This window comes from Candidatus Accumulibacter necessarius, from assembly GCF_036625085.1.
Map to the genome: position 1 here is coordinate 340,778 of NZ_JAZKUM010000004.1, position 54,834 is coordinate 395,611.

The following is a 54,834-nucleotide window of genomic DNA, read 5'->3' on the forward strand; positions in this document are numbered from 1 at the left end:
TACCAAGTGTTCGTTCTGAAGGTGAATTCGGATGGCCCAGATGTCCCTGGGACTGAGCGGTGGCTTTTGGCCGACCGGCTTTCCTTTGTTCCACGGTTCCCGAGTTTCAGTGGATTCCATGTCAGACTCCTTGGTGATGGATAAGAGTCCGATTGTGGTGCCGTGTCGTCTGCAGCTGCCTTCAGCGAGGCGCTCGGGATGAGTTCAATTGGCTGGAACCGGCGCTCAAGGGGCCAGCTCGAATTAGAGGCCCTCAACGCTTGATTCGCCACGGCCAGAAGTTCAGACCACGGCCAGTCGCTCAACGGTATCCGGAAACTTCTCGACCAGGCGAATCAGCAGCGCAGCTTGGGCATTCGGTTTGGCCCGGCCCTGCTCCCAGTTTTCCAGTGTCCGGGGATTGGTGCGCAGGTAGCTGGCAAATAGCGGGCGCGACAGGTGTACGCGCTCGCGCAACGTCACCAGTTCCGCCGCCGTAACCTCAGACAATGGCTGAACCTCGATCTTGTGGGTGCGCACCGTCTGTTTGCCGGCGCGCTCGTCCGCCAGGGTATCAAAGCCCTCGGCAATCTCCACAAACAAATTCCGTTTTCTCATCGTCTGGCCTCCAGTTCAGCTTGCAACATCCCCCTCGAGCGCCCTTTCTCGTCGGCGTTCAAGTTGTCCATTTCATCCTTGTCGTACAGGGGGAAGAGCCAGAATTGCCGGCCTCCATCCCACCAGTGGTAAATCACTCGCAGTCTACCCCGCTTTCCTTTGCCACGCCCCGGATCGCCATCGCGCAGCTTGCGCAGCCCACCTGTCCCTTCGATCACATCGCTGGCTTCCGGGTTCTTCAGGAGGGACTGCTGCAATCCGCGAAACCCTTCATCGTCCAAGTAATCGACGCGGTATTTGGCGAACGCCGGCAATTCGATAGACAAGGCTTTCATGGGCAAAATAGACGTAAGTTGCGGATAGTTACCAATACCATTTCCCGTCCATCGGCACCCGGTTGAGCGTCGCGGAATTCTGCGCGCGTGCAGGGATCAGCCATACCAGCCTCCATCTCTGGCGAGGCCGCCTGCGGCTGACTGCTCCGCGCCAAGGCGGCGCGGTCGCGCAGACCATCGGTCGCGTCGACACCGGCAGCCGCGGCGGCACAGGTACGCGTCACCCGCAAGGAGCCGGTGCCGTTGACCGACGCAGACGTTCTCGGCAACCGAGGGGCGTCTCAGCCGCCGAACGGCCGTACGCCGATCAGCCAGATGTGCAGCCAGAAGGCGAACGCGGTCCACGCCGCGAGACCGACGACCACCGCAGCAAGGTCGCGCGTGATCGACCCGGTCACGTACTTGGTGCCCGCAGCGCGGTCACGGCGACGGGCCGAAACGTAATCCAGGATCGCCCAGGCAAGGAAGCTGCCGAAGAGCAACACATCGGCCAGCGTGCCATTGGCGATCAGGTGCGCAAACGCCCAGACCTTCACGCCCGCGACCATCGGATGGCCGACCGCCCGCTTGATTCGCGTACCCGGCACGTACGCCGCCGCCAGCAGGATGAACGCCGGAACGGTCAGCAGTGCGGCCAGATGCCTGGTCCACAGCGGAGGGCTCCAGATCGCCACCGGCGTCAGGCGCGCCTCGCCGTAGCCATAGACGATCAGCACGAAACCGGCGATCGACACGATCGCGTAGACGGCCTTCCACCCATCCAGCCCGAGCTTCGCCACCTGGGCGTTGCGGAAGCCATCGGCGAAGATTCGTATGGAGTGTATCCCCAGGAAAGTCGCGAGGCCGAGAATCAGCAGGGTCATGGTTGCTCCGGGGAATTGTTGAGTGAGGTGTATAGACAATACGGCGCCCGGATGTTTCCCCGCCCACTGCCACCGCCCCGGTTTGGTCCAGTTGACCGCCGACATCTACACCAGCAGTGAGAAGCCGTCGACGAAGTAGCCGCAGGTATTGCAGACGCCGCCGCCGGTTTCGCTGACATCGGGAAAAACCCGAAAGCCATCGCGACCACCATGGACCGGGCAAGGGACATGCTTCCCCCGCTTTGCCACGGCATCCTGCAAAGCCGGCGCGAGGTCGGACAGGACCCGCTGCCACCGTCCGCGGGCGTCGTCCTTGACACGTGACGCCTGGTACTCGTATTTCATTATTGGTGCCTCCATGGAATGTCCCGACCGGGACCTTCCGAAGCACCCCTGACCGGGATCCCTGGAAAGGTCCCGGTTGGCCGGGTGGGAAATCTCCGCGCGGACTGGAGGTATCCCTGCCGGGATACGCTCCCCGGCGGGGTGGATGCTGCTGCTTGTTTTGTCGTGGCCAGCTACCACACCTCGATCCTGCCCTTAGGGTGCGGGAACGAAATTCGATCGGCTTTGCGCAGGGGGCTCGGCGAACCCCCTCCGAAAAGCCCCGGCGCGGTGGCCGGGGAAGACTTGCGAGGGAGAGAGCAGCGACGATGGTACGCGGTCACGGAGAATCCTGACGGCCGAAACGTGGCCGGAAGGGATCGATTTCGGTAGCCAGGCTCGGGGCTTCAGGAGGAACAAGGAACGGTGATTTCGCTCCTGTGGTCCCTGCCGGGACAAGCGGCCACGCCTATCGCAGGGCTACGCCGGCGGCGTCATCGGGATGATGCGGTACGCAAATCAGGACCTTAGCGCGACGCACCAGAGGCTGTCTTGGTGAGCTGCGATTGACCGGCTTACGAGACTGGGAGCCTGTCAGAGGCGCGGCCGGAGACTGCCGATTGACCGCGACTCCCCTGGCCAGCGATACTTCTGGACGCGGAGAGGAATTCCCTTTGCCTTTACCCTTTGCAGGCGTATTGCTTTGCTCCGATTCTGGTCGGCGCGAAAGAGCCTCCATCAAATTCATCTTGCGTCTTCCGACCGCCCAGAGTTCGGTCAGTCTCGCGTGATCACCAGCCGCCCATGAGTAATCGTCGCAAGAAGCTCGTTCTGGTCATCGGTACGGGATGGACCACCCCGGCCAAGCGCAGAGTCGCGCGAATGATCGGCACGACGCTGGTGGATGCGGGGTTCGGACTCGTGACCGGCAATTCGAGGGGCGTCGACTATTGGGTTGCCGATGCCTTCTGCGCTGCGCTCAAGGAGCGCGGCGAGTCGCCGCAGGGCGCATTCTGGCAAGTTTCGCTAGGGAGCATGCGTTTCTTCCGGCGTGGCGGCTTGCCGCTACCGGGTTATCCGGCCCCGGCCGACTGCTGCATCCCGGTGGGCGACGTCGAGGCGTGGAAACGCGAAGCGATCGTTCGCTGCGATGCGGCGGTGATGGTCGGCGGCGGACGGGGCTCCCTGGACATCGCGCGTCGTATCATCGAGCGCGGCAAGCCGGTGTTTCCGCTCCCCTTCATGGGTGGTCTCACCGGCTATTCGGACGACGTTTTTCAGGAGATCCTCAAAACTTGGGAAGGGCACCCGGTCCCCGGGGTGAGCCGGTCGCAATTCCTGCAACTGGCCGAGCCTTGGGTAAGTGGAACCGGCCAACTGAGGAACCTCCTTCGCGGAACGCTCGCCGCTGCCCCGGACGTCTTCATCTCCTACCGCCGCAGCGATGCGCCGGCGGCGGCCGGCCGAGTCGCCAACGACCTGGCGGAGCATTTCGGCTTGCGACGCGTGTTCCTCGACATCAGCGGCATCGCCCCCAGTCGTGCCTGGGACGAATCAATCGGAGGCGCGCTGGTGGCGTGCAAGGCGGGCGTGATCGTCATCGGCCGGTCCTGGCTCGCACCGGGACCCCAAGGCCAGCCCCCTCGGCTGCACCAGCAGGACGATGTCGTTCGCACCGAGATTGAAGCATTGCTCCAGCGCCGAAACGCGATCTTCCCCTTGCTCGTCGAGGGCGCGAGACTTCCGGACGCCTCGGAACTTCCGGACACGCTGACTCCCCTGCTGCGGTTTCAGGCAACCGCAATCGACAATGGCGGTTGGGGAACAACGATGAGCCTGCTGATTCGTGAGATCGAATCGGTCATTCGCGATCACGAACCTGCTAGGGGGAGCGAGGCCGGTGGTTCGACGAGCACGCTCTCCACGCGGATCGAACGAACCGGTCGTCTGGACATCTGATTCTCGATGTCCCCTCCACGATCTTCTTGCGGGACTGTTCATGGACAGGATCAAGGCGCTTGTCTACGATGTCTTCGGCACCTTGGTCGATTGGCGGACATCGAGCGCCCGCGAGACAGAAGCGAGCCTCTCACCTCTGGGTATCTTGATCGACTGGCTGGGCTTTGCCGATGCATGACGCAACCAATACCAGCCCGCAATGGAGGAAGTCAGGGTGGGGCGTCTTCCCTTCTCGAAGAATTAAAAGTGCCAGGTTCGATGAAAGGCCTGACTTTTGTTCAACCCGGACTGGCTTGCTGTGGAATCGGTGTCCAGTTTCCCGTGGAATACGCATGCTTCCCGTCTGATCCGGCCGGTGATGCTCGGCCTCGGCGGTTTCCCATCGAGTTGGCCGCTCCAGGACCACAAGCGGCCACTGGGTTTTCGCGGTTTGCTGTCGGCAGCCGACCGGGGGCAGACGGTGGAGGCTCTTGAAAGCAGTCCTTCACCGCACCACCGGACAACGCGAAAGCGGCCGTTCGGCTTTCGGCGGTGCTATTCTCGCCTGACCGGCAGCTTTTAAGCGGGAGCGGTCATTGGGTGTAGGATGGCGTCGGTCGGCAACCGGCCATGAGCCGCCGTTGGCCATACCGACCAAACTTTCCTCTCAGGTACCCGCCGGATGACCGGTTTGCGGCAACCAACTTAAATCCTACTTTGGCTCGACCCGGCCAGGAGCGGAAGTTCACCCTTGCCAGATAGCTGTCACTGCAACGTCTGCTTCGCAGTTGAAACCTGCCTGATGGCTTATGCGGACAATTGAGCGAAGGCAATCATTGAGCACGATCTATGTGCGCGACAGGTTTGCTCGGCCAAGCCCCATCGATTTGCGGACATGTTGGTTTCGATGGGCTTGTCCGGTGCTTCGAGTCGGACAGTCGGCGAACATCCGCTGAGCACGCCAGGGCCGCAAGGGCTTCACTTCGGAAGCTGACGGACGGCCCGCTGAAGCACTTCGGTCAATGCTGCAATTGGTAATCCTTGTGCTTTAAGTCCGATCTGGGCTTCACAATGGCCGGCGTGTGGCTACGAATCCGGGACAATTCATGGGCCACCCCGCCGGTGCCTACGAAGCGCCGCTCACTCTTCCTTAGCCGGGCCGGTGCCGAAGCTGACGACGGTCCGCGGGTTGATTGAGCGGACCACGGCCCTGCGGTCAGCAGAATCGGTTCCGACGAGGCTCAGGATCAGCATCGGCTTCTCGCCGGAGAGCGGGCTGTTGTTTTCCGAATACTCGACGAACTCGCCAGAACCCGGTCGGCATAGGGCGAGAACGAGGCCCGGCGAGGGCGCAGCGACCAGCCGGGGGCAATCGCTCTGCGGCAAGCGCAGCGCAAGCGGCATGCCGGATGCGGCTTCGACACCACGGGCATTCCCCTCGCTGTCGGAGACTAGAACAAATGTTCCGTCGCCCGAAACGACCGGGCGCCAGCCGGTGGCGAGAAAGCGCTCGGTGCCCATGTCGAGGTCGAGGATGAACACCGAGGGTATCCTGTCCCAATCCTGGAACGCCCGGCCGAAGCTCGCAGGCGGCAGCGCCGATGTGGGGATGTCCGCCGGCTGGGTTAACCTGACGAACGCCAGGCGCCTGCCGTCGGGGAACCATGCCAGGCCCTCATCGAGTACCGCAGCCAGACGCTTGCCGCCCGCCCTGGTAACCACATTCCACACTTCGAGATGGCCAACGTGCAGGTAGGCCGAGGGTAACTGGACTGGCTCGAGGCTGGAGAGAAAGGCAACCAGCCCGCCGGAAGCGGACAGCGCGAGGTGGCTGCCAATCTCCCCATGCCCGGCCGGCGTCTTTGCCCAGAGCGCGCCACCCGAGCGCACGAACACTTCGCCATCCTGCGTCCCGTCGATGCGGACGGTCTTCAGGAGATGCCGCCGCGAGCTCTTGTCGGCGACGAAAAAATGGTCTTCGATGTAGGCAACCCGCCCTTCGCGGTCTGGGCCGCTCAGCGCATGGATCGTCGCCCGTTCCCCGTTACGCATGGATGGCGACTTGACGACGCCCGTTTCCAGATACGGCAGCCGGAGCGCATGAATGGCTCCGGACGGCTGGTTGAACAGCAGGTATCCGGCCACGGGCAGCACGGAGGCAGCGCGCTCGGCGACGGGGAAAGCGCCGTGCGGCGCCGAAGGGATTTCCTGTACGCAGCCGGTGACCGTGATGGCGGCCATCAGGGCGACCGCCGCCGCCTTATTCATTCCGGGCAAGCTCATGTTTGCAGGGCAGGCTTTAGCCGAGCGCCCCTCAATCACTCGGCGACGATCGGCCCCTTGCTGCCGGCATCGGAATCGACCCAGTAGTCCTCGCCGACCAGGCGGCGGTCGCCCTGGATCATGTAGGTGATGAAACCTTGCTTGAACACCAGCCCGCCATCGCTGCGCTTGGCCTTCACCTTCTTGCCGTTCACCCAGACGTTCTCCTTGTTGTCGATGCGGATGGTGGCGACGGTCGCACCGGCGGTTCCCTTGGCGACCCACTGGCCAGCATAGGGGTTTTGCGCCTTGGCCGGTGCCGTGTCGGCTGATCCTTCACTGACGAAGCCGGCCTTGGCGTTCTGCGCCTTGCTCTTGTGGATGTCGCACCCTTGCGCTTCGGTCACCTGCGTGCAGCCCGAGCGCTCGAGTTGCTGGCGGTACTTGTCGTTGATCGCGTGGGCGGATGTGTGGGCCAGCAGGGCGAAGCCGAGGGTGGCAAGCAGTTTCGTATTCATTGGTGTCGATCCTTTCGTCGGGTGGGCGAATCAGTTTCATGTCCGGCGCGTCGCAGGGGCTCCAGAGAGGAGCCGGGTCCGCAGCGCATCCGGTAATGGCTCAAATTGACTGCATGCTTGATGAGTGGTTCAATATCCGCGAATGCAGAGGCGCATGATACCAAGGCCGAGAAAAGACTGTTTCGTCTGGAAATCGATAAGGCCGCGGCAGCCTTGGCGATCCCGGCCGGGCAATCACCCCGCCACACCATGCCACCGGGCTTCACGATTGGGCCGAAGGCCCGTTTGCATCGGGATGCGCAGCATTTCGAGGCAACCGCGACCGACACCATGAGACGGCCGTGACGCGCTGTTCCGGTCGCCTCCCCGCCCTTCCACCAGCGGCCGGCACAGTTTCCCTGGATGTAAGAACTTCTTCCAGTTGGTGCTGTCCTGGGCTGTCATGACGTCACGGTCCTTGTCGCCGCATGAATCCCGCCGTCCTGCGGGCCGTCGAACTTGACAACGCACCCCTCAATCCAGTCCCGGAAAGGATCGCAATGAAACGTCTCGCACTTGCAGCCACGCTTTCGACGGCCCTCGCCGTCGCGGCCGCCTCCGCCGAGGCAGTGCCGCCGAATGCCACCCCAACCACGGCCGCAACGGGTGGTACAACCAGGAAGGCCGAGAACGGCGCGTGGGGCGTCGACCTTTCCAGCATGGATACCCGGGTCAAGCCGGGCGACGACTTCTTCAGGTACGTCAATGGGAAGTGGGTCGAGCGCACCGAGATTCCCGCTGACCGGGTCGAAGCGGGTGGACTGGCGACGCTCCAGGACAAGGCGCTGGAGCAGATGCGGGCCATCCTGGTCGAAGCCGCAGCGGACACCGGCGCCGCCAAGGGGAGCGACCGCCGGAAAATGGGCGACTGGTACGCCTCGTTCATGGACGAGGCGGCGATCGAGGCCGCCGGCTTCACGCCGATCAAGCCCGAGCTGGACGCGATCGCGGCCGTCGGCAACCGGCAGCAGCTTGCGGATCTCTTTGCCCGCAACCACGGCCGCCTGGGCCTGAAGCCGATCACCGTCGGCATCGACTTCGACCGCAACCGGGCCCGCACGACCATCGTCAACATCGAGACGGGCGCACTTGCCCTCGGTTCACGCGACCTCTATCTCGACCCCGCCTATGCCCCCATCCTGGAGGCGCAGCGCGCCCACATCACACGCCTGCTCAAGATCGCCGGTTTCGACAATGCCGAAGAGCGGGCGCGGAACATGCAGGCACTGGAGACGAAGATCGCGAAGATCACCTGGTCGGCCACCGAGCTGCGCGACGATGTAAAGAAGAACAACGTGGTGAGTGCGGCCGAGCTCGCGAAGCGTGCCCCGGGCATCGACTGGGGCAGGTACCTCGCCGGTGCCGGCGTCGGCGCGCCGCCCGTGGTCAACATGTCCACCCCCTCGTCGATCGTCGGCATGGCACAGCTGATCGCGACCGAACCGCTTGAGGCATGGAAGGACTACATGCGCTACATGGCCGTCGCGGGAACCTCGCAATACCTGCCCAAGGCCGCGCGCGACGAGGTCTTCGCGTTCTACGGCAAGCAGTTGGGGGGGCAGCAGGAACCGAAGCAGCGCTGGATCGAGGCGGTACTCGACGCCGGCGGCCAGGAGCGCCCGCTCTCCGACATGATGAGCAAGGCCTACATCGAGCGCTACGTGTCGCCCGACGCCAAGCCCGCGGCCAAGGCGATGGTCGACAACCTGGTCGCCGCCTTCGACGCGCGGCTGGCGCAGCTCGAATGGATGGCGCCGGAAACCCGCGCCGGGGCCCGCGACAAGCTCTCCAAGGTCAGTATCAAGCTGCTCTACCCCGAGGTCTGGCGCGACGCGAGCACCCTCGATGTGAGGCGCGGCGACCCGGTCGGCAACGCCCGCCGCGGCCTCGCTCTGATCCGCCAGGAAAACCTCAGCTGGCTGACGCGGTACCCGGATCACGGGATCTTCCTGCAACCGGTATTCCTGGTGAATGCCTACGCCAACACGACGTGGAACGAGATCGTCTTCCTCGCCGCCATCGTGCAGCCCCCGGCTTTCGATCCGAACGCCGATGCGGCGGTCAACTACGGCGCCATGGGCGCGATCATCGGCCACGAGGTTTCGCACCTGTTCGACGACAAGGGGCGGGCGAGCGACGGCGACGGCCTGCTGCGCGACTGGTGGACGCCCAAGGATGCCGAGCGCTTCACCCGGGTAACGAAGCGACTCGAGCAGCAGGTCAGCAGCTACGAGCCGATCTCCGGCAAGCATGTCAATGGCGCGCTGACGCTCGGCGAGAGCATTGCGGACCTGGCCGGCCTCGTGGTCGCCTACGACGCCTACCAGCGCTCGCTGGGCGGCCGGGCGGCCCCGGTCCTCGACGGCTACACGGGCGACCAGCGCTTCTTCATGGCCTACGCCCAGGCCTGGCGCTGGAAAGGCCGCGAGGCGGCCGTCGAACAGCTGATGAGAACAGACGCGCACCCGCCGTCGGCCGTGCGCCCGAACACCGTGCGCAACATCGACGCCTGGTATCAGGCATTTGGCGTGCAGCCCGGCGACAAGCTGTACCTGCCGCCGGCTGAACGCATCCGCCTGTGGTAGGCGGATGCGCATGGCCGGGGAATCCGCACGACCAACGCCGTCTTTTTTCTTTACATCAATGGAGAGCCCGATGAAACAAATTACCGCCTTCGCCATCACGCTGGCCCTGGCCGTTCCGGCGACCGCCTTCGCCCAGGATTCCACCGTCGACGTCCGATTCGACCGTGGCATGAACTCGAAAGAGATCCGCTCGAGCATCACGGGCGACCAGGGCGTCAACTACAGGCTCTCGGTGAGGCACGGCCAGGTCATGCAGATCCTGTTCTCCCAAATCCGGGGCTCCTGCTACTTCAACGTGTGGGAGCCGGGCAATCCGGACTCGGCCATCCACATCGGGTCGGCGGCCGGCAACGAATTCGGCGCCTCTCCCACCAAGGCCGGAACCTACCGGGTGCAGGTGTACCAGATGCGCGCGACCGCACGTCGCAACGAGACCTGCAAATACTCGATTTCCTTCGAGGTGACCGGTGAAGGCTCGTCCGGCCGGCCGACCGCGGCCAGCGGACCTTCCGAGGTCGCCAAGGGCGCCTGCCTCTACAAGATCGGCGTCGACGCCGGCATCGAGCAAACCAGCGCCCTCCGGCCGGGCTACTGGGAAATCATCATGAAGGCGAATCGTGGCAACCGAAAGGTCGCCTGCACCGTCAGCGATGGCGGCGAAATCGCCGACTGGGTGGAAATGCGCTAAGAAACCCAAGCAGGCCGCTGCGACCGAGGCGACCGAACCGGCAGAAGGCGCACTGATTTACCATTCGCTTTCTCTCTACAAGGAGTCCTTTCCATGCCCAACAATTCCCTCAAACGATGCTTGGCGACCTGTCTCGCCGTTGCCCTTGGCCTGCCCGTCGCGCCGGTCTGGGCCGCCGTGCCTGATGACCTGCGCGACCTGGTTGGCGCCAAGGGCCGCGATGGCGAACCCGCATTGGAGCAACGCGGCTACACGCACATCGACACCGCCAAGTCCGCCCAATCCGCCTACAGCTACTGGTGGAGCAACAGCAAGCAGGCGTGCGTTCGGGTGACCACCCGCGACGGACGATACGAAGACATCCGGGACGTCGACGCCGGCGACTGCGGCCAGACCAAGAAGGAGTCCAAGAGCAACGTGGGGACGGTGGCGGCGGTGGCGGTCGGTGCCGCAGCGCTGCTCGGCGTCCTCGCGCTGGCGCACAAGTCGCACCACCGCGACGACAAGAACTACGACGAGCGCCAGACCGCGGACTTCGAGCGCGGCTACCGCGATGGCCTATACCACAACAGCTACCACAATTACGACAACACCCGCGAGTACAGCGACGGCTATTCCAAGGGCGTCGAAGAGCGCAGCCGGGAAAGCAGCTACCGCGGCAGCAACTACGGCTACGACCGCGGCGGCTACCAGTCGAATTCCCGCGTGAGCGACCTGTCGGGTAGGAATATCGACGAGGTGTGGCGCGAGATGGGGCGCCGCGGCTACCAGCAGGCGGCCGAAAAAGGCGGCAGTCCCGACAGCGGCACCACCTACTTCTGGAACGATCGCACCGCCCAGTGCGTCAGCGTGTATGTCCGCCGCGGCCGCGCCGAGGGCGTCACCGAAGTTGGCCGCTACGCCTGCAACCGCTGATTTCAACGCCCCAGGGTGCGGCGTACCTGCACGGAGCAGGGCCTGGCTGGCCGGGTGCCACTACTGGCACGTCCCGGCATATACCTCGTGGCGGGCGACGGCGCGGCTGTGACGCCTGCTCCGAGCGACTGGTGAGGGCCTGCTGGCTGGACTTCTCGTCAGCGGTTCGGCGGCTGCTCCAGCCCGGGTTCCGGAGGCGGCGGTGCCCGCATCGGCAGCCCCAGTCTCCCGCTGTGGCTGCCGGTCCTCTCGGCGACCCGAACCGCTTCCTCGCCGCCGCTTGCCAGCGCTCACTTTGCTTTATCACCTCCCCTTCAACGCCGCCGCACATGAAACCACTGCTCGCCGCCGTCCTTCCGGCGTTCCTCTTCTGCGGTGCTCCGGGCGCCGCCGTACCGCCGCCGCCCGAGCAGTTTGCGGCGAACTGCGAGTCGCCGACCTACGCCAGCGACATGCTGGTGTGCGGCGATACCACCCTGCGCGCGCTCGATGCACGGATGCGCGATGCCTGGCGTGGGCTGGACTTCGCAGCTGCGGTCGCGCCGGGCGCGTGGGTCGAGGGGCAGCAGGACTGGTTCAAGCGGCGCAGCATGTGTGCCTTCAGCGAGCGGCACACCGAATGCCCGCAGGACGCTTATCTCGAGCGCATCGCCGTGCTCGAAGCGCTCCGTCGGGTAGCCCCGCGACCAGCGCGCCAGGACACGGCAGCGGTGTGCAGCGTTGCGCCGTGGGGTGACGCCGGCGTGCGCCTCCAAATCCCCTCCACCGGGGCGCTGGCCATCGAGGACGGCGACGCGCGCGTGATCGCCGCGGCCACACCGCTGCGACCAGGCGGCGCATGGACGCCTTACGTCGGATTCAGGGTCGAGGGCGCCTCGGTTCGCTTGGCGCCGATCAACGGGCCGATCGTCGTTTGCTCACCCCGTGAGCAGCGCTGAGCCGGCGGCGGACACGGCGATGGGCCGCGTGATGGCCACTCGGAAATCGCGCTACGGCCTGGCTTTGGCCGAGGCATCGAGCAGCGCGACGTGTTGTGGCATACATCCACCAGGCGATTGAGGTAGACTCGTGCGCCAACCCACCACGAGACTCGATCGATGACCGTCGTTCGCGAACCGAAGCGACTGCCAGTTGCGCTCCTTACCTACATCGGCTGGACGCTGGTGACGCTCTTCGGCATGCGCTGGGCGAGCGACGGCAGCAAGAAGCCGCTGATCGAGACGGTGACTCACGGCATCAGCTGGAACCTCGCGATGGCGGTCGGCCTGCTTGTCCTGGTGACCCTGACGATGCACTGGCGCGACCTCAAGTTCGTGGCGCCCCGGCCGGCGAGTTCGTTGCGCGCGCTCTGGTTCCCGGCGCTCTACCTGCTGTTCTTCGCGCTGCTGCCCGCGGTACTGGGCCTGCCACCCGCCGGCACCCTGCTCTTCCTCGCCATGAACACCGCCCTCATCGGCCTCTCGGAAGAGTGGATGTTCCGTGGTGTGCTGTTCCAGGGGCTGCGGTCGCGGTTGACCATGTGGCCGGCGATCCTACTGACTTCGCTGCTGTTCGGCGCGGTGCATGTCCTCAACGTGATCACCACCGGACAACTCGCTGAGGCCGTGGTCCAGGCCGTGGCGGCCTTCATGAGCGGCATGGTGCTGCTCGCGCTGCTGATCCGCACCGGGTCGATCTGGGTGCCAATCGTCTACCACGCGCTGTGGGATTTCGGGACCTTCGTGACCTCGGCCGCCAGCCCCAAGACAGTGGAACCCGTGGACTTCGCGGCGGGGTGGACCTGGGCGCTGCCAATCCTGATGGTGCTACCCAACTTCCTCTACGCGCTCTTCCTGCTGCGCAAGGTCCGCAACGACACCAGGCTGTCCACCGATTGAGGTCGAGCCAGACTGATCAATCTCATTGGCCGGCCGAATCGCCCCGGATTTCCTAGACACATAGCGACCGCTCCTCATCAGAAACCTGCCATTGGAGCGTCGGAACCACCAATGACGACAGTGGGTCGTCAACACTCGGTGATGAATGGCAGCTTCCGGGAAGCGAAACTTCACTGACCGCTTTCCGGCGACGAACTCGACGAGAGGTCGGTCGCGTCCCGACCCTCAGCGGCCTCATGACATCTAGAAGCCATCCGACCGCTTCATGCTGCGTTGCCGCCGTCCGGCCTAGACTTCCACACCAATAGATTGATCAACAAACTTCTGCGCTGTTTCGGTTGCCCGGCAGGACAGGGACGGAGGTATTGATCTCATCAACATAAGTCGCCCCAGGCCCGTTTGAGTCTAGCCCGTCCTGTGCGACGCAATGGTCATCGGTGCGGTTGGCGTTTCCGGCGTCAAGGCTGGTGAAGACGCTCAGGTGGCGCGTGCCGGCGTCGCCGCGCTTGAAGTCAGCATCAATGCCGGGAAAGGGCCAAGCTGAAACGCCGTCGCCGACGTTTTTCGACGCAGTTTCAGGCCCTGCGCTGCCGATGATTCCGGACGTCACATCGCCGACGCGCAGCGGCCGGTTGTCCAACCGAACGCCGGGAGACTACGGTGGGTCCATTCCGCCGGAACCGCTTGCCGCAAACAGGTCATTCGGCAGGCACCGTCAGACGCGCGGGACTTGAACGAGATGAGTGGGTGGCTTTAGCTTCTTCAGGGCTTCGACTTTGGCCGGTCAAGCGGCCATTCACGCCGCTCTGCCTTAGTGACGGCTATGGTCCGACTGGAGTCAAATCGGAAATCCGTTAAGAGGTTGCGCTTGCCGTAATTATATCGTTTGGATATACTCGCCTTATGCACATCATTTCACTAAAGATGCTGCGTGACTTCTGGCACAGGCATCCTGAAGCCGAGCAGTCTTTGCGCAACTGGCACACCGTTGCCGAGAATTCACGCTTTGCCGACTTTGCTGATCTGCGGCAGAGCTTTGGCAGTGCGGATTATGTTCCGCCTTATACCGTGTTCGATGTCGGCGGCAATAACTATCGGGTCGTTGTCATCGTTCGCTACCGCGACGGCAAGATGTTCGTGCGTTGGGTAATGGCTCACCGGGAATACGACGACTGGTGCAAACGATACAGGAAAGGCAAGGTATAACCATGACAACGGCTACTGCTACTCTGGACATCAAGGCCCTGCAAAAGACTTGGGCTGCGTTTGATCGCATCGCCCATCTGCGTCCGATTCGTTCTGATGAAGAGTATGACCGTACGGTTTCGCTGATGAACTGTTTGCTGGACATGATCGGCGACCAAGAGGATCACGCTTTGTCAGGGCTTCTTGATCTCGTCAGCGAACTGGTGGCCGACTATGACACCAACCACTTCGCCATCGAAGCTTCCGAGCCCAATGAGGTTCTGCGCTACCTGATCGAATTGCGCGGCCTGAAGCAAGGCGATCTCGCGGAAATCGTCCCACAGAGCAACCTTTCGGCAATTCTCTCCGGCAAGCGAAAGATCAGCGCGACCCTGGCTGGGAAACTGGCCAAGTTCTTCAACATCAGTCCGGCAGTATTCGTGCCTGGCTAAGAGGTTTTTGCGCGCTCCCAGCTCGGCATCGTCTTTGACAGGTATCGGCCCGCTACCCGCCATTCAAAATTGGGTTGAATTCCCACTTCGACCGGCCGCTTGTGGCCGACTGCCGGAGCTCATGAACGGCTGCTTCGTAGAAGCGAAACACGAAAACGTCGTAGCTGAGCGTCGGACCGCTTCAGAGAAACTCGACAGACGGGTTTGGGTCGGAAGGCGACGGTAGCCTGAAGAAGCCGAGCGGCAGGAATCAGTCTGAAGGCGACCCTGGCTTCGACGCCGTGCATTTTTTTGCTCGAACGGCAGGTTCTGCCGGCAAGCAGCCCTCAGCTTTTAGGGGTGGCTGACTCCATCCGATCCAGTGCGGTCCGTGCGCCGATCAACAAGCGGATGACAGCTTTCGCTAGTTGAACTGCCTCAACTGTACATCATTGCGTTCAACTATTGACGTTCGAGTGCCGCCCTCCGGGTACCTGCGAACGCGCTGGTGCCCAGCCAGCGCCAAAGGTCTTTGGCATCCTGCGCCGGTCCGTCCACGCGCAGGTCACGAGAGTTGATGACTTCCCGCGGGGTCCTGTCGCCGGTCCACACCTCTGTCAGCGCGCGTACGGTAGCGTCGACGACAAGCGTTAGCTCACGCCCGGGATCGTCACGGCATAGGTCCGCCACACCGTGTTCGACGACCAGCCACCAATTACCTTCACCAGACCGCGCATCACGGAAGCTGAAGTGGATAATCACCGTTCGAGATGGAAATTCCTTGATACATGCGAAGCGGCGCATATCCCACATGAGCAGCCCGGCGTCGAGTTCGTCATCGCGAAGCCGGCTACCGATCCAGCGCGCGCCCCAATGCCCCAGGGCCATGACAATCGGGCGAAGCGCCTCGCCGGCCTCGGTCAGGCCGTACTCCCATACCTTGCCCTCGCGGGTTCGACGCACCACGCCGATGTCTTCCAGATGGCGCAGACGCTGGGCAAGCAGGCTGGTGGACATGCGTGGCACACCACGGTGCAGATCATTGAAACGCTTGCTGCCGCAGAGCAGTTCGCGCACGAGTAGGGGTGTCCAGCGTTCGCAAAGTGCTTCCGCTCCCCGCGCGACCGTGCAGAACTGCGCGTAACTCTCTGTCATGGCCTTAGCCTCCCCTGAAACGCTTCAGATTATGGACTGGTTTTTCCTGTTTATCGCGCGCACGATGAAATCTCGTTTTCACCTTGGATTGAGGAAAGATCATGAACAAGATCGCGATCATTCAGCGGCCACCGGTGCTACTCGACCGCAGCGCCACGCTGGCGGTGGCGGTCGACTCGATCGGCGAAGCCGCCGCAGCCGGAGCTTCGCTAATCGTTCTTCCAGAAACCTTCATTCCCGGCTACCCGTCGTGGATCTGGCGCCTCGCGCCGGGCAAGGATGGTGCGCTCACCACCCAGTTGCATGCTCGGCTGCTCGCCAACGCTGTCGATCTTGCGACCGGCGATCTGGATGCCTTGTGTGAAGTTGCGCGCGGCCAGCGGGTGACCGTCGTGTGCGGCCTCAACGAATGCGAGCGCAGTCGTGGCGGGGGTACCCTCTACAACACGGTCGTCGTGATCGACGCCGACGGCAAGCTGCGCAATCGCCACCGTAAGCTGATGCCGACCAATCCGGAACGTATGGTGCACGGTCCGGGTGATGCATCGGGCCTGCGCGCTGTCGACACCCCCGCGGGTCGCGTGGGTGCACTCATCTGCTGGGAAAACTATATGCCGCTGGCGCGCTACGCACTCTACGCCGAGGGGGTGGAAGTCTACGTGGCGCCCACCTATGACAGCGGCGACGGCTGGATCAGCACGATGCGCCATATTGCGCTTGAAGGACGCTGTTGGGTGCTGGGTAGCGGAAGCGTGTTGCGTGGCAGCGATGTCCCCGAAGACTTTCCGTCACGCCTGGAACTGTTTCCCGACCCGGAGGAATGGATCAACCCGGGCGACTCGGTGGTCGTCGATCCTCAGGGCAAGATCGTCGCAGGTCCGATGCGACGCGAGATAGGCATTCTCTACGCAGACATTGACACCGCACGGGTGGCACCTTCGCGCCGTACGCTCGATGTCGCTGGACACTACTCCCGCCCCGACGTTTTTCAACTCCATGTCCGACGTACGCCGGCAATTCCGCTCCACGTCGTCGATGAGTGAACACAAAAGTCATTCGAGCCAGCAGCCTGTTTGACCGTGAGCGGTGAGCCGGCCGCGATGGGCTACTGTCACTGCGCGTCTTGCCGACATTGGTCGGCCGGCCCCGTCAATGCCTTCACACTGTGGAACCCAGAGGCGGTCAAGGTGACCCGCGGCGCAGAGTACATGGGCAGCTACAACAAGACCCCGGCCAGTCGCCGCAAGTGGTGCACGCTTTGCGGCGGCCACCTCTTCACCGAACACCCCGGTATGGGGCTCATTGATGTGTACGCCGCGGTTCTGGAGGATTTCGAGTACAAACCAGGTATCCACGTGCATTATCACGAGACGGTACTGGGGATGATGGACGGTCTGCCGAAATTCAGGGATCTGCCGACGGAGGCAGGAAGAGGTCTTGGAGCGCCTCGCGTTTTCGTTGGGTGACGTTAACTTTGCCGTCGCATGAGGCAAGAGCAGCCGTGATCTCGTGCTGCTCACCCTTCGATGGGCAGGGCAGTCGGATGGTGCCAAGTTGCATGCGATTGATCTTCGGAATTCCCGTCCTGTCTTGGAACGAAATGGCCTCCTTTTTGAAGTCGTCGGAAAGCAGGTAGTAGAAAAGAAACTCCCGGGTGAAGTGGGAACTCGATCTCAGTGGATACATGTCCGCGCTGCACGTCCCCTCGGAGTCAGGTAGCGCGACTTTGTTCAGGTAAGGTCGGATTTTTGAATACAGCACATCTTCGGGAGTGAAGTGGTAGTTTCCGCTGGAGATTTTGAGTTCGGCATTTGTTTGCAACTTCACCAATCGGCCAGTGTCGCTCTCGATGTTCTCGGAGCCGACATGCAGCATGTCAGCGAATGGCGCCTCCCTCGGGTCGACTTGCCCGTTCTTGATGCTGACGCTGTCTTCAAATCGCACCACCTCCCAGCTTTCGGGGACTGGGCCGATTTCGGTTTGTTTTTCGGGTTCGTTGCGGAGGCCTTCGGTGAAGAGCTTGTGCATGAGGGCTTTTTTCAGCTCGGTGGTGTTCTGAATGATCCGCTCCTGCGTTTCGATCGCTCGCTGCACCATCGAAAGGATGTGCGCGATCTTCTTCTGCTCGGGGAGTGCCGCCGGTAAGTGGACCTTCTCCATGTAGGCCATTTCGCGATTCATACCCGGAACACCGACGTCTCCAGTGATCCGCGTGAGATCGATATGGCGCAGAAGGTAGAACAAGAATTCGAGATCGGTATCGGGCGCATCCGCTGCAGTGACGTAGAAGGTCGTATCGATAGGACAGAACGGGCCGAGCGAACGATGAACTTGTCCAGCCGATCCCTTTCGCCCAACGATAAGGCCCGGCACATCGACGATTGCTTCGCTGTGCGAGCCAACGATTCCATTTGAGCCGTAAACCGGTATCGGCCCTTCGACGCGATTCTTCACGGAAAGACTCTTTCCGTACTTGAGTTGGAGGATGTCTCCGAGGCGCTTTGTTTGCCAATCGCTCACGCCTTGCCACCCTTCCCTTTGGGTTCCTTCTCCAGGTCCTCGATGGCTTTCAGATCCACTGCATCCGCGGCGCTGGCCTCCTCAGTTCCACTTTTCTCCTCACCACTGGCGATCCGCAGCACCTCTGCATCAAAATCCGAGACAAACAAGCGATCCTGGACGATGCGGTATTTTTCGAACTCGGATTCGGCGTGGGCTTTGGCGATCTCGGCGGTGACTTTGCCGGCGTCCTGCAGGATTTCGCGGTCGGTGGCTTCGATGAAGCGGTTGAGGCGGGTTTCCCAGTCCTGCATGGTCATGGGGATCTGCCGCTGGGCCATGTCTTCAGCGACATCGAGGTAGGCGTTGACGAGGCGGGAGAGTTGCGCCATCTCCGGTTCGGTCAGGTAGTTTTTTGCGACGCTGACATCGAACTTCTGGATTTTTCCATGGGGTGCATCTTTCCACCTGATTAGCAATGAACGTCAGCCGCCCGAATCGAGCGCTGGGGCAGCGGCGAGCAGGCTACGGCGGCGAGCAGGAGCCGCGCGTTCAAGGTCCTGAGATCGAATCGGCGGTTGAATCGGTAGGCGAAAGCGGCGAGGTACTGAGCACCATACTTTCGGAAGGCAAGCGCGTGATAACAGCCCGAAAGGCTGGTCTTGAGATTACCCAAGACCGTGTTGACCCACTTGAACTCTGGCAGGTCCTTGGGCTTTCGCCCGGCGACAACGGTCGGCTGATGAACGCAGCCTGCGTCGATGACGGCGTTGAAGCAAGCCAGACCATCCGACAGCACCGTCGATCCCGGAGCGAGGTTGCTCTTGGCCCACTGGGCAATTGCCGTCAGGGTGAAACCGGGAACGAGCGTGAGTTTGGCACGCAAGGGGTGGCCCTCCTCACTGAACGAGACGGCTGCAACGAAGGGCACCTTGTTCTCCGAACCGCGCCCGACCTTGCCGCCGGTACGCTCGCCTCCCAGGTAGGCGTCGTCGACCTGCACCTGACCTTCGAGCACATAGCGCTCTTCTCGCTGTTCCATTGCCCGCATCAGCTTGTGGTGGATGAGCCAGGCGGTGGGGTAGCTCACGCCCAGATGTCGCTTCAGCGCCAGCGCCGACAGACCCGTCTTGGCCTGGCTGATGAGGTAGATCGCCAGGAACCACACGGTCAGCGGCAGCTTGGTGCCTTGAAACACCGTCCCGGTGCTCAGCGACGTTTGATGCCGACAGGCGTTGCACTGGAAAACCTTGCAGGAACCCCCGCGCAGAACACAGTGTCCCGCTCCACCGCAGCGCGGACAGGAAAACCCGTTCGGCCACCGCGCCGCCTCCAGCGCTGCTGCGCACTGCGACTCGGTTCCGAAGCGCTTAGCAAACTCTGGCATCGACAAACCGGGTTGAAACTGAATTCGATTCATTGCCATGGCCCTGACCTCCCTGTGGTGACAGAGTTCAGGATAAGCCCAGCCGGGCTCACCAGATGCGCCCAGCTGACGATCGTTGCTAATCAGGTCTTTCCATGTGGTCAGGCCCATGTGCTGCTTCCCGGCATCGGCCCGGTCCACGATGACCTCGGCGGCGGTGTGGCCGTGGATGGCCCAGTGGAGCTTGTTTTGCACGGTGGCGAAGAAGCGCTGGGTGGCCGTGGCGCTGAGATCGTAGTCGATGGCCGTGGCATAGATGTCGGTGATCTTCTGGTAGAACTTGCGCTCGCTGAGGCGGATTTCGCGGACGCGCTGGAGCTGTTCCTCGAAATACTGTTTGGTCAGGACGGTGCCGCCCGCCTTGAGGCGTTCGTCATCCATGGCGAAGCCTTTGACGGTGTATTCCTTGACCACGATGGTCGCCCATTTGCGGAATTGGACGGCCCGCTCGGAGTTGACCTTGTAGCCGACGGCGATAATGGCGGAGAGGTTGTAGTGGCCGGTGTCGTAGTTTTTGCCATCGGTGGCAGTTATCCGAAATTTTCGGATAACTGCTTCTTCCGCCAACTCACTGTCCTTGAATACTTTCTGCAGGTGGTAGTTGATCGTCCGGACGTCAACGTCATAAAGAGCCGCCATCATTTTCTGGCTGAGCCAGACGTCTTCGTCCGCGTAGATTGCCTCGACGCCGCCTTCGCCCTTGGCGGTGATGAAGGTGAGGTATTCCGCCGCGGAGGAACGTGTGAGCAAAGTTACCTTGTTGTCTGGCTTCTTTTTCACGCCGATACGCCCAGTTGTTTCAGGATGCCCCGCAACGCCTTGTCCGTCTCCCTGGCTTCGGCTTCGATGACCTTCAGTTCCTCGACGATCTCCGCGATGGGCCGGTAGGTTTCTGCGTCGCTGGTGTGGATGTAGCGGCTGGGGGAGATGTTGTAGTCGTTTTTCTTCAGCTCGGCGTGATCGACGATGCGGCTGAGTTTTTCCGCTTCCTTCCATCCAATGAGGGTGTCGGCGATGCGCTGGATGTCGGCGTCGGGGATGAAGTTCTTGGGGTCGCCCTTTGCGAAGACCTGGCTGGCGTTAACGAGGAAGACTTTGCCCTTGCGCTCCGTCGGCTTGGCCTTGTTCAGGAACAGCACGATGCCCGGAGCGGTGGTGTTGTAGAAGAGGTTTTCGGGCAGGTAGAGGACGCTCTCGATGAGGTCGTGGTCGACGAACCACTGGCGGACGGTCCTTTCCTTGTTGGTGCCGGCATTGCCCGAGCCGCGCGAGGCGGCGCCGGTGTCGAGGACGACGGTGGCGCGGCCGGTGGCGTTCATGCTGGCGTGGATGTGCTGGACCCACCCCCAGTCGGCGGAGGATTTGCCGGGAAAGCCGGCCCCGGCGGGGAAGCGGTCGAGTTCGTCGTTGTCGTAGTCGGCCTCGGTGAACCAGTCCTGGTTCCACATGGGATTGGCGACGACGCAGTCGAAGGTGCGGAGCTTGCCCTGCCTGTTGCGGAATTTGGGGCTCTTGAAGGTGTCGCCGATCTCGATCTGGCCTTCCATGTCGTGGATGATCATGTTCATGTTGGCCATGGCCCAGGTCTCGGGGGTGAATTCCTGGCCGTAGAGCTTGAGGGGGGCCAATTGTTTGGATTGCCCCTTCACCCCAGCCCTCTCCCCCGGTGGGGGCGAGGGGGAAGAAGCGGCTTCCTCCATGGCGATCTCGCATTTCACGAGCAGGCCGCCAGAGCCGCAGGTGGGGTCGTAGATTTCCATGCCGGGCTCGGGCTGGAGCACGCGGGACATGATGGTGCCGACCTCGGGCGGGGTGTAGAACTCGCCGGCGCTCTGGCCGCCGCCTTCGGCGAACTTGCGGATCAGGTATTCGTAACTCTTGCCGATGATGTCGGCCTCGACGTCGTCGAGCCCGAGGCGCTTGGTGCTGATGGCCTCGATGAGGTTGGAGAGGCGGTCGTCGTCGAGGTCGCGCTGGCCGTGGGTGGTGGCGTTGAAGTCGACGCGGTCGATGATGCCCTGCAGGAGCGGGTTTTCCCGGGCGATGGCGCGCATATGGGTAGTGACGCCTTCGCCGATCCTGTCGGAGAGCTTGCGGATGACGGACCAGACGGGCTGCTCGGGATCGTCCGGCACGAGGGGGAGGTAGAAGCGGACGAGCTTGTGGTCGGCCTTGGCGAGCTGGAAGGCCTTCTTGCGCGAGCCGACTTCCTTCGCAATGCGGTTCAGCTCGTCGTCGAAGACGTCGCAGAGGCGCTTGGTGAAGATGAGGGGGAGGATGTAGTCCTTGTATTTCGGTGCGTCCTTGGCCCCGCGGATGGAGCAGGCGGCATCCCAGATCCAGGATTCGAGTGATTTGACGCCACCATTATTGCTTGCCATCAGCGTTAAGCCCTTTTGCATTCTTTTTTTGTTGGGACAGAGTGAGAGTTTGAAACATCCTGCCATTTTGCAAATTGGCAGGGATCTCTCAAGGACAGCTTTATGCCGATTGCAGACTATATCAAAGCGGGCAACATCTGGGTGCTACGGCCGAGTTGCCAGCGTAGGCTTTCCCGCAGGTTTCAGAGCCAAGGGGCCGGCCAACCAGTGCGCCTGGGCGTATTCCAGCGCCTCGATGTGGTCGTAAATCTGCACCGAGACGACGCGGGGCTTGCCCGGAATGTTACCGCCGATAATCAGCACGATGCCGAATTCGCCGACGGTATGGGCAAAGCCGAGGATGGCCCCGGTGATGAAGCCGGGGGGTGCGAGCGGCACGGCAACCGACCAGAAGGCATCCCAGGGGCCGGCACGCAAAGTGGCTGCAACCTCCCGGTGTTGTGTTCGACCCTATTGTTCGGCATCCTCGTCCGGATAAAGCCACCCTTCATCCGCCGACCGTTGCATGTTTTCGCCAAACTCCATGCACTCCTCGGGAATGTCCCTCTGGATCAGCGCCATCTCGCCGTCGTCGTCTTCGTCTATGCCGGTCTCCCTTTGTCGATTGCCGATGAGGCGTCGGGCATAGCGGCGGCACGTTGGATGGCAGCGTGGATTTCGACCGCGAAGTCGAGACCCAGGCCAGTTTCACGCTCTTCGTACCAATCAACAGCAGCTTCGAACTCTTCGGCCGCTTCGGGGTGAAACTCGATGTTCATCGAGCGTGGCGCTGCCGGATTCGCTCAAAAACCTGTTCCCCCGGAATCGTCTGAACCTGACCGCTGGCCACCTCCTTTTGGCGCTGGTTGGCAACGCTAAGCCAGGCGGCGGTAATAGCGTCATCTTGTGGATTGAGGCTCTGCAATAGCGCTTCAGCTATCCGCGCACGTTCTTCCATGGGCAGGGAAATAATTTCGTCCATCAGGGCATTCGTTTTCATCGGTCAGTCCTCGCGTTTGCTTTTCGTTGCTGCGTTCGACTTTACGCTGATCCCAGGCGACGGACAACGAGTGCGGTGTCCACTTTGCTCTGCGTCCGCCACAGTCTGCGCAGGCCAAGCTGTTGGATCATGGGGCAAACCTTTCGCCAGGATACTTCGGGGGACCGCAATGGCGTTGGCGTCAAGGCGAACCCAGCCGCTCCGCAGACATTGCACGCTGGGCCTTGTTTCAATGGAAAAGCCAGGAGCACGCCAGCCCAGAAGCTGAAGCTGAAGCAGATGACGTCCCGGTTCGGTCAGCCCGAGTTCGCTGTTTCGTTCCTTTCCTGTCTTGCCAATGCGTAAGGGGTGGGCGTCTGAGGCGGGCAGGTCGATCACCCGTGTTTCATCGGCCAGCGCGTATCCGCTGACGCAGGCATCGGGAACGGTAACCCGTTTCTCGGCAATTCGTTCGCCCCACAATCAGGCAGGTGTAATTCTCCCGCTGGCGTGAGTTGTAGGGTGTAAAGAGTGAAGGCGTATTCGGTGTAGGCGTGGTGGTTCCCTGCGCCGGCCACCATGCGATACGGCGGCAAACGCGACCAGCGCTCAAACCGCTAGTGTTCTTCGTAGCGAAGCCCGTCAAGTTCTTCTCTGAGTTCGCGTTTCAGGGTGTTATTGATGGACTGGTCGGCGAGTGACGACCGACGTGTAAAGAGCTGACGCAGTATCGCGGGAGATCGGTCGCTGTTGAATTCTCGCTCACCTCACCGGCTGCTCCTGGCCAACTCGCAGGGTGGTCCTGCACCCTGGCACGCTGTATGCCGCTCAGGCGAGGAGTGCGACGGCCTTGATCTGCGCCTTCAGCGCCAAGCCGGGCCGGATCTCCAGCCTTTCTGCGGAACGACGGGTGATGCGGGCGAGCAGCGGCTCGCCGGCGACATCGAGGCGGACCAGGATATGGCCCGGCGTGTCGGTCGACGCCAGATCGACGACCGTCGCCTCGACGCTGTTGAGGATGCTGCTGTGTACCTGCGGCACCAGCGCCAGGCTGACATCGCGCGCATGAATGCGGCAGCGGAGCCGCGTGCCGATCGGCTCGTCCCGGCGCGTGACGAGGATCTGTCCGCCGGAGAACTCGAGTCGACTCAGGTCGTCTGCCTCCTGCGCAGCAAGCCGGGTCTCGATGACGACGCCGGCATCGTCGGCGAAAGCGGCGGGCAGGTCGATGCGGCTCAACACCTGCTTGAGCGGGCCGCTGGCAACAACCTGCCCCTGCTCGAGCAGCACCAGATGGTCGGCGAGTCGCGCGACTTCGTCAGGCGAGTGGCTGACATAGATGATTGGCAGCGACAGCTCGCGGTGCAGCCGTTCCAGATAAGGCAGGATTTCCAGCTTGCGCTTGAGGTCGAGCGCTGCCAGCGGCTCGTCGAGCAGCAGGATCTGCGGCGCAGCGAGCAGGGCGCGGGCGATCGCCACGCGCTGGCGTTCGCCACCGGAGAGCTGGCCGGGCGAGCGGTCGAGCAGGTGTTCGATGCCGAGCAGTTCGGCAACTTCGGCGAGGGCGAAGTGGCGCTTGCTGGCCGGCGTGCGCTGTTCGCCGAATTGCATGTTGCCGCGCACCGAAAGATGAGGAAAGAGGCTGGCTTCCTGAAAGACCATCCCCAACGCGCGCTGGTGCGGCGGCACGAACAGGCCTCTTGCCTCGTCCTGCCAGACCTCGTCGCCGACTGCAAAGTAGCCGTCGGCGGCACGCTCGAGTCCGGCGATGGCGCGCAGACAGGTAGTCTTGCCCGAACCGGAATGGCCGAAGAGACCGGTGACGCCGCGGCCCGGCAGCGTCAGGTCGACCTCGAGCTTGAAGTCGCGACGTTCGATGCGCAGGCGGGCACGGATTTCCCGGCTCATGCGCCCTTCCTCCGCGGCGGGTTGAAGATGTACAGCGCGAGCAGCACGAGAAAGCTGAACAGCACCATGCCGCCGGCCAACCAGTGCGCCTGGGCGTATTCCAGCGCCTCGACGTGGTCGTAAATCTGCACCGAGACGACGCGGGTCTTGCCCGGAATACTGCCGCCGATCATCAGCACGATGCCGAACTCGCCGACGGTATGGGCAAAGCCGAGGATGGCCCCGGTGATGAAGCCGGGGCGTGCGAGCGGCACGGCAACCGACCAGAATGCATCCCAGGGGCCGGCACGCAAAGTGGCTGCAACCTCCAGTGGTCGCTCGCCGATGGCTTCGAAGGCGTTCTGGATCGGCTGCACGACGAAAGGCAGCGAGTAGAACACCGAGGCGACGACCAGACCGGGAAAAGTAAAGGGCAACAGGCCGAGGCCCAGCCACTGCGTCAGCTGTCCGACCGGCCCCTGCGGCCCCATGGCGATCAGCAGGTAGAAGCCAAGCACCGTCGGCGGCAGCACCAGCGGCAGCGCGACCACGGCGCCGACCACGCTCTTGAGCGCCGAACCTGTCCGCGCCAGCCACCAGGCGATCGGCGTGCCGATGATCAGCAGGAGAATCGTCACCACCGTCGCCAGCTTGAGCGTCAGCCAGACGGCGGCGAAATCCGCAGCAGCGCTGTCCATCCTGGCTAACCGGATTCCATCGTGACGGCGACATCACGCGGACGAGCAAAATAGGGCGCGCTGGTGACGAGAATCTGCGCACCCGCCTCGGCGTAGGCCGCCGCGTTGCCGACGTCGATGCCACCGGCGGCGGCGATTTTCGTCACCTGCCGGCTGGCTGCGGCATGGGCAGCGATCTGGCGCAGAGTATCGACCGGCATTTTTTCGAGTTGCAGGATATCCGCTCCGGCGTCGATCCAGCGGCGTGCTTCGCTTTCGCTATCGACTTCGACGACGATTGCCCGCTCCGGCCAGCGATGGCGCAGGCGCTCGATCGTCGTGCCAGGGGCCTCATCGCGGAGGAAGGCCCGGTGCTCGGGAAAGACGAGCAGCGTTTCCGACAGACTCGGGCGATGCGGTGATGCGCCGCCGCTGAACACGGCCTTGATCGCCGCCGCCTTGGTGCCGGGGAAATTCTTGCGCGTGCACACGACACTGGCCGCCGGGTGGCCGCGCCGCGCGGCAGCGACGATGGCGGCCGTACTGCTGGCGATTCCGGAAAGGTACTCCATCAAGGTCTGCGCCGTCTTCCAGACGAGGTGCAGACTGGCGGCGTCGCCGCCGAGACACAGGATCTCGTCACCTGCGGCAAGCGGACTGCCGCTGACGCGCAGCGGACCGACGGCCGTCAGCCCGCGCAGTTCGCCGAGACGCTGGGCTTCCTCGCTGCCGCAGAGCACCATTTCCCCTCTTGCCCGAAAAACCAGGTGGCCCGGCAAGTGACCGATGTCAAGGGCAAAAGTGGTGGCGTCGCCGCAGGGGCAGTCTTCCTGCAGCAGGGTTTCGAGAAACGCGTCGGGGAGTCGATAGGGGCTCATGGCTGACTTCACGCGGGATGACTCTCGGCAAGGGTGAAAAAACCACGCCCGGGCGGGCCGTCGATGTCGGTCTGGATGAAGCGATGAATCAACCAGGTCGGATCGTCATGTGGGCAGCGGGTCACAGCCCGTGGCTGACCCGTGTGGTGGAGGACGGCCATGGTCAGCGCAGTTCGTACCCGAATGACCGGATGATCGCCCTGGCCTTGTCGCTCTTGAGATAAGCGAGCAGCGCCGTAGCCGCTGGCTTGTCCTTGCCTCTGCCGAGCAGGACTGCGTCCTGGCGGATCGGCTCGTAGAGATTGGCCGGTACGCTCCACGCCGAGCCGGAGGCGATCCTGCCGTCCTTGATGACTTGCGAGAGGGCGACGAAACCGAGCTCGGCATTGCCGGTACTGATGAATTGGTGGACCTGGCTGATGTTTTCGCCCTGGACGAAGCGGGATTGCAGTGCCGACAGCACACCCAGCCTGGTCATGGTCTCGACGGCTGCCGCGCCGTAGGGCGCGGTCTTCGGGTTGGCCAGTGCCAGATGTTTGAACTTGCCGTTTTTCAGAACCTCGCCGCGCGGGTCGACCCGATCCGGATTGGCCGACCACAGGACCAGCTTGCCGATGGCGTAAGTGAAGCGCGTGCCGGCGACGGCGTGGCCCTCCTTCGCCAGTCGAGCGGGCGTCTCGTCGTCAGCCGAGAGCAGGACCTCGAAGGGCGCGCCGTTGGTGATCTGGGCGTAGAACTTGCCGGTCGCGCCAAAGGCCGGAGAGGCTTTGTGCCCCGTATCCTTCTCGAACTCGACAGCGATCTGCTGCATCGGCGCGGTGAAGTTGGCGGCGACAGCAACGTGGACTTCGTCGGCGCTGGCGCAGACGGTGGTGAACAGGGCAACAAGCAAGGGCGCAATTCGTTTCATCGGGGGTCTCCTTTCAGCGTCAAACGTACTTGCAAAGAATGACGGCAGAGGCCTTGAAGACGGCACAGGCCGGTTGACCGACGGCCAGCCCGAGGCGCTCGACGCTGTTGTGCGTGATCACCGCGCAGACCGTCTTGCCGCTCTTGATGTTCAAAGTGACTTCGGAATTCACCGGGCCGTCGTGGATGCGCGTGATTTCGCCCCACAGGTGGTTGCGCGCCGAGGTCCTGACCTGGGGGTCGTTCAACAACAGCACCGACGACGACTTGACCAGCGCGCTGATCTCCATGCCGATGGCCAGGCCCAGGGCTTCCGCCGAGTCGCGGGTGATGACAGCGACGATTTCGTTCTCGGCGTCGAGGCTGAGGCGGACCTCGAAGTCGACGTGACCCTCGCGCAGCCCAACGATGGGGCCGGCGAACTGGTTGCGGGCGCTGGTCTTCATCGACATGCGCCTGAGCAACTGGCGGAACTGATCGAAATCGCTGGCCTGGCCGTCGTTCATGCTCGTGCTCAGGGTCTCGAGCGCGGCCTGATACTGCGCTTCCAACGCACGATACAGCGCCACGACCTTGCGCCCGTAGTCGGTGATCTGCGTGCCGCCTCCGTGCCTGCCGCCGGTCGAGCGCACGACCAGCGCCTGGTCGGCGAGGTTGTTCATGGCGTCGATGGCGTCCCACGCCGCCTTGTACGAAAGCGGTACCACCTTGGCGGCCTGCGAGATCGAACCGTGCGTGTCGATCGCCTCTAGCAGGCGGATGCGGGTGTCGCCAAGAAAGGTGCCGAACTCGGTATCGACCTCGAGTTTGCCGCGCAGGCGATGTGTATTCATCAGTCTCGCAATGTAACTATCTATATAGCGAAAGCCGCCGCGCCGCTTGGCGTGGCAGACCGCCCCGAAAATATCGGGGCGTTATGGTTGTGCTGATCGAAGGGCACCTCTAAAGTGTTCGCAACCCGACATAACACGTTACCTATAAAAGTATATAGCGAGAATCGGGCCAGATCCCTCAAACCTTCCAGGAGAAGACGGTGAAAGTCAGCGCACGCAATGTTTTCAAAGGAAAAATCACCGCTTTGGTCGATGGTGCGGTGAATGCCGAAGTCGAACTGACACTGCCCGGCGGCGACCGGATTGTCGCGATTGTTACAGAAGGCAGTGTCAAGTCGCTCGATCTGGCGGTTGGCCAGGAAGCGATTGCCTATGTCAAGGCGCCGTGGGTCATCATCCTGGCCGGCGAACCGGACGTGCGCTTTTCGGCGCGCAACCAGTTGACCGGCCAGGTCAGCAGCGTGCGCAAGGGGGCAGTGAACAGCGAAGTGGTGATTGTCTTGCCGGGCGGATCGACGGTCTATGCCGTGGTCACCAACGAGGCGGTGCTCGAACTCGGTCTGAAGGAAGGTGTCCCGGCGACGGCGCTGATCAAGGCCAGCCACGTCGTCCTCGGCGTTCCGGTCTGAGCGGCAGTGCTTTCAACCTCATCCATGGCACGGACTCGCGTCATCCTGTTCGGGTCCTGCGCGCACGACACAGGCGACGAAGGTTCGGACCTCGACCTGGTGGTCATCGAGGGGAAGTCCCGGACAAGGCGGCAGAATACATGCGCCTGATGGAGGCCGTCGGCAGGGTTGCGCCAGGGGTTGGCCTGGACTTGCTGATTTACCCTATGAGTGAATACGAGCGGCGTGGGCAGGTTCCCGGCACGGTGTTGTTCGAGGCACGCGTCGAAGGACAGGTGTTGCATGACGCCCTCCATTGGGGAAGCCCTCCGTCTGCTGCGCCTTGCCCAGCGCGATCTGCAGATCTACCGCATCCTCGCTGACCATCCAGATAGCTTCCTGGCCGCCACATGTTTCCACGCCCAGCCTTGGCTGCCGCTGGGTCGGCAGTGAGCATCTGTCAAACGCCAAGATCTTGCTGATCGTCCCGCAAGTTTCCCGGCAAGGCTCCCGGCGCCGAGTGGATGTGCAGGTCGCGCTGCGGGTACGGGATTTCGATCCCGTGCTCGCCAAGGACGCGGGCGATCTCCCGATTGATCTCGTGCTGTACCGGCAAGCGCTTGTCGAGCGAACCAACGAAGGCGCGAATCTCGAAGTCCAGCGAACTTTCGCCGAAAGCCACGAGGAAGACCGAAGGCGCCGGATCCTGCAGTACCTCGGGATTGCCGCGCACGACTTCGAGGATCGCCCGCTGCACCAGTCCAATATCGCTGCCGTAGCCGACACCGACCTTGATCAGCAGTCGGATGATCTGATTCGACAGCGTCCAGTTGACGACGTGACCGGTGATGAAGGCCTTGTTCGGGATGATCACTTCCTTGTTGTCGAAGTCGATGACCGACGTTGCCCGTGCGCGGATGCGCGCGACCTTGCCGGAGACGTCGCCGACTGTCACCACGTCACCGATGCGGATCGGACGCTCGGCAAGCACGATCAGCCCCGACACGAAGTTGGCGACGATCTCCTGCAGACCAAAGCCGAGGCCAACGCTGAGCGCCGTGACCAGCCACTGCACGTCCTCCCAGCCGATGCCGAGCAGGCGGCTCGACGACACGATGCCGACGGCAGCAATGGCGTAGCGCGTCACCACCGTGATCGCATAGCTTGCGTCGGCCTGCATGTCCAGACGCTGCAGGAGCACGATGTCGAGCAGCGCGCCGACCCGCTGCACCAGGATGGCGGTGATCACCAGAACGAGTAGCGCCAGCAGCAGACGGCCGACGGTGAGCGCGTGCGTCACCTCCTTGCCGCCAAGGCTGTCGGTGTAACTCCAGAGTTTGTAGTCGGTAATCGCCCCCAGCGTTGCCACCGCGTCCCGCCACACCCACCAGAGCGCGCCGACGAGCAGCAGGGAGACGATGAAATCGAGCAGTGATCGGGTCTCCTCGCCGAGAGCCGCAATGTCGAGCCGCGGTCGCCGCGGCGCGCTGCTTTCATGCGCGACCGTTCGCCCGGGCTCGCCGGTGGTTGCGGACTGCTTCGCCGGCGTGCCCTCCTGTGTACCCCCTTCCCCATCCTGCTCCCGGGCGAGCCGCTGGCGCTGAATCTGCACCCACAGCGCCATCAGACCGTAGAGAACCACGGCCCCCAGCACCAGAAACAGCGAATGGACGAGTCGTCCGAAGACGTAGCCGGCCGCGACAAAGTAGCCAGCCAGCGCCAGTAGCGCCACGCCGCAGGGAACGCCGACCAAAGCGACCAACCATACAGGGCGCAGCCGTACCACCCAGGTGCCGGGCGCGTACTCGCTAAACCCGCGCATCAACGCGCCGCCGGGCAGGAGGACGCGAAAGAAGAACCCGGCCAGCGTCAGCACTGCCAGGCTGAGGGCCAGGCGCGCGAGACTCTCCTCGTTGGCAAACGGTGCGTGCGCCATCCCGTTCAGGCCGGCCACGAAAATCAGTGGCACGAAGATGACCAGACCGCGGCGCAACTCGCGCGCCGTGGCCGCCATCAGGGCTTCGTCCCAGCCGAAGTGGCGAACGGCAACCCCATTCTGGTCGAGCAGCCAGGCGCTGATCAGCAGGGCCAGCAACAGCCGGCCGACCTGGTACAGCGCTTCCGCCAGCGCGCCGACGAAATCCAGGCTCTCGGGGGCACCCAGCAACGTGCCGGCCGCCGCCCACATGAGCAGCGGGAGGGGCAGCGCAAGCAGGCAGGTGACCGCCAGAGCCGCCAGGGCGTGCCCGATCCGGTAGCGATCGACCATCAACGCAGCCGGCGACAGGGCCAGCAGTGCCCGCCGCAATCTGCCGCGCAGGGCCAGCAGGAGCCCTGCTGACAACAGCGCCGCTGCCGGCCAGAGCGGCTTGCGCACCAGTTCCGCCTGCATCGCTGCGGCAGCCTCCTGCCAGTGGGCGGCCGAGAACGTCCACCGCAGCGCCGGCGCGAGTTCGGCAAGCGTTTGTGCGGTCGGTGGCGCGGGCGTCCAGAACAGCAGATCGGTCAACTGCGTACGCGCGGCGTCGGCTTGTTTCTGCAGCGCGACCGCCTCATCTCCCGCCTCGTTGAGCGTCTTGCGCAGTTGCTCCTGCTCGCCGGCCAGCCGCTGCAGCAGGTCGCGCTGTTGCCGCAGCGCCGCCGACAGCGCCCGCTTCAACTGTGGCAGTTCCTCGTCGGCGAACGGCGGCTGGACTTTCGCCAGCAGGCTGTCGATCACGGCATCGCGATCGTCGAGCCGGTGCAGGGCGCGCTCGACAGCCAGTTCGGCATCGCTGGCGGCGGCCAGAAGCTCCATGCGGCGCGCCTTGCCGGCAGCCAACTGCTCGGACGTCGGCAGCCCGCGCAGATACTCCCTGAGCGTCTGTGCGAATTCCTCGCCGAGGGCCTGCACGCTGGCACGGCGTTCAACCCAGCGCATCCTTTGCTCGAGGTCGGTCTGCGTTCGGCGCAAGTCCGCCAGCGCTTTCTTTGGTTCCTCGATCGCTATCGTCGCCTCGGCGATGCGGTTCGAGATCTCTTCGTTCCTGTCGGCGACGGCGCGCAGCGGATCGCCCTGTTGGGCGAAGCCGGCACCAGCAGGCAAGGCGACAACGAAGGCCAGCAGCAGGACTGGAAAGCGCGTTCGCAGCCATCGGGAGACATCGCAAAGCCAGCGCCCTGCCCCGTACGATGCCGTCCGGCGCGTGCCTCTCACAACCCGGCGCCCCAGCGATACTGCCAGGCAATCCCGATCAGGTCGTAGTTGTTGCCGGTACGTGCCGATACGCCACTGCTCCCGTACAGCTTGACAGAATTGCGCACGTCCACGGGGAAAGCCAGCGTGCCGCCGAGGCGCCAGTTCTGCTGGAGATCATCCTTCGTCACGCCGTTGACCGTCGTGCGGCCACCGGTGAAGTAGGTTGCATCGAGCGAACCCCAGATGCCCGAGCGGGAACCGTAAATGACATGCCCCTGCAACGAGTAGATGGGATCCTGCGACCGGGTACTGCCTCCGAAGAAGTCCTTGTTGTCTGCGAAGAAGGTTCCTGCGGCCTGGAACTCCACGGTCCACGGACCCGCGGCTTGGGAAATCCCTACCTCGGGCTTGAACGACCAGCGGTTGGTGCCGATGTTCACCACCCGGCTGGAGTCGTACTGGCCCCAGGGCACCGAGACCTGCAGGCTCGCGCCGACGATCAGGTCCTGCTCGTAATTCCTGAATTCCTGCAGCGTCAGCGCCGGCGCCCCGTAAAGATTGACCGACAATCGGAACCTCGCATCGGCCAGACCATTGGCCTCGCGGTCGACGGGCTGACCCGCAAGCTCGGCCGTTCCCGAAAGCGAGGTATAGGGCACGATGGCGTCGAACTTGCCTGACTTGCCCCACAGATCAAGGACGCGCGCATACGCCAGGACAAGGCTGGACGTCCTCAGGCGCGCGTTTTCCACGGGCAACGAGGCGTCGAACGGCACCGCACCTTCCGTATAGGCATAGCCAGTGATCAGGAAGTTCACACCAACCGGGGCGTTGGAATAGGCGCGCGGCTCGATGTCCTGAGCTTTCGCTGCACTGCTGGCGCCAATGCCAAGCCAGAGTGCCACGACTGCCAGGAAACCTTGTAGACCAACGTTACGGCGAATTCCAGCAATGTGCATACGACGTACCGGCCGAGGGTGTAACTCCCCCTCTCGCGGACATCCGCTTAATTAAGATCCCCGTCCTTCCAGAACTTGGTCCCCTTGACCGCGACTCCGGCCTGCAGACCGTTCTTGGTGAGGGTGTAGTACGCCCCGCCAGGGCCGCCGCCGCCCGCCACGCCGGCCGACTTGCCGCCAGCGCCGGCCTGCATCCCGCCGCCGCCGCCACCTTCCCAACCCTTGTTGACGAACCAGTCCATCGACTTTGGAGACGCAAAGATGATCAGGGTCTCGCTTTCCGCAATCCCGACCTCGGCACCGGCGCTCGCCTGTGCCATCGCCATGAAGGTGTCCTTCTTCGTCTTGTTGTTATGGACCAGTCCCTTGCCACCGGCACCGCCAACCAGGAAGCTCAGCCCGTAAGTGGTGAACACGCCGTAGCCTGGAGCCTTGGCAACCTGCGCCCTGAGCTCCGGCTGCGCGGCATAGAACTTCTCCAGCGAGGCCTGGGCGACCGTGCGGATCTCGGCCTGCTTGGCGGCCTTGTCGTCAGCGGCCAGAGCGCCACCGGACAACAAGGCAAGAGTGATTACGCCATTCATCAAGAGGTGGTGCAGTTTCATGGTCAGACTCCTTGGTTTGGTAAGTGGCTCAACGACAGCCAAGACATGCTAGCCACCCGGCCAGGGGCGGTCAAGCTGCGCTCGCTCCCGCTTGGCGCGAGAGTTGCCTGTGGAAACGGGAACGAGCTTGGCCGGTGCCGCCACGGCTGCCGCACTGCGCGGACGCGGTGGCTGCCCGGGAACGTGGCGCGACAGGAGGCACTGCTGGACCCCACTCACGGGCGCTGGCACGTCACCTGGAGACGGCGCGATGGATGCTGCCGCTGCCGAGATTGAAGCAGAAAGGGCCCCGGCAGGGGCCCACCAAGCGACCGGGCGCCAAGCACAGGCCGGGCTGCTTAGCGGCAGACTCGCCGACCGTCGACCATACGACATTCCGGCGTCGCACGGACCTCGGCGTCACGCGCCACGGGAACCTCCCTGGCAGGGGCGACTTCAACCCCCCGTGCGGGAGCTACTTCAACCCCGCGCGCCGGAACGGGCTCGACCGGCTTGCGGACCTCCACAGCGCCTCGCGATGTTTCACACTCGGCACGACGAACACCGTCTACGCATTCCACCGCGTAAGCACCGGGAGCAAACGTCATCGCCAGCATCGCAGCAGACAAGATAAATGCTGAAGCTTTCATCGTTTCATCCTCTAAATTGACTTTCAGGTTCTTGCATTGCGCCCGCTCCGGGAAGCGGGGTCGACCTCCCTCTCAGGGAGTTGGTACAACGCGGTAATAGACACCGTTGGCGCCATACATCGGCTTGAACCACGTGTTGCCAACGATGTAGTACGTGGCACCCCCGACGTTCGCAGGCGACGCCCCAGACGGCAGCACTGCGTAGTTGACGCCCATCGCGTAGGCCACCGGCGCACTGGCGGCACCCGCCGCGACGCCGGCAGCGTAGGCGGTCGATGTCGCCGCCGCCGTATTGGCCGACGCCACTGCCGCTCCGGCGGCCACGCCGACCACCGCCCCGGCCGCAGCAGCGCAGCCGTAACAGCCCGACGAATAGGCCGGTACCGCGACCGGCGGATGATAGACGGGATACGCCGGGTAGGCTGGCGGCCGATATCCCGGGTAGGCGGGGGGCCGGTAGGCCGTCGCCCCATATGCATCGGTATGCTCGGTGCCGCCACCCCAGGCGTGGGCGGTGCTGCCGCCGTAGGCGTTGGTGTGCTCGGTGCCCTCGCCATAGGCGTGCTCCGAACTGCCACCGAAGGCGTTTGTGTGCTCGGTGGCGCCGGGAACGTGCGCGGTCGAACCGCCGAAGCGGTTGGCGCTGGCCCATGCCATGGCCTGCGACGAACACAGGGCGCCGGCCAGCAGGATCGATATGCCGATAAGTGACTTGCTCATTTTCGCCTCCATTCTCACTGCGACTTGGTTGCGGGCTTGGGCGACTTCGCGACCGGTTTGACGCCCGGCGGCGGCTTTGCGGCCGGATGCGCGAAGTCGATGCGCCGAGCATCCTTCGCCTTCGCCGTGCCAAAGGCATCGGCCGCGATTGCCGGATCGAGCTGCCAGTTGGACAGTTCCATGTCGTGACGCAGGCGCAGCGGGTCGGCACGGAAGACGGCGCGGATGCGGCGCGGCAGCTTGTCGTCGGCACCCACCCACATCTGCAGGAAAACGTCGTCGTTGGCCCAGGCAACCATGTCGGTCTTGACCCCGCCAACCAGTCCGGACGGACCGACGTAAAACGCGAGCTTGGTGCCGTCGGCGATCGCGGCAAATGGGTCGGGAAGCAGCAAGTCGGTGAACGGAAAGTAGATGGCCGCCTTTTCAAACGCCATCCTCAGCGCTGCTTCGAGGGTCGGCGGCGCCTCGACGATGGCGACGAGGTTCTCGGCCGGCGCGAAGGCAACCATGGTCCTGCCATCGAGATAGAACTCCGAGGCCGGGCCGTCGCCCAGGTTGATGACCCGGAGCCTTTCCGGCCGCTGCATCACGACGTCGTAGCGCGACGTGAACACAAGGGGCGGGCCGAGGCGGCTGGGATGCTCGTAGCTGACGGTGGCGGTAAAGGACATCGCCTTGGCCGCTGCCAACCGGGCGCTGGTCGCCTTGAGCAGGTCAACCGCGCGCGCCTCAAGTGCCGGCTTGTCGACCGGCGCCGCCTTCTTCTTGACCGCCGGCTTGGCCGGCTTGGCGCCGGATGGCGCCGTCTGCGCGCTGGCGCCGGTCACCACCAGCAGGCTCAGGACCAGGGCGATGCCGGTCTGACGAATGAAGTGGTTGGTCACAAGGTTCATGGAATCATCCCGCATTCGAACATCTTGTTGACGATCGGGGCTGCCACCTTGTCGAAGAAAGCCTGACGCATTTGCGGATCCTGCTGCAGCATCTGGATGACGCGCTGTTCCATCTCCGGCTTCGGCTGGCCCTGCTTTTGCGCCTTTTCCTGCCATAGCTGCTGGCAGGTCGAGGTCTGGTACTTCTCGATCACCTTGCTGGCGACACGATCCATGATTGGATATTGCGCGTGGGCAGTTCCGGCAACAAGTGTCGCGGCCAGGGCTGCAATAATCGTGAGTTGTCTGGTCATCATGAACTCCTGGGTTTATGGATCCGTCGTTCAGAACTTCATATCGGTGAGGACGATTTCGATACGGCGATTTTCCTTGCGTCCGGCAGCAGTGCTGTTGGGCGCAACCGGTTGGTACTCGCCAAAGCCGGAAGCCTCAAGCCGCGTCGGATCGATGCCTTTTGCCTGCAGGAAACGTACTACGTCGCTCGAACGTGCGGTAGAAAGTTCCCAGTTGCTTGGATAGCGCTGGCGCAGTTCGTAGCCAATCGGCTCGTTGTCGGTATAGCCGCGGACGACAATGCGCTTGTCGGTGACGCTTTGCAGCGTGCCGACGATCTTCTCCAGCGTCTCGCGGCCCTTGGCATTCATCTGGGCACTGCCGGAAGAAAATACAATCTCGTCGATCAGTGTGACAGTCAGTTGGCCCTGTAGCTCTTTGATACGCACTTGATCGGCCTGAACTTCTTTCTGGAGCTGTGCACTGAGTGCCTGATAGGTACGGCTCTGGCCGGCGTAGGTATTCGCCGTCTGTACTTCCTGGTTATATGTACTCTGGCTGACGCAACCGCCAAGGGTGGCGGCCAGAACGACTGTGATGAGCGTTTTCTTGAACATTTCTGCCTCCTGCGGTTAGGCGTGAAATCCACGCCGATGAATCATTTGGGGAACATCTCATGATCGCTAGCGAAAAAACACCTCACTCACCTTGCACGCGTGAAATAGACGTCGAACTTCTGCTGCGCCACCGCCTGGAAATAGACGCCCTTCAACACGTCGGCTGCCGGGTCGTAGGTCAGGGTGTAGGTCGATCCGTTGTAGCCAGCGGCCCGCAGTTCGAAGAAGAGCTTGATGACATTGCCTTCGCGCGTCGCTTCTGCCCTGGAAAACGGCAGCGGGTTCGGATTGGCGTAAGCGGCGTCGAGCTTGCCGCTGGCATCGATGCTCCTGATGTTGATGACGTAGCCGCCATCGGGCCTCACCCAGCGTCCCGGCAGGGCCGAAAAAGCGGATTCCGACTGGATTGCCGCCTTGGGGACAAGCTGGGCAACGGCCGTCGCCGGGATGGTTCCGATTGCAACGGTTAAGAGTGAGAGGTAGAGCGCAGCCGCTGTTTTCATGGTTCCCCGCCAGATCGAAATGGACGCGGCTGGCGCCCCCATCGGGACGCCAACCGTTTCGCTTACTTGTTTGTCGGCGGCTTACCGTCCTGCGCCTCAGCCATTGCCGTTTCCAGCTTCTTGATGTCCGCCGGCGACAACTGCGGCCGGTCGACCTTGATCGTCAGCTTGTTGAGCTTGGCGGTCAGCGCGAACGGCGGCTTGTAGTCGGCGTCGTTGACGCCGGTGAGCGTGTCCGAACCGATGTCGAAGCTCTCGTCCCACTGCAGGATCATCGGCAGCGTTTTCTCCATCGTGATCGTCTGCACCACCTTGCCGTCCACCTTCAGGACGCCGGTGCCGGGCCGGCCGAGGCCGCTCATGTTGTTGAACGCCAGCGTCCCGACGCCGAGACCGTCATACTTGAAATCGAACTCCAGCGTGTGCTGGCCCGGGGTGAGCGCCTCGGCGCCTTCCCACTTGATGCGCTTGAGGTCGACCAAGTTCCACAGGAACACCGGCTTGCCCTTGAGCACGTAGAAGCCGTATCCCCCGAAGCGTCCGCCCGAGGTCAGGATCATGCCCTCGGCGCCGCCCTGGGGCACAGTGATGTCGGCGGTGATCGTGTAGGACGAGTTCAGCAGGAACGGCGAGTCGCCCTGCGGCAGGCCGACCATCGGTCGCGTGTAGACAAATTCCGTCCGGCCGGCCGTGATGTTCGGGCGTGGCGCGACGATGCGGGCCGCCACCGACGCATCCAGCGGCAAGACCTGGTGCTTCTTCGCTTCAGCAAGGAACTTCTGGCGCATTTCCCTGACCTTCTGCGGGTTCTGCGCGGCGATGTCGTTGGTCTGGTTGAAGTCCTTGCCCAGGTTGTAGAGCTGGAAGACCTGGTTGTTCAGCGGATCGGGGTTGGCCGCGCCGAAGGCCTGCCACGGTGCGCGGTTGACCTTGGTGCTGAGGAGCCAGCCGTCGTCATAGAGCGCCCACTGGCCCATCATTTCGAAGTACTGCGTCTTGTGCCGCGACGCGACCTTGGCATTCGCCGGGTCGAAGGTGTAAACGAAGCTGGTGCCCTCTATCGGCGCCTGCTTGATCCCATCGACCATCTCCGGCGCCTTGATACCCGCCGCTTCGAGGATGGTCGGCACGACATCGATGACATGCACGAACTGCTCGCGCAGGGCGCCCTTGTCCTTGATGCGCGCCGGCCACGAGACGACCATGTTCTGGTTGATGCCGCCGAGGCGCGAGGCGTTCTGCTTGAACCAGTCGAAGGGCGTGTCGAAGGCCCACGACCAGCCGGCCGACATGTGGTTGTAGGTCTGCTCGGTACCCCAGACGTCGTACCACTTCAGCTGCACGTCAGCCGGCAAATCGCCGACGCCGTTGAAGAAGGCGACTTCGTTCGGCGTGCCCATCGGTCCGCCTTCAGCGCTGGTGCCGTTGTCGCCGTTGATGTAGATGACCAGCGTGTTGTCGAGCCTGCCGAGATCCTGGAAGTGCTGGATGACGCGACCGATTTCGTTGTCGCTGTAGGCGGCGTAGGCAGCGAAGACCTCGACCTGGCGGATGAACAGCTTCTTCTCGTCGGCGCTTAGCTGGTCCCAGGGCTTCAGCATTTCATTGGGCCAGGGCGTCAGCTTCGCATCCCGGGGAACCAGGCCGAGCTTCTTCTGGTTAGCGAAGATCGTCTCGCGCAACTTCTCGTAGCCGCCGTCAAACAGCTTCATCGCGCTGATCTTGTCCACCCACTCCTTGGTCGGGTGGTGCGGCGCGTGCGTCGCGCCCGGCGCGTACTTGATGAAGATCGGCTTGTCGGGCTGCGTCTGGTGGATGCGCGTCATGTAGTCGATCGCGTCGTCGGCCATACCGGTGATCAGGTTCCAGCCCGGTTTGCCCTGGAAAGGATAGATCTGCGTCGTGTTGCGGAAGAGGTTCGGCTGCCACTGGTTGGCGTCACCGCCGACAAAGCCGTAGAAGTACTCGAAACCCATGCCGGTTGGCCACTGGTCGAAGGGCCCGGCCTGGCTGGCGGCGAAGGCCGGCACGTTGTGGTCCTTGCCGAACCACGAGGTGGCATAGCCGTTGTCGAGCAGCATGCGGCCGATCGTTGCCTTGTCCTTGCCGATGATGCTGTTGTAGCCGGGGAAGCCGGTCGACTGCTCGGAAATCACGCCGAAGCCCGCCGAGTGGTGATTGCGCCCGGTGATCAGTGCGGCGCGCGTCGGTGAGCACAGCGCGGTGGAGAAAACCCGGTTGTAGCGCAGGCCTTCGCTCGCGATGCGGTCCATCGTCGGCGTCGGGATGACGCCACCGAAGGTGCTCGGCACGCCGAAGCCGGCGTCGTCGGTGATGATCAGCAGCACGTTCGGCGCGCCCTTCGGCGGCACGACACGCGGTGCCCACCAGGCCTTCGAGTTCAGCGCATCATCCTTGATGACGCCACCGAATTTCGGATCGGGTGGCGGCAGTTGCTTGTTGCTGACCGTGGTTGTGGCGCTGGGCGAGCCCAGGGTGCCGGTGACCTGCTGCCCGAGCGCCCAACCACTGGTGGCTAGAGATGTCGCAAGGACTGCAACAAACGCCAGCAAACGTAAGCCTGATTGCATGTCAGCCTCCTTGGAGAAAAAACCTGGTGAAAAATCTAGAAGTGGAAGGTGGCGCCGAGGGCCAGGCCGGTGAAGCGGGTGTCAATGCCTTCACCCCTGCCGGTAAAGTCGTACGACAGGTTGCGCAGCGCCAGCGTGACATCACCCCAGCCGTAACGGTAGCCCAGAGCGATCATTGCCTGCCAGGTCGTGTTGTCGGACCCGGAGCCGATATCAAGGTAGTAGGGCATGAAGACGCGATCATCGTCGCTGAGACTCACCTCCCCTTTCACGCCGGCGATCACATCCCACTTGTTCATGCTCGCCGAAAGCGTGCGCTGGCGCCCCGGGAGCAGGCCGGCCGCACCGCTGATGCTCCAGTCGAGCGTCTGGTTCATGTACAGGTAGCGCGTGCCGGCAAAAACATCGAGATGAGAGGCGCCGCGGCGCCAGGCTGTGTAGCTGCCGGCAAGTGTCCAGACGTCGGACTTCAAATCCATCGTAGCGCCCAGATCGGCCACCGGCAAGGCAGCCCCTCCCGGCCCCCTGACAGTTCGCACGCCGGTGTCCTGTGCCTTGAGCTTCATGTAGATGTAGTCGGTGAACACCGACCAGTCGCCCTTGCGCGCCTCTCCAGCGATCATGAATGCAAACGAGAGGTCGTCGAGGTAGTCGTTCGGGGTAGTGTGCATGGCGGTGTCCACGCCGCCCGAGATGCCGAATGGTCCGTTGAACGACGCGCTGTTGTAGATCGTCGGTAGCCACGCGTAAGGCGTCAGGCTGAAATGCCACTGACCGTCGAAGCGGCTTGCTCCGACAAGGTCATCGGCGGCCGCCGCCGGTGCCACCGCTGCCAGGCTGAGGGCACCGAACATGACGCCGGCAACGCGATGCCTGAAGAGTTTTCCTGTCTCCATCCTTGCTTTTCCCTCCGGTTGGTGTTAGTCACGGTGCTGGCTTGCCGCCGGGCTGGCTACGGAACCTGACCGGCCGGTGGATCATTGCGGGACAAGCAAAGGTTGCCGCAGATACCACAGCCATTCCACGTCGTCGACCCATTGGCAGAAGCTGGCGTATCCGAACCCCTCGCTGTTGCGGACGTTCGCATTATCATGCTTCTACCCGGGGCCGTGTCGCGACTATTCGCGACAGAAGATATACAATTCACGACAGATTGACGGCGTTCGGGTAGCGGGCACCCTGGACAAAGCGCAATTTTCGAAAACGGGAGCAGACGGTTGCGAGCTAAGAGAGCGTTTGACGAGGCGGTCGTTCGCGTTGGTGGGGCGGCAGCGATTCCTGCGGTGCTGCGCGACCACCGCGTCGACCCGGCGGAACTACTCGCCGAGGCCGGGATCAGCCCAAGCCTTTTCGATGACCCCGACAACATGATTCCCTTCGTCAGCCTGGGCCGTCTGGTTGCGATCTGTGTCGCCAGGACCGGCTGCAGCCATTTCGGACTCCTGGTTGGTCAGCAGGGCGGTCCTGCGTCGCTCGGTCTGGTCGGATTCCTCGTGCAACACTCGCCGGACGTCGAGACCGCCCTGCGCACACTGGTTCGCTATCTGCACCACCACGACCGCGGCGCAGTGCCGACGCTGGTGATCAACGGAAACTCGGCGCTCTTCGGCTACGCCATCTACCAGCCCGCTGTCGAGGCCGCCGAGCAGATCGCCGACGGGGCCATCGCCGTCGCGTTCAACATCATGCGCCGGCTGTGCGGGCCCGGCTGGCAAGCCAGCGAGGTTCTCTTTGCCCACCGGGAACCGCCCGATATCAGCCCGTTTCGCCGCTTTTTCCAGTCGCCGCTGCGCTTTGACGCCGAGCACAACGCACTGGTTTTCCCCGCCGAGTGGCTGACACGCCCTTTGGCAGCAGCGGACCCCGACTTGCGTCGCCTGCTGCAGAAGCAGATCGACGAACTCGAGGCAAGAACTGCGGGTGACTTCCCGCACCAGGTGCAACGAGTGCTGCGGACTGCGCTATTGACGCACGGGGCTGCGGCGACCGAAGTCGCTGCCCTTTTCTCGATGCATGTTCGTACCCTGAACCGCCACCTGCGGGCCTGCGGAACCACCTTTCAGCAACTCTCCGACGAGGTCCGCTTCGAGATCGCCCGGCAGATGCTCGATGATTCGACAATGACGCTGAGTGAAATCGCCGCGGCACTCGCTTACGCCGATGCCAGCGCCTTCAGCCGGGCGTTCTCACGCTGGAGTGGCGTCACGCCCGGGCGCTGGCGAGTCCGCCGGCCAGCCTCGCCCGGCGGCGGAAGCTAGCACGCGACCACAAGCGCCGCGGCCAGCGGATCCCCTGACCCGGCAGGCAGACTGGCTGCCGCGCCGATCGCAAGCTAGCCGAGCGCTTTCATACGCTTGCTCGCCACGCTGCCGGAGGCGCTACTTCACGGAAGGCTGGCTCGCCGCCGCACCGCCGCGCGACGGGTCAGGCACGATTGCCGCCCCGACGTCCTTCAGCAGTCGCTTGAATTCCGGCGAATCCATGATGATCGTTCCGGCCGCGGCGCGCAGGCGATCGACGGCCTCGGCGGGTAGCACGAAGGAGGTCGGCTGTTCATTGAGGTAAGCGAGTTCCGCCGGGTCCTTCAGCGCCGAGAACGAGACGTCGATGACATAGATTTCAGCCCCCGGCACGCGAACGGCAGCGGCGACCGCGGGGTCCCGGTTGCTCGCCATCGCCGCCGAGTTTGCGATCAGGCGCGCGGTCTTCCAGCGGTGAGCCATGTCGCGCAACAGCTCGATCGCTTCGTACGAGTAGCGATCGATCGGCACGCCGGCTGACTTCAGCAGGATGCCGACAGTGCCCGGCGGGGTCTCGGATTCGTCCCAGTTGGTCGGCGGCGAGGACAGCGAATTGACGACGAAGACGATGATCCGGCGCGCGTCGTCGAGCGGCGTCGCGGCGCCAACTTCGTGCAGAGCCTGCGAAATTTCCAGCGCGTCGAGCACCGCGCGCATGCCGACGTTGTCGGAAACGCCGCCGTCCACGAGATGCAGGTAGGGGCGATGGACGCCGTCGTCGTAAGCCTGCATGTCCTTCAGCGAGCGTATCGCGCGCGCCGCCGGTCGCGGCGGTTCCTCGGCTTCGGTGAACGGCTTCACCCAGGCGGGAAAGCGCCTGTTGCAGGTGCCCGCGTAATTGTTCATCGTCACCGGCGACAGCACCACCGGCACGGCCGACGACGCGGCTGCGGCGCGCGACAGGGGAACGGCATTGAGGTCCGAACAGAGGATGTCGAAGGTCGTCTGGTTGAAGACAAAACGGGCACCGGTCGAGATGTCGGTCGCCGAGGCCAGAATCAGCGGACCGTGGCCCGCGTTCAGATCGCCAAAGGTGGCACCATTGAACAGGATTTCGTCGTACAACTCGGCCGCCAGTTCTGAACGGCCCCAGCCTGTAAACCACAGACTGCCCCAGTTGCTCAGGCTGAACGTTCGGGCAATGATCTCGCCCTGCACATCACGCTTGAGGAAGCGCTGCTCGTACTCGCTGAACAGTCTGTCGCCGTACAGACCATAGGCCAAGGCTGTGAAACTGCCGCCGGAGACGCCGGTGATGACATCGACCTGATCGAGCAGGCGAACGCGCTGGCCCTGGGGTCCAACGACCTCGGTACGGCGAAGAAACTCGAGGACGCCGTAGGAGAACGCCGCCGCGCGCGTACCGCCACCGGAGAAGGCGAGGATGACCAGACTCTCCTTCTGCTTGACACGCCCCAGGCGCGTCTCGAAGCGGTAGCCCGCGGCTGGGTCAGCCTGCGTGATCGGCGGGTTGATCGGTCGGCTGGCACAACCGCCGAGCAGGAGCAGGAGCAGGAACACAACAGCCAGCAGGCAGCGCGTAGGCAATGGAGTCATCGGTTTGGCCAAGTAGATCATGGAAGATGTGATTCTATCCTGTCTTATCCCTGCAGAAGTTCTTGCGGTGAACGCGATGCTCGTCCTCCACGACCCCGCAATTTCGCGTAGCCTGTACCCACGACAGGACAGCCATGCACAGCGAACCGACTTACCTCCACACGATTCAAATTGGCCCCAGTTGGCGGACGCGGGCGCTGAACGGCCTGCTGCGGCTGACGATGCGCCGGCGGCTGACCCAGGCATCCGATGTCGCCGCCTTGCGGCGTGAATACGAGGAGATCGACGCCCGCTATTTTCGCCTTGCGCCCGACGTGCGGCGCACGCCGGTCGACTGCGGCGGCGTTTCGGCCGAGTGGATCACAGTCCCCGGTAGCCGCAACGAGCGGGTCATCCTCTACCTGCACGGCGGGTCATTCGCGTTCCGCTTCCCCAACGCGCACGCGACGCTGGTGTCGCGCCTTTGTCGTCGCCTCGGCGCGCGCGCCCTCCTCCCCGATTACCGGCTGGCACCGGAGCACCCGTTTCCGGCAGCGCCGGACGATTGCCATCGCGCTTACCGAGCGCTCCTTGCACAGGGGCTAAGTCCCCAAGGCATCGTGCTCGCCGGCGATTCTGCCGGCGGCAATCTGGCGCTGGTGACGATCCACCGAGCAAGGGCGGCCGGCGAGCCTTCGCCGGCCTGCGCCGTGCTGCTCTCACCGGCGCTCGACTGCACGCTTACCAGCCCCAGCATGGCTGATTACGACGGCGAGGACCCGATGCTCCAGTTGAGCACCCTGCTGGTCCTGCGTCGGTGTTATGTGCAATCACCTCACCCGTATATCGACCCCGAGGTCTCACCGCTATTCGCCGATTTCCGCGGTTTTCCGCCGCTGTTCCTGCAAGCCGGCAGCAGCGAAATGCTGCGCGACGAAGCGGTTCGCGCCGCCGACAGAGCGCATGCTGCGGGGGTGGACGTCGAACTCGAGATCTGGCCCGGCGTGCCGCACGCATTCCAGATGGCGGAGTTTCTTCCCGAGGCGACCCTGGCAATCGATCACATCGCGCACTTCGTCGAGGTGCACACCGGATGGGGCGATGGGGATGCGCGGCCCGTTCCGGGTAACTGAACCTGATCAGGCGGGAGACAGATGCCAACGCTGATCTCAGGCAGAGATCCCGATGGAGCGGCCAAGCAAGCTGCGCGCGGTGGTGCGAAGTGCCCGTGCCGAGCGCCAACCGGATCGTCCGGGACAAGACCGCCACCCTGTTCTCGCCGGCGCTGAAGTACTGCGCCTGGTGCTCGATGCGGAAGTACAAGGCGGCAAAGCCCATGCCGCCAAACATAGCCTGCCTCGTCTGCCGGAGCTGTTCGAGGGGCTTGGCGCATCCAAAGGCACGCCTGGAGGCGATCACCAGCCGCCCCCTGTTGGTCGCCGGTGTCCGGCGCCTGACTCAGCACGCCAGCAAATCCCTACTCCTGCTCACACTTTCCCATGCGGCGGGGGATCAGATCTGGGCGATGATCGCCAGTATCCGCAAGGGTCTTGACCATGTTCCGGCAATCGCGCCTCAGTTGCCGACAGCCGTCCACTGGCCTGTACTGGTTCGCTATATCGTCGACAAAATCGTCCTTGGCTCGAACAACAGGTCCGAATCATCGCCCAGGTTCGCCGCGATACGGCCTTGTTTCTTCAACCTGAACCGGAGCGGAAACGCCGAGGACGCAAGCGCAAGTACGACCGCAGGATCGATGCCGAGGTACTCGAAGCCTTGCCGGTGGGGGAGATGGAACTGATGCTGTACAGCACGGTGCAGCGGATTCGGGTGCGCTCGGTCCTCGCCGTGGCGCGATTCCTGAAGGGGCTCCCGGTCCGCGCGGTGTGGTGCGAGATGTTCCTGCCCGACCACACCTGGTCGCGTCCGCGCCTGATTCTGGCGACCGAGACCGACCTCTAGGCACAACCGTTGGTGGAGATCTACGCCGAGCCCCTGGGTAACCATCCCCCGGCAGAGCCGGGGGGTTGCCCGTGCTGGCCAAAAGTCCCCGGGGCCGAGACCGTTTCCGGGGATTGTGTACAGCCACGTCAGGCCGATATTCCCTCACCACGTGCTGCCCGGGCCAGCAGCACGGTCAAGATCAAGTGCAGGACGACCGCCGGCCACAACAGAGGGCCGACCGGCCCGCCCGCAAAGCCGAGGTAGGCGAGATAGAGGGTGGCAGCCGCGCTGTAGGCCAACATGCCTACCAGCGGCGTGCCCGGCCAGCAGGCGACCGCCAAGGAGATGAGAGCGATGCCGGCCACCCGGGCGACAGGTATGGCGATGCCGGTCAGTTCCTCACCCAGCAACACCCGCCCGACCAGTGCTGGAACGATCAGCAAAGCCAGACCAGTTGATGCTTCACCGACGGCGGCGAAGGTCAGCGCTCCTTTCATGACACCCCCCAGCCTTGATCAATTTCGCACGCCGACACACTTATCACGTATTAGAACGCTGCTCACTTCTGGCAAGCATCTCATTTCGCTTAACGTCGATGAGGCGAGCCTACCGGGTGCGCAAGTGGAGGCGGTGGAAAGGGCTCGAGTTTGAAGGTCAGCTTGTCGATCGTTCCGGTGAACTTGAACGGGGAGTCGTAGCGGTACTCGACCATCGCGACGCCGGTGCGCGTGTCGAGGCCGACGTCGAAGGTCTCGTCCTCGGCGAAGGTGATCGGCGTGGAGTTGGGCATCGAGTTCCTCGCCACTTCCTTGCCGTCCACGTACATCACACCGGTCCCGCCCTTGCCCAGACCCGGCTCAGCGGACTTGAAATCGAAGACGATCGTGTGCTTGCCCGGGCTCAGTTCAGGCCCTTCCCAGATGGTGCGCTTGAGGTCGAGCAGGTTATAGAGGAAGACCACCTTGCCCCGCCCGACCCCGAGCTCGCCCTTGCTCAGGAACAGCCCGTAGCCACCAAAGCGGCCACCCTGGGTGACGATCATGCCTTCGCCGCCGCCCGCGGGGATCGTGACCTCGGCGGTGATCGTATAGGACTTGTTCAGGATGTGCGGCGCCGTGCTGCCGGGCACGTTGGCCAGCGTGCCCGAGTAGGTGAACTCGGTGCGCCCGGCCGTCAGGCTCGGCTTTGGCGCGTTCCAGCGTGCCAGTGTCGTGTTGTCGAGCGGCAGCACGCCGTACTTCGCCGCCTCGAGATAGAAGATGTTCTGCATCTGCTTGAGCTTGTCAGGCATCTTTGCCGCGAGGTCGTTGTTCTGCGTCGGATCCTCCATCACGTTGTAGAGCTCCCACTTGTAACCGGTGATCACATCGGGCGGCGGCTTGGTACTGAGCTCCCACGGCAGCGTCACCGGCGTCGTCGCCGCGACCCAGCCGTCATGGTAGATCGCGCGATTGCCGAGCATCTCGAAGTACTGCGTCGTGTGCCGGGTCGGCGCGTTGGCGTTGGCCTTGTTCCAGGTGTAGGCCAGGCTCGTGCCTTCGATCGGGAGCTGCTTGATGCCGTTGATCATCTCCGGCGCCGGGATGCCGGTGGCTTCGAGGATGGTCGGCACGATGTCGATGACGTGGTGGAACTGGCGGCGGATGCCGCCCGGGTCACCGATGCGGCCGGGCCACGAGATCGCCATGCCCTGCGCCGTGCCACCGAAATGTGACGGCACCTGCTTCATCCATTTGAACGGCGTGTCGAAGGCCCAGGCCCACGCCGCCGAGTAGTGCGGGAAGGTCTTGTCGGAGCCCCAGAACTCGTACCAGAGAAACTGGTCCTTGACCGGCACCGGGACGCCGTTGAAGGTCGTGAACTCGTTCGGGGTGCCGTTGACCATGCCTTCGGCACTCGCCCCGTTGTCGCCGCTGATGTAGATGATCAGCGTGTTGTCGAGCTGGCCCATGTCCTCCACGGCCTGGATGACACGCCCGATCTCGTTGTCGGCGTAGGCCTGATAGGCTGCATAGACATCCGCCTGCTTGATGAACAGCTTTTTCTCTTCCCAGCTCAGCGAGTCCCAGCGAGGCAGCTTGGCGCCGTTGTAGATGTCCTGTCCGTCAGGCCAGGGCGTCAGCTGAGCGTTGGGCGGCATGATGCCGAGCCGCTTCTGGTTGGCGAAGATCGTCTCGCGCAGCTTCTCCCAGCCGTCGTCGAAAAGGTGCATCGCGCTGATCTTGTCGATCCACTCCGGCGTCGGATGATGCGGCGCGTGCGTGGCGCCGGGCACGTAGTAGACGAAGAAGGGCTTCTCCGGTGCCAGTGCCTTCGACTGTCGCATGTACTGGATCGCCTCGTCGGCCATCGCCGTTTGCAGGTTCCAGCCCGGGTTGCCCTGGAAGGGGAAGATCGGCGTCGTGTTGCGGAACAGGTTCGGCTGCCACTGGCTGGCGTCGCCGCCGACAAAGCCGTAGAAGTACTCGAAACCCATACCGTTCGGCCACTGGTCGAACGGCCCGGCCTGGCTGTTCGCGAAAAAGGGCGTGTTGTGATCCTTGCCGAACCATGAGGTTGCGTACCCGTTGTCCCTCAGGATCGTGCCGATGGTGCCCTTCTCTATCGGGATGATCGAGTCGTAACCAGGGAAGCCGGTCGCGATCTCGCCGACCACGCCGAAGCCCACCGAGTGGTGATTGCGCCCGGTAATCAGCGCCGCGCGCGTCGGCGAGCAAAGGGAAGTGGAGTGGAAGTTCGTGTAGCGCAGGCCGCTCTTCGCGATGCGGTCGAGCGCCGGGGTCGGGATCACGCCGCCGAAGGTGCTGGGCGAGCCGAAGCCGTCGTCATCGGTCATGATCAGCAGCACGTTCGGTGCCTTCTTCGGCGGAACCACCCGTGGCGGCCACCACGGGGTCGATTCCGAGGCTCTTTGCTTGATCACCCCACCGAACTTCGGATCAGGCGGCGGTAGCTGCTTGCCGCTGATCGTGGTGGTGGCGCTGGCGGAACCCAGCACGCCGGTGACCTGCTGTGCCGATGCAAGACCAAACAACCCAATGGTGACTATCGCGGATAGGGCCAGTCCAAGGAATTGCTTTTTCATTGCTTACTCCAATGGTCGAATTTCGCGAGACTGAAACGCTTTGCTCCAAGCATTCTTCAAGTTCTCCAGAAATTTTCCGGTATGCGCCAGTGAATGATTCGCCTGCCACTGTATCAAGGTTGAGGCTGAAGTCCAGGGGGGGCACAGTGTTTCAGCATTTTCGGGCCAGGTGAGGTTTTCAGCCTAGGACAGATGACGACAATCAGTAGACATTTGACGACATTCCGATGATCATGCCGCATGAACAAAGCTCCCTCCCTGTTGGTGCGGGCCCGAGCGCTGACCGGTTTTGCCGAGCTCGTCAGTGATCTTGGCGGAGATGTCGACGGTTTGCTCAGTAGCGTTGGAATGACGACACAAATGCTTGCGCAACCGGAAGCGACGATCAGCATGCCCGGCGCCGTGACGTTGCTTGAAACCGCGGCATCACAGCTCGCTGCCCCGGACTTTGGCCTGCTCCTGGCGCAACGGCAGGATTTTTCGGCCCTCGGCCCCATCGCACTCATTGCCAGTCGCGCCAACACCGTGGGCAAAGCGCTGGTGGCGATCGCGCGCAATTTACCGTACCACGTGGCGCGTACCTCACTGCGGATGCAAGCCGGCCCCACAGCAGGACTCGCCTGGCTGCGTTACGAACTACCTCCCGAAATTGGCGGAGAGCAGCGGCAATCGGTGGAGATGTGCTGTCTGATGCTGATCCAGACGCTACGCATGCTCAGCGGCAATGCCGGCGCTGACTGGAGGGTGGTGTTAGCACACCGGCCCGGCTTCCCGCTGCCCCGCTACCGTGAAATCTTTGCCTCTGAAGTGGCGTGCCAGCAGTCAGGTAATGGCGTGATCTTTCCCGAATCTCTCCTCGAAAACGTGCTCGACAGTCGAAATCCTCAGATTCGCGTTGCCGTCGAGCGCTTTGTGGCTCACCTGATTCGACGCAGTCCGCTTGATCTGGCCTGCCAGATAGAGGAACTGATCGCTCGACAACTGGCCGACGGTGGCTGCAGCCTGACCGATATCGCCCGACAACTTGCGATGAACGAGCGCACCCTGCAGCGACGGCTTGATGCACAACAAGTCCGCTTCACGGACATCCTGGACCGCGTCCGGCGGAAACAGGGACGAGAGTTCCTGGCCCAGTCCGTTGCCCTTGTCGGAAGTGGCGCTTCTGCTCGGCTACAGTGCAGACTGTTCGTTGCCCTTGTCGGAAGTGGCGCTTCTGCTCGGCTACAGTGACCAGAGATCGCTCAGCCGGGCCTGTCGCCGCTGGTTCGACACGACTCCGGGAGCAATGCGTACGCATAGTTGAGCGGAGCGCTAATTCGAGGACAGGAGTCATCGCCTGTCAGCCAAGCCGCAAGCCCTGATCGTCAGCGATCTTCACCTCGGCGGTGGCAACGCGGACCCCGGCGACGACCATGCGTACCAGAAGCAGGAACTCGAGCGCTTCGTGCGCCAGCAACTGGCGTCGACCGCCGGCCAGGCGGGCCAGATCGAGTTGCTTTTCAACGGCGATTTTTCGCGTTCGCGCAGGCCAAACAGGAGGCCTACCGCAGCCGCTTGCCCGACTACTGGTGTTCCGCGCCGGAATCACTGGAGAAGCTCGAAGTCATCCTCGCCGGGCACGCCAACAGATTTGGGTGTGGATCTTTTCGGCCACGAGAGATCGCTTGCGGATCAGAGACATGATTTATCAGTGGGTGGTCGAAGGATGCCTCCGAGGTCGTATTTAAGGAATTGCAAACTGATTGGCGGGATGGGCACTCCGTCGACCCGGCCGACGCTCAGCGAACGAGCGACGTGGTGACCGTGTCCAGAGGAAAGGTACCCGCTGTTCCATTCTGATTCAGGTCAGGACCGAGCTGTCTTCGGAAGCGGTCCTCGAGGATGGTCAGAAATTGCAGCAGAGTTCCTCGGCAGAGATCCAGGTGCAGCGGCCAAACAAGCTGCGAGCGGTGATGCGGAGTGCGCGCGCCGAGCGCGAGCTGGTCTATGACGGCAATACCGTCACGCTCTACACGCCGGCGCTGAAATACTTCGCCACCACCGAATTGGCAGGCAATATCGGCGGCATGATCGATCAGCTCGAAGCCAGGTACGGTGTGCCGATCCCGCTTTCGGATCTTTTCCTCTGGGGCACCAATGCCGCCCCCCCGACAAGATCGAGTCGGCGATGAACGCCGGCCAGGATTTAATCGGCAAGGACTTGTGCGATCACTACGCGTTTCGCCAGGGCAAGGTCGATTGGCAGATCTGGATAACGACCGGCGACGCGCCACTGCCGCGCAAGCTGGTGATCACCAATCGGTCTGACGAAGCCCGCCCACAGTCCGTTTCCTATATGGCCTGGAACCTCAAGCCAACGTTCACGGATGCCATCTTCAAGTTCACGCCGCCCAGGGGTGCCCAGGCCATCGGCATCCGCCCGCTGAATACAAAATAAAGGAGCGCCAAAATGCAAAGGTCTTTGTACAAACTGTTTCTGGCTCCGTTGAGCGTTCTGCTCCTGGCCAGCTTCGCCCTGGCTCCCATGGCTGAGGCCCGCGGCGGTGGCGGCGGGCTCGGTGGTGGTGGTGACCGCGCTGGCGGCGGCCGCGACGTGCAGGTCAATAACGGCCAGCGCGACGTGCGCAACACCAGCATCAATAACGTCAATGTCAACCGCAACGTCAATGTCGATGTCGACCGGCGCGGTGATGGCTGGAACGACAACTATCACCCCGTCGCCACCGTCGTGGTGACCGCCGCTGTCGTCGGTTCGGTCGTACGAAGCGTGCCCCCCAACTGCTCGCCATACAACTACAACGGCATGGTGTATCAGCAGTGCGGCAGCAGCTGGTACCAGCGGCAGTACGTTGGCAACGACGTCCAGTATGTGGTGGTCAATCGACCGTACTGAGGTCCGGCAGCAGCTGGCGCGGAGGCCGCTGCCGGAGATCCGCAAGTTTCGCTAGGGAACGCTCCGCGTCGTCGGCCAGATGCTGTCCACCTGCAGCATTGCCACCCTTTCCGGCAGCGACCATAGGTTCGGCAGCACCGGCTGGACCCTGCTGGTGATCGACGGCCCGCAACGCCTTTTTTCCGGCGAACGACGGCTGGTAGCGCATCGAACTTGTGATCTCGGCCGCAGAGAGGACTTCCTGAAGGAAGGGCGACTGACGCTCGATGCTGCCAGCGCGAGGGGTCAGGAACTGGCACCCGCAGGAATGCAGGACGAGGAGTCGTTTCACGAAGCAGTCAAGGCGGTCCGGCGACTTCCGCTGAATTCTGAGAGGCGGTCGTCCTGGATGCCAACCCCTGCACGCACTTTGCTCGATAGGCGGCTATTGGCGCGCGGCAGGCCGCCAGCGCGCCCTCGGCTGCCAGGGAGCGAAGACGGCCGCCTCACCCGCGCCGCCAGCTTTTTCCACTTCGAACGTAGCACGATGTCGATCTTGCGGTTCCCGGCGCGTCCTCGCTGCGTGTCGTTCGACGCCACCGGCTGATATTGGCCATAACCCTCGGCAACGATGTTCCTCGGGGCCACGCCCTGTGCCTGACGCCGGCGGTGCGCCCGACGTCATACCTGGCAGGCTGCAAAGAGCAGCGCATTCAGACCCCGGCGGCGACCTTTGCCACCTGCCGGTAAGGCTCCAAGAACTCCACGGCACCATTGAAAATCAGCCCCATTCCCATGGCAGCGACAAAGAACCCGACGATGCGGGTCGCGGCATCGATTCCCTGCTTGCCCATCTTGCGCAGAATCGGCTTGGCGTAAATCAGCGACAGGTAGGTTACGAGCATGCAGGCGACGATCGCTGCGCTGGCAGCGAAAAAATGTGTCAGCTCCCCCAGCGACTGCTTGATCGTCGAAGCCATGCTGATCAGGGTCGCGATGGCGCCTGGGCCGAACATGATCGGCATGGCCAGCGGAACGAAGGCAACGTCTGTATTGCTATCGTCCGCACGCGGAATGATCCCGCCTGATGGCGGCGGATTGAAGAGTTCGAACCCGACTCGGGTAAGAATCACTCCGCCAACCACCCGCACCATGCTCAGGGAAACGTCGAAGAGGCGCAGCAGCACGGTGCCAAAGAGCAGAAAAAAGAAGCTGAGCAACAACGCGTAAATACAGGCCTGACGTGCCACCCGCCGCTGTTCCGCATCCGGCTTGCCATCGGTCAGGCCGAGATAGACCGGTATCGCCTCAAGCGGATTGATGATCGCCAGGAGGGTAGTAAACAGGCTGATGAAAAGGGTGATGGTGGGAGTCACGCGCACAGCACTCCAGTGGGAAATGAGGGAAGCCTCGAAAGGCCCGCCAGGCAGCACACAAAGCCAGCGCAGTCTGCCGTGTCGGCAACGGCAAAGCGGAAGGGTGCGCCGGCAGGCTATCACAAACGCCTGTGCTCTGGTACTCGCAGCGCTGCCAGCGGCATGCCCGGTTCCAGTCGAAGACCGGCCACCTCCGTGCTTACCCGCATGGCCCCAAAACGTCGCCAAGCGGCTTGGCCGCCGCAGGTCTGCCCGGCGCTGGCGTGCGACTACGTTGACCAATTTGGTGCAGCAGTCTCATACTCCATGACATGTTTCTCAGCTTCCTGTACCTGGTCTATGTTCTGCTGGCGGTCGCCGTGGCCTTGCGCATCTTTTCGCGCCGCAGTTCGCGCGGCACGGCGCTGGCGTGGCTGCTGCTGGTCATCCTGGTGCCGGCGGTCGGTGCGCTGGGCTATCTGCTGATCGGCGAACGCCGCCTTGGCCGTACCTGGATGCAGCGGGCGATCAAGCTGCAGCCGCAGATCATCCGCTGGGCACGCGCCATCCCGACGAGCGACGTCGTCGCGCCGGGCACCCTGAGCAGCAGTGCCGAAAGCATCAGCCGCCTGGCTGCCGGACTTGCCGGCCTGCCGCTGATGGCTGGCCACCGCCTGCGGCTGCTGGTAGACAGCGAGTCAATCATGCGTACGCTGATTGCCGACATCCACACAGCTCGCCATTCGGTGCACCTGGAGTTCTACATCTGGCACCCAGGCGGCTTCGTCGACGATCTCGTGACCGCGCTGGTCGAGGCCGCGGGGCGGGGTGTCGCCTGTCGCGCGCTGATGGATTCGCTTGGCAGCCGCGCCTTTTTCAGGAGCGAATCGGTCGCGCGTCTGCGAACCGCCGGCGTCGAGGTGATCGAAATCCTCCCGGTCAATGCGCTACGCGCGCTGTTTGTCCGTCTCGACCTGCGTGACCATCGCAAGATTGCGGTCATCGACCGTGGCGTTGCCTACACCGGCAGCATGAACATTGCCGATCCGCGCTTCTTCAAGCAGGACGCCGGCGTCGGTGAATGGGTCGACGCCATGGTCCGCATCGAAGGCCCGGCAGCCTGGGCTCTCGAAGCCGTTTCTCTGTCGCTGACGGCCCTGCAAACCGGCGGCGACTTTTCTCCCCCGGAGCCGCCGATCCTTTCGCTGACCGACAACAGCCGCGTCCAGATCTTCCCTTCCGGCCCACACGGGTCCACCCGGCATATCGAGGCCCTACTCCTGACCGCCATTTATTCGGCCAGGCGCGAAATCGTGCTGACGACGCCCTACTTCGTTCCCAGTGAAACAATGCTCACAGCGTTGCGCTCGGCCGCCGTTCGCGGCGTCAACGTCATCCTGATCGTTCCGGAAAAGGTCGATTCGCGACTGGTCCGCTACGCCAGCGACGCCTACAACGACGACATGCTGGCTGCCGGCATCACCATCCTGCACTTTCGCGATGGCCTGTTGCATACCAAGAGCGTGGTGATCGATGAGCAGATCACCATCTTCGGAACGGTCAACCTCGACCTGCGCAGCTTCGAACTCAACTTCGAAGTGTCGCTGATTGCGTACGACCAGCGGTTTTCCTCGGAAGTACGGGAGCTTCAGCGCCAGTATGAATCGCGCTCCCACGCGCTGGAACTGGAGCAGTGGCGCGCCCGGCCGCGCTGGCGGCGACTGCTCGAGAACAGCATCCAGGTCATGAGCCCACTGCTCTGACGAGGGATCGCCTGACGGGAAACAGTCGCTTCAGTGCGCTCAACATCCAGCTGGCAGACCGACAACTCGGTAGAGCAAGAAGAGGAGCCTGCCAAGCTCCTCTCGTCATCTGCTTGCAACCCGGCCACTGAGGCCTTACGGTGCCGGCACTACCTCGTAGTACACCCCGCTCGAGCCGAAATACGGCTTGTACCAGGTCGGCCCCCTCTGATAATAGTTGACGCCGTTCACGATCATGCT

Annotated in this window: 56 protein-coding genes and 6 pseudogenes (2 of these 62 only partly in view); 24 read left to right on the forward strand and 38 right to left on the reverse strand. The window is 63.2% G+C overall.

The genetic code is table 11. The annotated features are described in order from the left end of the window. The 5 genes and pseudogenes from V5B44_RS12735 to V5B44_RS12755 form a co-directional block, all read right to left on the reverse strand. Positions 1-120, reverse strand: a pseudogene (locus V5B44_RS12735) (hypothetical protein); its annotated part reaches 309 nt to the left of the window's first position; the annotation flags it as partial. 162 nt (positions 121-282) lie between these two features. Continuing rightward, a complete protein-coding gene (locus V5B44_RS12740) occupies positions 283-597 on the reverse strand; it encodes a helix-turn-helix domain-containing protein (RefSeq protein WP_332359389.1) in 315 nt (104 codons plus the stop codon). Next, positions 594-932, reverse strand: coding sequence for a toxin (locus V5B44_RS12745; protein ID WP_332359612.1), 339 nt, complete (start codon positions 930-932; stop codon positions 594-596). Before V5B44_RS12745 ends, V5B44_RS12740 begins: the two co-directional genes overlap by 4 nt. 281 nt (positions 933-1,213) lie before the next feature. Next, positions 1,214-1,795: an NnrU family protein gene (locus V5B44_RS12750; RefSeq protein ID WP_332359613.1), complete on the reverse strand. Its 582-nt coding sequence runs from the start codon at positions 1,793-1,795 to the stop codon at positions 1,214-1,216. 111 nt (positions 1,796-1,906) lie between these two features. Continuing rightward, positions 1,907-2,140, reverse strand: a pseudogene (locus tag V5B44_RS12755) (primase-helicase zinc-binding domain-containing protein); the annotation flags it as partial. Between the two features lie 783 nt (positions 2,141-2,923). On the opposite strand from V5B44_RS12755, the gene V5B44_RS12760 reads away from it, so the two are divergent. Further along, positions 2,924-4,078, forward strand: a complete 1,155-nt coding sequence (locus V5B44_RS12760; RefSeq protein ID WP_332359391.1) for a toll/interleukin-1 receptor domain-containing protein — start codon at positions 2,924-2,926, stop codon at positions 4,076-4,078. Positions 4,079-4,118: 40 nt separating this feature from the next. Further along, positions 4,119-4,256, forward strand: a complete 138-nt coding sequence (locus V5B44_RS12765; RefSeq protein WP_332359392.1) for a hypothetical protein — start codon at positions 4,119-4,121, stop codon at positions 4,254-4,256. 941 nt (positions 4,257-5,197) lie between these two features. Here V5B44_RS12765 and V5B44_RS12770 read toward each other — a convergent pair. Further along, positions 5,198-6,325 (reverse strand): hypothetical protein, encoded by a 1,128-nt coding sequence (locus V5B44_RS12770; protein WP_332359393.1) that lies wholly within the window; start codon positions 6,323-6,325, stop codon positions 5,198-5,200. Positions 6,326-6,375: 50 nt separating this feature from the next. Beyond that, entirely contained in the window at positions 6,376-6,837 is a 462-nt protein-coding gene (locus V5B44_RS12775; protein ID WP_332359394.1) for a hypothetical protein, read from the reverse strand. Between the two features lie 539 nt (positions 6,838-7,376). Between V5B44_RS12775 and V5B44_RS12780 the strand changes: the two genes are divergently transcribed. The 5 genes from V5B44_RS12780 (at position 7,377) to V5B44_RS12800 (ending at position 12,941) form a co-directional block, all read left to right on the forward strand. Beyond that, a complete protein-coding gene (locus tag V5B44_RS12780) occupies positions 7,377-9,461 on the forward strand; it encodes a M13 family metallopeptidase (RefSeq protein WP_332359395.1) in 2,085 nt (694 codons plus the stop codon). Positions 9,462-9,471: 10 nt separating this feature from the next. Next, a complete protein-coding gene (locus tag V5B44_RS12785) occupies positions 9,472-10,149 on the forward strand; it encodes a hypothetical protein (RefSeq protein ID WP_332359396.1) in 678 nt (225 codons plus the stop codon). Between the two features lie 93 nt (positions 10,150-10,242). Beyond that, a complete protein-coding gene (locus V5B44_RS12790; RefSeq protein ID WP_332359397.1) occupies positions 10,243-11,064 on the forward strand; it encodes a hypothetical protein in 822 nt (273 codons plus the stop codon). A gap of 329 nt (positions 11,065-11,393) precedes the next feature. Further along, complete coding sequence (locus tag V5B44_RS12795) at positions 11,394-12,002, forward strand: hypothetical protein (RefSeq protein WP_332359398.1); 609 nt, start codon at positions 11,394-11,396, stop codon at positions 12,000-12,002. Between the two features lie 159 nt (positions 12,003-12,161). Beyond that, entirely contained in the window at positions 12,162-12,941 is a 780-nt protein-coding gene (locus V5B44_RS12800) for a CPBP family intramembrane glutamic endopeptidase (protein ID WP_332359399.1), read from the forward strand. Between the two features lie 313 nt (positions 12,942-13,254). Here the strand turns inward: V5B44_RS12800 and V5B44_RS26675 are convergent, their stop codons facing one another. Next, entirely contained in the window at positions 13,255-13,581 is a 327-nt protein-coding gene (locus tag V5B44_RS26675) for a hypothetical protein (RefSeq protein WP_434735443.1), read from the reverse strand. Between the two features lie 263 nt (positions 13,582-13,844). On the opposite strand from V5B44_RS26675, the gene V5B44_RS12810 reads away from it, so the two are divergent. Both V5B44_RS12810 and V5B44_RS12815 read left to right on the forward strand, forming a co-directional pair. Further along, entirely contained in the window at positions 13,845-14,147 is a 303-nt protein-coding gene (locus V5B44_RS12810; RefSeq protein WP_332359400.1) for a type II toxin-antitoxin system HigB family toxin, read from the forward strand. Next, positions 14,117-14,578 (forward strand): helix-turn-helix domain-containing protein, encoded by a 462-nt coding sequence (locus tag V5B44_RS12815; protein WP_332359401.1) that lies wholly within the window; start codon positions 14,117-14,119, stop codon positions 14,576-14,578. The genes V5B44_RS12810 and V5B44_RS12815 overlap by 31 nt, the downstream gene beginning before the upstream one ends. A gap of 441 nt (positions 14,579-15,019) precedes the next feature. Here V5B44_RS12815 and V5B44_RS12820 read toward each other — a convergent pair whose 3' ends face one another. Continuing rightward, positions 15,020-15,712: a winged helix-turn-helix transcriptional regulator gene (locus V5B44_RS12820; protein WP_332359402.1), complete on the reverse strand. Its 693-nt coding sequence runs from the start codon at positions 15,710-15,712 to the stop codon at positions 15,020-15,022. A 101-nt stretch (positions 15,713-15,813) separates the two neighbouring features. Between V5B44_RS12820 and V5B44_RS12825 the strand changes: the two genes are divergently transcribed. Together V5B44_RS12825 and V5B44_RS12830 are read left to right on the forward strand one after the other, a co-directional pair. Then, positions 15,814-16,755 carry a carbon-nitrogen hydrolase family protein gene (locus tag V5B44_RS12825; RefSeq protein ID WP_332359403.1) on the forward strand — a complete coding sequence of 314 codons (942 nt, stop codon included), beginning with the start codon at positions 15,814-15,816 and terminating at the stop codon, positions 16,753-16,755. Between the two features lie 30 nt (positions 16,756-16,785). After that, positions 16,786-17,178, forward strand: coding sequence for a GFA family protein (locus V5B44_RS12830; protein ID WP_332359404.1), 393 nt, complete (start codon positions 16,786-16,788; stop codon positions 17,176-17,178). Here the strand turns inward: V5B44_RS12830 and V5B44_RS12835 are convergent. From V5B44_RS12835 to V5B44_RS12895, 13 genes and pseudogenes are all read right to left on the reverse strand, one after another. Next, on the reverse strand, positions 17,117-18,232 hold the full coding sequence (locus tag V5B44_RS12835) for a restriction endonuclease subunit S (protein ID WP_332359405.1): 1,116 nt from the start codon (positions 18,230-18,232) through the stop codon (positions 17,117-17,119). The two genes, V5B44_RS12830 and V5B44_RS12835, sit on opposite strands and share 62 nt — an antisense overlap. After that, a pseudogene (gene rhuM / locus V5B44_RS12840) lies at positions 18,229-18,687 on the reverse strand (RhuM family protein); the annotation flags it as partial. The gene V5B44_RS12835 and the pseudogene rhuM (V5B44_RS12840), both read right to left, overlap by 4 nt. After that, on the reverse strand, positions 18,684-19,637 hold the full coding sequence (locus V5B44_RS12845; protein WP_332359614.1) for an IS1595 family transposase: 954 nt from the start codon (positions 19,635-19,637) through the stop codon (positions 18,684-18,686). The gene V5B44_RS12845 and the pseudogene rhuM (V5B44_RS12840), both read right to left, overlap by 4 nt. 87 nt (positions 19,638-19,724) lie before the next feature. After that, positions 19,725-20,417, reverse strand: a pseudogene (rhuM, locus tag V5B44_RS12850) (RhuM family protein); the annotation flags it as partial. Beyond that, positions 20,414-22,018 carry a type I restriction-modification system subunit M gene (locus tag V5B44_RS12855; RefSeq protein ID WP_332359615.1) on the reverse strand — a complete coding sequence of 535 codons (1,605 nt, stop codon included), beginning with the start codon at positions 22,016-22,018 and terminating at the stop codon, positions 20,414-20,416. The gene V5B44_RS12855 and the pseudogene rhuM (V5B44_RS12850), both read right to left, overlap by 4 nt. Before the next feature lie 144 nt (positions 22,019-22,162). Continuing rightward, positions 22,163-22,462, reverse strand: a pseudogene (locus V5B44_RS12860) (molybdate ABC transporter permease subunit); the annotation flags it as partial. Positions 22,463-22,599: 137 nt separating this feature from the next. Then, complete coding sequence (locus V5B44_RS12865) at positions 22,600-22,776, reverse strand: hypothetical protein (protein ID WP_332359406.1); 177 nt, start codon at positions 22,774-22,776, stop codon at positions 22,600-22,602. Continuing rightward, on the reverse strand, positions 22,773-22,997 hold the full coding sequence (locus V5B44_RS12870) for an addiction module protein (protein WP_332344965.1): 225 nt from the start codon (positions 22,995-22,997) through the stop codon (positions 22,773-22,775). The genes V5B44_RS12865 and V5B44_RS12870 overlap by 4 nt, the downstream gene beginning before the upstream one ends. An 807-nt stretch (positions 22,998-23,804) precedes the next feature. Then, positions 23,805-24,884 carry a molybdenum ABC transporter ATP-binding protein gene (modC, locus tag V5B44_RS12875; protein WP_332359407.1) on the reverse strand — a complete coding sequence of 360 codons (1,080 nt, stop codon included), beginning with the start codon at positions 24,882-24,884 and terminating at the stop codon, positions 23,805-23,807. Continuing rightward, the gene (gene modB, locus V5B44_RS12880; protein ID WP_332359408.1) at positions 24,881-25,561 is read right to left on the reverse strand and encodes a molybdate ABC transporter permease subunit; all 681 of its coding nucleotides are present in this window, start codon (positions 25,559-25,561) and stop codon (positions 24,881-24,883) included. The genes modC and modB overlap by 4 nt, the downstream gene beginning before the upstream one ends. A gap of 5 nt (positions 25,562-25,566) precedes the next feature. After that, a complete protein-coding gene (gene modD, locus V5B44_RS12885; protein ID WP_332359409.1) occupies positions 25,567-26,418 on the reverse strand; it encodes a ModD protein in 852 nt (283 codons plus the stop codon). A gap of 163 nt (positions 26,419-26,581) precedes the next feature. Next, a complete protein-coding gene (gene modA, locus V5B44_RS12890) occupies positions 26,582-27,328 on the reverse strand; it encodes a molybdate ABC transporter substrate-binding protein (RefSeq protein WP_332359410.1) in 747 nt (248 codons plus the stop codon). Between the two features lie 19 nt (positions 27,329-27,347). Further along, entirely contained in the window at positions 27,348-28,160 is an 813-nt protein-coding gene (locus V5B44_RS12895) for a TOBE domain-containing protein (protein ID WP_332359411.1), read from the reverse strand. A gap of 200 nt (positions 28,161-28,360) precedes the next feature. On the opposite strand from V5B44_RS12895, the gene V5B44_RS12900 reads away from it, so the two are divergent. The 3 genes from V5B44_RS12900 (at position 28,361) to V5B44_RS12910 (ending at position 29,221) form a co-directional block, all read left to right on the forward strand. Next, entirely contained in the window at positions 28,361-28,789 is a 429-nt protein-coding gene (locus V5B44_RS12900; protein ID WP_332359412.1) for a TOBE domain-containing protein, read from the forward strand. A gap of 24 nt (positions 28,790-28,813) precedes the next feature. After that, entirely contained in the window at positions 28,814-28,939 is a 126-nt protein-coding gene (locus tag V5B44_RS12905) for a nucleotidyltransferase domain-containing protein (RefSeq protein ID WP_332359413.1), read from the forward strand. 132 nt (positions 28,940-29,071) lie between these two features. Beyond that, complete coding sequence (locus V5B44_RS12910) at positions 29,072-29,221, forward strand: hypothetical protein (protein WP_332359414.1); 150 nt, start codon at positions 29,072-29,074, stop codon at positions 29,219-29,221. Between the two features lie 7 nt (positions 29,222-29,228). Here the strand turns inward: V5B44_RS12910 and V5B44_RS12915 are convergent, their stop codons facing one another. The 10 genes from V5B44_RS12915 to V5B44_RS12960 all read right to left on the reverse strand — a co-directional run bounded on the left by V5B44_RS12915 (position 29,229) and on the right by V5B44_RS12960 (position 40,635). After that, the gene (locus V5B44_RS12915; RefSeq protein WP_332359415.1) at positions 29,229-31,964 is read right to left on the reverse strand and encodes a mechanosensitive ion channel domain-containing protein; all 2,736 of its coding nucleotides are present in this window, start codon (positions 31,962-31,964) and stop codon (positions 29,229-29,231) included. After that, positions 31,961-32,764, reverse strand: coding sequence for a transporter (locus V5B44_RS12920; RefSeq protein ID WP_332359416.1), 804 nt, complete (start codon positions 32,762-32,764; stop codon positions 31,961-31,963). Before V5B44_RS12920 ends, V5B44_RS12915 begins: the two co-directional genes overlap by 4 nt. Positions 32,765-32,952: 188 nt before the next feature. Continuing rightward, a complete protein-coding gene (locus V5B44_RS12925) occupies positions 32,953-33,510 on the reverse strand; it encodes a YSC84-related protein (protein WP_332359417.1) in 558 nt (185 codons plus the stop codon). Positions 33,511-34,211: 701 nt separating this feature from the next. Beyond that, positions 34,212-34,859: a hypothetical protein gene (locus V5B44_RS12930; protein ID WP_332359418.1), complete on the reverse strand. Its 648-nt coding sequence runs from the start codon at positions 34,857-34,859 to the stop codon at positions 34,212-34,214. 14 nt (positions 34,860-34,873) lie between these two features. Beyond that, positions 34,874-35,755 (reverse strand): DUF2092 domain-containing protein, encoded by an 882-nt coding sequence (locus tag V5B44_RS12935; protein WP_332359419.1) that lies wholly within the window; start codon positions 35,753-35,755, stop codon positions 34,874-34,876. Beyond that, complete coding sequence (locus V5B44_RS12940; protein ID WP_434735455.1) at positions 35,752-36,048, reverse strand: hypothetical protein; 297 nt, start codon at positions 36,046-36,048, stop codon at positions 35,752-35,754. Before V5B44_RS12940 ends, V5B44_RS12935 begins: the two co-directional genes overlap by 4 nt. A 30-nt stretch (positions 36,049-36,078) precedes the next feature. After that, positions 36,079-36,645 carry an OmpA/MotB family protein gene (locus tag V5B44_RS12945; RefSeq protein WP_332359421.1) on the reverse strand — a complete coding sequence of 189 codons (567 nt, stop codon included), beginning with the start codon at positions 36,643-36,645 and terminating at the stop codon, positions 36,079-36,081. 86 nt (positions 36,646-36,731) lie between these two features. Then, complete coding sequence (locus V5B44_RS12950) at positions 36,732-37,148, reverse strand: hypothetical protein (protein ID WP_332359422.1); 417 nt, start codon at positions 37,146-37,148, stop codon at positions 36,732-36,734. A gap of 62 nt (positions 37,149-37,210) precedes the next feature. Continuing rightward, entirely contained in the window at positions 37,211-39,739 is a 2,529-nt protein-coding gene (locus tag V5B44_RS12955; RefSeq protein WP_332359423.1) for an arylsulfatase, read from the reverse strand. Positions 39,740-39,774: 35 nt separating this feature from the next. Beyond that, on the reverse strand, positions 39,775-40,635 hold the full coding sequence (locus V5B44_RS12960) for a hypothetical protein (protein WP_332359424.1): 861 nt from the start codon (positions 40,633-40,635) through the stop codon (positions 39,775-39,777). A gap of 321 nt (positions 40,636-40,956) precedes the next feature. On the opposite strand from V5B44_RS12960, the gene V5B44_RS12965 reads away from it, so the two are divergent. Next, a complete protein-coding gene (locus tag V5B44_RS12965; protein WP_332359425.1) occupies positions 40,957-41,997 on the forward strand; it encodes an AraC family transcriptional regulator in 1,041 nt (346 codons plus the stop codon). A gap of 120 nt (positions 41,998-42,117) precedes the next feature. On the opposite strand, the gene V5B44_RS12970 is transcribed toward V5B44_RS12965, so the two are convergent. Then, positions 42,118-43,596: a patatin-like phospholipase family protein gene (locus V5B44_RS12970; protein WP_332359426.1), complete on the reverse strand. Its 1,479-nt coding sequence runs from the start codon at positions 43,594-43,596 to the stop codon at positions 42,118-42,120. A 134-nt stretch (positions 43,597-43,730) separates the two neighbouring features. Here V5B44_RS12970 and V5B44_RS12975 point away from each other — a divergent pair, with 134 nt between their 5' ends. Continuing rightward, positions 43,731-44,708: an alpha/beta hydrolase gene (locus V5B44_RS12975; RefSeq protein ID WP_332359427.1), complete on the forward strand. Its 978-nt coding sequence runs from the start codon at positions 43,731-43,733 to the stop codon at positions 44,706-44,708. 502 nt (positions 44,709-45,210) lie between these two features. Beyond that, positions 45,211-45,534 (forward strand): annotated as a pseudogene (locus V5B44_RS12980) (IS701 family transposase); the annotation flags it as partial. A 131-nt stretch (positions 45,535-45,665) separates the two neighbouring features. On the opposite strand, the gene V5B44_RS12985 reads toward V5B44_RS12980, so the two are convergent. Both V5B44_RS12985 and V5B44_RS12990 read right to left on the reverse strand, forming a co-directional pair. Continuing rightward, positions 45,666-46,016, reverse strand: a complete 351-nt coding sequence (locus tag V5B44_RS12985; protein WP_332359429.1) for a hypothetical protein — start codon at positions 46,014-46,016, stop codon at positions 45,666-45,668. Positions 46,017-46,105: 89 nt separating this feature from the next. Further along, entirely contained in the window at positions 46,106-48,604 is a 2,499-nt protein-coding gene (locus V5B44_RS12990; RefSeq protein ID WP_332359430.1) for an arylsulfatase, read from the reverse strand. A gap of 240 nt (positions 48,605-48,844) precedes the next feature. Here V5B44_RS12990 and V5B44_RS12995 point away from each other — a divergent pair, with 240 nt between their 5' ends. Both V5B44_RS12995 and V5B44_RS26680 read left to right on the forward strand, forming a co-directional pair. Then, entirely contained in the window at positions 48,845-49,834 is a 990-nt protein-coding gene (locus tag V5B44_RS12995; RefSeq protein WP_332359432.1) for an AraC family transcriptional regulator ligand-binding domain-containing protein, read from the forward strand. Next, entirely contained in the window at positions 49,809-49,907 is a 99-nt protein-coding gene (locus tag V5B44_RS26680; RefSeq protein WP_434735444.1) for an AraC family transcriptional regulator, read from the forward strand. The genes V5B44_RS12995 and V5B44_RS26680 overlap by 26 nt, the downstream gene beginning before the upstream one ends. Before the next feature lie 36 nt (positions 49,908-49,943). Here V5B44_RS26680 and V5B44_RS13000 read toward each other — a convergent pair whose 3' ends face one another. Further along, positions 49,944-50,192: a hypothetical protein gene (locus tag V5B44_RS13000; protein WP_332359433.1), complete on the reverse strand. Its 249-nt coding sequence runs from the start codon at positions 50,190-50,192 to the stop codon at positions 49,944-49,946. 304 nt (positions 50,193-50,496) lie between these two features. Between V5B44_RS13000 and V5B44_RS13005 the strand changes: the two genes are divergently transcribed. From V5B44_RS13005 to V5B44_RS13020, 4 genes are all read left to right on the forward strand, one after another. After that, the gene (locus V5B44_RS13005; protein ID WP_332359434.1) at positions 50,497-50,775 is read left to right on the forward strand and encodes a DUF2092 domain-containing protein; all 279 of its coding nucleotides are present in this window, start codon (positions 50,497-50,499) and stop codon (positions 50,773-50,775) included. Continuing rightward, positions 50,772-51,041, forward strand: coding sequence for a DUF2092 domain-containing protein (locus tag V5B44_RS13010; protein ID WP_332359435.1), 270 nt, complete (start codon positions 50,772-50,774; stop codon positions 51,039-51,041). The genes V5B44_RS13005 and V5B44_RS13010 overlap by 4 nt, the downstream gene beginning before the upstream one ends. Positions 51,042-51,053: 12 nt before the next feature. After that, entirely contained in the window at positions 51,054-51,497 is a 444-nt protein-coding gene (locus V5B44_RS13015; protein WP_332359436.1) for a hypothetical protein, read from the forward strand. 79 nt (positions 51,498-51,576) lie between these two features. Continuing rightward, the gene (locus V5B44_RS13020) at positions 51,577-52,083 is read left to right on the forward strand and encodes a hypothetical protein (protein ID WP_332359437.1); all 507 of its coding nucleotides are present in this window, start codon (positions 51,577-51,579) and stop codon (positions 52,081-52,083) included. Positions 52,084-52,189: 106 nt separating this feature from the next. Here the strand turns inward: V5B44_RS13020 and V5B44_RS13025 are convergent, their stop codons facing one another. Beyond that, positions 52,190-52,852, reverse strand: a complete 663-nt coding sequence (locus tag V5B44_RS13025) for a MarC family protein (protein ID WP_332359438.1) — start codon at positions 52,850-52,852, stop codon at positions 52,190-52,192. A gap of 311 nt (positions 52,853-53,163) precedes the next feature. Here V5B44_RS13025 and cls point away from each other — a divergent pair, with 311 nt between their 5' ends. After that, entirely contained in the window at positions 53,164-54,594 is a 1,431-nt protein-coding gene (cls, locus tag V5B44_RS13030; RefSeq protein WP_332359439.1) for a cardiolipin synthase, read from the forward strand. A gap of 135 nt (positions 54,595-54,729) precedes the next feature. Here the strand turns inward: cls and V5B44_RS13035 are convergent, their stop codons facing one another. Further along, positions 54,730-54,834: the 3' end of a hypothetical protein gene (locus tag V5B44_RS13035; RefSeq protein ID WP_332359440.1), read on the reverse strand. The gene runs 372 nt beyond the window's last position; only the last 105 of its 477 coding nucleotides appear in the window; the start codon falls outside the window, past its right edge; it ends in the stop codon at positions 54,730-54,732.

What these genes read in the sequence shown, in the direction of transcription:
- V5B44_RS13010 (WP_332359435.1), top strand. Translation starts at nt 50,772, where the DNA reads ATGAACGCCGGCCAGGATTTAATCGGCAAGGACTTGTGCGATCACTAC.
- V5B44_RS13015 (WP_332359436.1), top strand. Translation starts at nt 51,054, where the DNA reads ATGCAAAGGTCTTTGTACAAACTGTTTCTGGCTCCGTTGAGCGTTCTG.
- V5B44_RS12905 (WP_332359413.1), top strand. Translation starts at nt 28,814, where the DNA reads ATGGCACGGACTCGCGTCATCCTGTTCGGGTCCTGCGCGCACGACACA.
- V5B44_RS12960 (WP_332359424.1), bottom strand. Translation starts at nt 40,635, where the DNA reads ATGGAGACAGGAAAACTCTTCAGGCATCGCGTTGCCGGCGTCATGTTC.
- V5B44_RS12745 (WP_332359612.1), bottom strand. Translation starts at nt 932, where the DNA reads ATGAAAGCCTTGTCTATCGAATTGCCGGCGTTCGCCAAATACCGCGTC.
- V5B44_RS12945 (WP_332359421.1), bottom strand. Translation starts at nt 36,645, where the DNA reads ATGTTCAAGAAAACGCTCATCACAGTCGTTCTGGCCGCCACCCTTGGC.
- cls (WP_332359439.1), top strand. Translation starts at nt 53,164, where the DNA reads ATGTTTCTCAGCTTCCTGTACCTGGTCTATGTTCTGCTGGCGGTCGCC.
- V5B44_RS12870 (WP_332344965.1), bottom strand. Translation starts at nt 22,997, where the DNA reads ATGAAAACGAATGCCCTGATGGACGAAATTATTTCCCTGCCCATGGAA.
- V5B44_RS12930 (WP_332359418.1), bottom strand. Translation starts at nt 34,859, where the DNA reads ATGAGCAAGTCACTTATCGGCATATCGATCCTGCTGGCCGGCGCCCTG.
- V5B44_RS12985 (WP_332359429.1), bottom strand. Translation starts at nt 46,016, where the DNA reads ATGAAAGGAGCGCTGACCTTCGCCGCCGTCGGTGAAGCATCAACTGGT.
- V5B44_RS12910 (WP_332359414.1), top strand. Translation starts at nt 29,072, where the DNA reads ATGACGCCCTCCATTGGGGAAGCCCTCCGTCTGCTGCGCCTTGCCCAG.
- V5B44_RS12780 (WP_332359395.1), top strand. Translation starts at nt 7,377, where the DNA reads ATGAAACGTCTCGCACTTGCAGCCACGCTTTCGACGGCCCTCGCCGTC.
- V5B44_RS12990 (WP_332359430.1), bottom strand. Translation starts at nt 48,604, where the DNA reads ATGAAAAAGCAATTCCTTGGACTGGCCCTATCCGCGATAGTCACCATT.
- V5B44_RS12740 (WP_332359389.1), bottom strand. Translation starts at nt 597, where the DNA reads ATGAGAAAACGGAATTTGTTTGTGGAGATTGCCGAGGGCTTTGATACC.
- V5B44_RS12750 (WP_332359613.1), bottom strand. Translation starts at nt 1,795, where the DNA reads ATGACCCTGCTGATTCTCGGCCTCGCGACTTTCCTGGGGATACACTCC.
- V5B44_RS12950 (WP_332359422.1), bottom strand. Translation starts at nt 37,148, where the DNA reads ATGAAAACAGCGGCTGCGCTCTACCTCTCACTCTTAACCGTTGCAATC.
- V5B44_RS12770 (WP_332359393.1), bottom strand. Translation starts at nt 6,325, where the DNA reads ATGAATAAGGCGGCGGCGGTCGCCCTGATGGCCGCCATCACGGTCACC.
- V5B44_RS12995 (WP_332359432.1), top strand. Translation starts at nt 48,845, where the DNA reads ATGAACAAAGCTCCCTCCCTGTTGGTGCGGGCCCGAGCGCTGACCGGT.
- modA (WP_332359410.1), bottom strand. Translation starts at nt 27,328, where the DNA reads ATGAAACGAATTGCGCCCTTGCTTGTTGCCCTGTTCACCACCGTCTGC.
- modD (WP_332359409.1), bottom strand. Translation starts at nt 26,418, where the DNA reads ATGAGCCCCTATCGACTCCCCGACGCGTTTCTCGAAACCCTGCTGCAG.
- V5B44_RS12845 (WP_332359614.1), bottom strand. Translation starts at nt 19,637, where the DNA reads ATGGCAATGAATCGAATTCAGTTTCAACCCGGTTTGTCGATGCCAGAG.
- V5B44_RS12935 (WP_332359419.1), bottom strand. Translation starts at nt 35,755, where the DNA reads ATGAACCTTGTGACCAACCACTTCATTCGTCAGACCGGCATCGCCCTG.
- V5B44_RS12760 (WP_332359391.1), top strand. Translation starts at nt 2,924, where the DNA reads ATGAGTAATCGTCGCAAGAAGCTCGTTCTGGTCATCGGTACGGGATGG.
- V5B44_RS12940 (WP_434735455.1), bottom strand. Translation starts at nt 36,048, where the DNA reads ATGACCAGACAACTCACGATTATTGCAGCCCTGGCCGCGACACTTGTT.
- V5B44_RS12975 (WP_332359427.1), top strand. Translation starts at nt 43,731, where the DNA reads ATGCACAGCGAACCGACTTACCTCCACACGATTCAAATTGGCCCCAGT.
- modC (WP_332359407.1), bottom strand. Translation starts at nt 24,884, where the DNA reads ATGAGCCGGGAAATCCGTGCCCGCCTGCGCATCGAACGTCGCGACTTC.
- V5B44_RS12810 (WP_332359400.1), top strand. Translation starts at nt 13,845, where the DNA reads ATGCACATCATTTCACTAAAGATGCTGCGTGACTTCTGGCACAGGCAT.
- V5B44_RS12970 (WP_332359426.1), bottom strand. Translation starts at nt 43,596, where the DNA reads ATGACTCCATTGCCTACGCGCTGCCTGCTGGCTGTTGTGTTCCTGCTC.
- V5B44_RS12800 (WP_332359399.1), top strand. Translation starts at nt 12,162, where the DNA reads ATGACCGTCGTTCGCGAACCGAAGCGACTGCCAGTTGCGCTCCTTACC.
- V5B44_RS12790 (WP_332359397.1), top strand. Translation starts at nt 10,243, where the DNA reads ATGCCCAACAATTCCCTCAAACGATGCTTGGCGACCTGTCTCGCCGTT.
- V5B44_RS12825 (WP_332359403.1), top strand. Translation starts at nt 15,814, where the DNA reads ATGAACAAGATCGCGATCATTCAGCGGCCACCGGTGCTACTCGACCGC.
- modB (WP_332359408.1), bottom strand. Translation starts at nt 25,561, where the DNA reads ATGGACAGCGCTGCTGCGGATTTCGCCGCCGTCTGGCTGACGCTCAAG.
- V5B44_RS12820 (WP_332359402.1), bottom strand. Translation starts at nt 15,712, where the DNA reads ATGACAGAGAGTTACGCGCAGTTCTGCACGGTCGCGCGGGGAGCGGAA.
- V5B44_RS12955 (WP_332359423.1), bottom strand. Translation starts at nt 39,739, where the DNA reads ATGCAATCAGGCTTACGTTTGCTGGCGTTTGTTGCAGTCCTTGCGACA.
- V5B44_RS12855 (WP_332359615.1), bottom strand. Translation starts at nt 22,018, where the DNA reads ATGGCAAGCAATAATGGTGGCGTCAAATCACTCGAATCCTGGATCTGG.
- V5B44_RS12785 (WP_332359396.1), top strand. Translation starts at nt 9,472, where the DNA reads ATGGCCGGGGAATCCGCACGACCAACGCCGTCTTTTTTCTTTACATCA.
- V5B44_RS12775 (WP_332359394.1), bottom strand. Translation starts at nt 6,837, where the DNA reads ATGAATACGAAACTGCTTGCCACCCTCGGCTTCGCCCTGCTGGCCCAC.
- V5B44_RS12865 (WP_332359406.1), bottom strand. Translation starts at nt 22,776, where the DNA reads ATGAACATCGAGTTTCACCCCGAAGCGGCCGAAGAGTTCGAAGCTGCT.
- V5B44_RS12925 (WP_332359417.1), bottom strand. Translation starts at nt 33,510, where the DNA reads ATGAAACTGCACCACCTCTTGATGAATGGCGTAATCACTCTTGCCTTG.
- V5B44_RS12895 (WP_332359411.1), bottom strand. Translation starts at nt 28,160, where the DNA reads ATGAATACACATCGCCTGCGCGGCAAACTCGAGGTCGATACCGAGTTC.
- V5B44_RS12795 (WP_332359398.1), top strand. Translation starts at nt 11,394, where the DNA reads ATGAAACCACTGCTCGCCGCCGTCCTTCCGGCGTTCCTCTTCTGCGGT.
- V5B44_RS12765 (WP_332359392.1), top strand. Translation starts at nt 4,119, where the DNA reads ATGGACAGGATCAAGGCGCTTGTCTACGATGTCTTCGGCACCTTGGTC.
- V5B44_RS13020 (WP_332359437.1), top strand. Translation starts at nt 51,577, where the DNA reads ATGCTGTCCACCTGCAGCATTGCCACCCTTTCCGGCAGCGACCATAGG.